Annotated in this window: 73 protein-coding genes and 2 other annotated features (1 of these 75 cut by a window edge); of the genes, 69 read left to right on the top strand and 4 right to left on the bottom strand. The window is 37.5% G+C overall.

The window, feature by feature from the left end; genetic code table 11:
* The 63 genes from DFR57_RS15965 to DFR57_RS15655 form a co-directional block, all read left to right on the top strand.
* On the top strand, positions 1-53 hold the 3' end of the coding sequence (locus DFR57_RS15965; protein WP_114354220.1) for a PIN/TRAM domain-containing protein. It extends 1,051 nt beyond the left edge of the window; only the last 53 of its 1,104 coding nucleotides appear in the window; its start codon lies beyond the left edge, outside the window; it ends in the stop codon at positions 51-53.
* Positions 54-174: 121 nt separating this feature from the next.
* Entirely contained in the window at positions 175-867 is a 693-nt protein-coding gene (gene ispD / locus DFR57_RS15960) for a 2-C-methyl-D-erythritol 4-phosphate cytidylyltransferase (RefSeq protein ID WP_114354229.1), read from the top strand.
* Complete coding sequence (ispF, locus tag DFR57_RS15955) at positions 864-1,334, top strand: 2-C-methyl-D-erythritol 2,4-cyclodiphosphate synthase (protein ID WP_114354219.1); 471 nt, start codon at positions 864-866, stop codon at positions 1,332-1,334. Before ispD ends, ispF begins: the two co-directional genes overlap by 4 nt.
* Before the next feature lie 142 nt (positions 1,335-1,476).
* Positions 1,477-2,943 (top strand): glutamate--tRNA ligase, encoded by a 1,467-nt coding sequence (gltX, locus tag DFR57_RS15950; RefSeq protein ID WP_114354218.1) that lies wholly within the window; start codon positions 1,477-1,479, stop codon positions 2,941-2,943.
* Between the two features lie 36 nt (positions 2,944-2,979).
* Positions 2,980-3,195, top strand: a binding site (T-box leader).
* A gap of 105 nt (positions 3,196-3,300) precedes the next feature.
* Positions 3,301-3,960, top strand: coding sequence for a serine O-acetyltransferase (gene cysE / locus DFR57_RS15945; RefSeq protein WP_114354217.1), 660 nt, complete (start codon positions 3,301-3,303; stop codon positions 3,958-3,960).
* Positions 3,950-5,350, top strand: coding sequence for a cysteine--tRNA ligase (gene cysS, locus DFR57_RS15940; RefSeq protein ID WP_114354216.1), 1,401 nt, complete (start codon positions 3,950-3,952; stop codon positions 5,348-5,350). The genes cysE and cysS overlap by 11 nt, the downstream gene beginning before the upstream one ends.
* A gap of 2 nt (positions 5,351-5,352) precedes the next feature.
* The gene (locus DFR57_RS15935) at positions 5,353-5,754 is read left to right on the top strand and encodes a Mini-ribonuclease 3 (RefSeq protein ID WP_114354215.1); all 402 of its coding nucleotides are present in this window, start codon (positions 5,353-5,355) and stop codon (positions 5,752-5,754) included.
* A gap of 2 nt (positions 5,755-5,756) precedes the next feature.
* Positions 5,757-6,503, top strand: coding sequence for a 23S rRNA (guanosine(2251)-2'-O)-methyltransferase RlmB (gene rlmB / locus DFR57_RS15930; protein ID WP_114354214.1), 747 nt, complete (start codon positions 5,757-5,759; stop codon positions 6,501-6,503).
* Positions 6,503-7,012, top strand: coding sequence for an NYN domain-containing protein (locus DFR57_RS15925; protein WP_114354213.1), 510 nt, complete (start codon positions 6,503-6,505; stop codon positions 7,010-7,012). Before rlmB ends, DFR57_RS15925 begins: the two co-directional genes overlap by 1 nt.
* A 97-nt stretch (positions 7,013-7,109) precedes the next feature.
* On the top strand, positions 7,110-7,772 hold the full coding sequence (gene sigH / locus DFR57_RS15920) for an RNA polymerase sporulation sigma factor SigH (RefSeq protein WP_114354212.1): 663 nt from the start codon (positions 7,110-7,112) through the stop codon (positions 7,770-7,772).
* A gap of 72 nt (positions 7,773-7,844) precedes the next feature.
* Positions 7,845-7,988: a 50S ribosomal protein L33 gene (gene rpmG / locus DFR57_RS15915; RefSeq protein WP_114354211.1), complete on the top strand. Its 144-nt coding sequence runs from the start codon at positions 7,845-7,847 to the stop codon at positions 7,986-7,988.
* A gap of 37 nt (positions 7,989-8,025) precedes the next feature.
* Positions 8,026-8,205: a preprotein translocase subunit SecE gene (gene secE / locus DFR57_RS15910; protein WP_114354210.1), complete on the top strand. Its 180-nt coding sequence runs from the start codon at positions 8,026-8,028 to the stop codon at positions 8,203-8,205.
* A 143-nt stretch (positions 8,206-8,348) separates the two neighbouring features.
* Entirely contained in the window at positions 8,349-8,885 is a 537-nt protein-coding gene (nusG, locus tag DFR57_RS15905; protein WP_114354209.1) for a transcription termination/antitermination protein NusG, read from the top strand.
* A gap of 241 nt (positions 8,886-9,126) precedes the next feature.
* On the top strand, positions 9,127-9,552 hold the full coding sequence (rplK, locus tag DFR57_RS15900) for a 50S ribosomal protein L11 (RefSeq protein WP_146206377.1): 426 nt from the start codon (positions 9,127-9,129) through the stop codon (positions 9,550-9,552).
* Between the two features lie 172 nt (positions 9,553-9,724).
* Positions 9,725-10,417: a 50S ribosomal protein L1 gene (gene rplA / locus DFR57_RS15895; protein WP_114354208.1), complete on the top strand. Its 693-nt coding sequence runs from the start codon at positions 9,725-9,727 to the stop codon at positions 10,415-10,417.
* Positions 10,418-10,490: 73 nt separating this feature from the next.
* Positions 10,491-10,640: a sequence feature (ribosomal protein L10 leader region), on the top strand.
* 53 nt (positions 10,641-10,693) lie between these two features.
* Complete coding sequence (gene rplJ / locus DFR57_RS15890) at positions 10,694-11,194, top strand: 50S ribosomal protein L10 (RefSeq protein WP_114354207.1); 501 nt, start codon at positions 10,694-10,696, stop codon at positions 11,192-11,194.
* Positions 11,195-11,255: 61 nt separating this feature from the next.
* Positions 11,256-11,618, top strand: coding sequence for a 50S ribosomal protein L7/L12 (gene rplL, locus DFR57_RS15885; RefSeq protein ID WP_114354206.1), 363 nt, complete (start codon positions 11,256-11,258; stop codon positions 11,616-11,618).
* A 109-nt stretch (positions 11,619-11,727) separates the two neighbouring features.
* Positions 11,728-12,327, top strand: coding sequence for a class I SAM-dependent methyltransferase (locus tag DFR57_RS15880; RefSeq protein ID WP_114354205.1), 600 nt, complete (start codon positions 11,728-11,730; stop codon positions 12,325-12,327).
* A gap of 482 nt (positions 12,328-12,809) precedes the next feature.
* Positions 12,810-16,358, top strand: coding sequence for a DNA-directed RNA polymerase subunit beta (gene rpoB / locus DFR57_RS15875; protein ID WP_211315380.1), 3,549 nt, complete (start codon positions 12,810-12,812; stop codon positions 16,356-16,358).
* Between the two features lie 110 nt (positions 16,359-16,468).
* Entirely contained in the window at positions 16,469-20,080 is a 3,612-nt protein-coding gene (rpoC, locus tag DFR57_RS15870) for a DNA-directed RNA polymerase subunit beta' (protein WP_114354203.1), read from the top strand.
* A gap of 232 nt (positions 20,081-20,312) precedes the next feature.
* Positions 20,313-20,564, top strand: coding sequence for a 50S ribosomal protein L7ae-like protein (locus DFR57_RS15865; RefSeq protein ID WP_114354202.1), 252 nt, complete (start codon positions 20,313-20,315; stop codon positions 20,562-20,564).
* Between the two features lie 108 nt (positions 20,565-20,672).
* The gene (gene rpsL, locus DFR57_RS15860; RefSeq protein WP_114354201.1) at positions 20,673-21,089 is read left to right on the top strand and encodes a 30S ribosomal protein S12; all 417 of its coding nucleotides are present in this window, start codon (positions 20,673-20,675) and stop codon (positions 21,087-21,089) included.
* Positions 21,090-21,125: 36 nt separating this feature from the next.
* The gene (gene rpsG / locus DFR57_RS15855) at positions 21,126-21,596 is read left to right on the top strand and encodes a 30S ribosomal protein S7 (RefSeq protein WP_114354200.1); all 471 of its coding nucleotides are present in this window, start codon (positions 21,126-21,128) and stop codon (positions 21,594-21,596) included.
* Positions 21,597-21,632: 36 nt separating this feature from the next.
* Positions 21,633-23,711: an elongation factor G gene (gene fusA, locus DFR57_RS15850; RefSeq protein WP_114354199.1), complete on the top strand. Its 2,079-nt coding sequence runs from the start codon at positions 21,633-21,635 to the stop codon at positions 23,709-23,711.
* Positions 23,712-23,829: 118 nt separating this feature from the next.
* A complete protein-coding gene (gene tuf, locus DFR57_RS15845; protein WP_114354198.1) occupies positions 23,830-25,020 on the top strand; it encodes an elongation factor Tu in 1,191 nt (396 codons plus the stop codon).
* 427 nt (positions 25,021-25,447) lie between these two features.
* A complete protein-coding gene (rpsJ, locus tag DFR57_RS15840; protein ID WP_114354197.1) occupies positions 25,448-25,756 on the top strand; it encodes a 30S ribosomal protein S10 in 309 nt (102 codons plus the stop codon).
* A gap of 26 nt (positions 25,757-25,782) precedes the next feature.
* Positions 25,783-26,412 (top strand): 50S ribosomal protein L3, encoded by a 630-nt coding sequence (rplC, locus tag DFR57_RS15835; RefSeq protein WP_114354196.1) that lies wholly within the window; start codon positions 25,783-25,785, stop codon positions 26,410-26,412.
* Positions 26,413-26,437: 25 nt separating this feature from the next.
* On the top strand, positions 26,438-27,061 hold the full coding sequence (rplD, locus tag DFR57_RS15830; RefSeq protein WP_114354195.1) for a 50S ribosomal protein L4: 624 nt from the start codon (positions 26,438-26,440) through the stop codon (positions 27,059-27,061).
* Positions 27,061-27,351 (top strand): 50S ribosomal protein L23, encoded by a 291-nt coding sequence (gene rplW, locus DFR57_RS15825; RefSeq protein WP_114354194.1) that lies wholly within the window; start codon positions 27,061-27,063, stop codon positions 27,349-27,351. The genes rplD and rplW overlap by 1 nt, the downstream gene beginning before the upstream one ends.
* 28 nt (positions 27,352-27,379) lie before the next feature.
* Entirely contained in the window at positions 27,380-28,210 is an 831-nt protein-coding gene (rplB, locus tag DFR57_RS15820; protein WP_114354193.1) for a 50S ribosomal protein L2, read from the top strand.
* 59 nt (positions 28,211-28,269) lie between these two features.
* Positions 28,270-28,548 (top strand): 30S ribosomal protein S19, encoded by a 279-nt coding sequence (gene rpsS, locus DFR57_RS15815; protein ID WP_114354192.1) that lies wholly within the window; start codon positions 28,270-28,272, stop codon positions 28,546-28,548.
* Positions 28,549-28,568: 20 nt separating this feature from the next.
* Complete coding sequence (rplV, locus tag DFR57_RS15810; RefSeq protein WP_114354191.1) at positions 28,569-28,910, top strand: 50S ribosomal protein L22; 342 nt, start codon at positions 28,569-28,571, stop codon at positions 28,908-28,910.
* 3 nt (positions 28,911-28,913) lie between these two features.
* Positions 28,914-29,555: a 30S ribosomal protein S3 gene (gene rpsC / locus DFR57_RS15805; protein WP_114354190.1), complete on the top strand. Its 642-nt coding sequence runs from the start codon at positions 28,914-28,916 to the stop codon at positions 29,553-29,555.
* Positions 29,556-29,572: 17 nt separating this feature from the next.
* A complete protein-coding gene (rplP, locus tag DFR57_RS15800; protein ID WP_114354189.1) occupies positions 29,573-30,007 on the top strand; it encodes a 50S ribosomal protein L16 in 435 nt (144 codons plus the stop codon).
* Positions 29,997-30,200: a 50S ribosomal protein L29 gene (gene rpmC, locus DFR57_RS15795; RefSeq protein WP_114354188.1), complete on the top strand. Its 204-nt coding sequence runs from the start codon at positions 29,997-29,999 to the stop codon at positions 30,198-30,200. Before rplP ends, rpmC begins: the two co-directional genes overlap by 11 nt.
* Before the next feature lie 19 nt (positions 30,201-30,219).
* Positions 30,220-30,483, top strand: a complete 264-nt coding sequence (gene rpsQ / locus DFR57_RS15790) for a 30S ribosomal protein S17 (protein WP_114354187.1) — start codon at positions 30,220-30,222, stop codon at positions 30,481-30,483.
* Between the two features lie 43 nt (positions 30,484-30,526).
* On the top strand, positions 30,527-30,895 hold the full coding sequence (gene rplN / locus DFR57_RS15785) for a 50S ribosomal protein L14 (RefSeq protein WP_114354186.1): 369 nt from the start codon (positions 30,527-30,529) through the stop codon (positions 30,893-30,895).
* 41 nt (positions 30,896-30,936) lie between these two features.
* A complete protein-coding gene (gene rplX / locus DFR57_RS15780) occupies positions 30,937-31,248 on the top strand; it encodes a 50S ribosomal protein L24 (RefSeq protein WP_114354185.1) in 312 nt (103 codons plus the stop codon).
* 27 nt (positions 31,249-31,275) lie between these two features.
* A complete protein-coding gene (gene rplE / locus DFR57_RS15775) occupies positions 31,276-31,815 on the top strand; it encodes a 50S ribosomal protein L5 (RefSeq protein ID WP_114354184.1) in 540 nt (179 codons plus the stop codon).
* 29 nt (positions 31,816-31,844) lie between these two features.
* Positions 31,845-32,030: a type Z 30S ribosomal protein S14 gene (locus DFR57_RS15770; protein WP_114354183.1), complete on the top strand. Its 186-nt coding sequence runs from the start codon at positions 31,845-31,847 to the stop codon at positions 32,028-32,030.
* Between the two features lie 29 nt (positions 32,031-32,059).
* Positions 32,060-32,458 carry a 30S ribosomal protein S8 gene (gene rpsH / locus DFR57_RS15765; protein ID WP_114354182.1) on the top strand — a complete coding sequence of 133 codons (399 nt, stop codon included), beginning with the start codon at positions 32,060-32,062 and terminating at the stop codon, positions 32,456-32,458.
* 31 nt (positions 32,459-32,489) lie between these two features.
* The gene (gene rplF, locus DFR57_RS15760) at positions 32,490-33,026 is read left to right on the top strand and encodes a 50S ribosomal protein L6 (RefSeq protein ID WP_114354181.1); all 537 of its coding nucleotides are present in this window, start codon (positions 32,490-32,492) and stop codon (positions 33,024-33,026) included.
* Between the two features lie 32 nt (positions 33,027-33,058).
* Positions 33,059-33,421, top strand: a complete 363-nt coding sequence (rplR, locus tag DFR57_RS15755; RefSeq protein WP_114354180.1) for a 50S ribosomal protein L18 — start codon at positions 33,059-33,061, stop codon at positions 33,419-33,421.
* Positions 33,422-33,439: 18 nt separating this feature from the next.
* The gene (gene rpsE / locus DFR57_RS15750) at positions 33,440-33,946 is read left to right on the top strand and encodes a 30S ribosomal protein S5 (RefSeq protein ID WP_114354179.1); all 507 of its coding nucleotides are present in this window, start codon (positions 33,440-33,442) and stop codon (positions 33,944-33,946) included.
* Positions 33,947-33,958: 12 nt separating this feature from the next.
* Positions 33,959-34,144, top strand: coding sequence for a 50S ribosomal protein L30 (gene rpmD / locus DFR57_RS15745; protein ID WP_114354178.1), 186 nt, complete (start codon positions 33,959-33,961; stop codon positions 34,142-34,144).
* A 25-nt stretch (positions 34,145-34,169) separates the two neighbouring features.
* Entirely contained in the window at positions 34,170-34,607 is a 438-nt protein-coding gene (gene rplO / locus DFR57_RS15740) for a 50S ribosomal protein L15 (RefSeq protein ID WP_114354177.1), read from the top strand.
* Positions 34,607-35,902, top strand: a complete 1,296-nt coding sequence (gene secY / locus DFR57_RS15735) for a preprotein translocase subunit SecY (protein WP_114354176.1) — start codon at positions 34,607-34,609, stop codon at positions 35,900-35,902. The genes rplO and secY overlap by 1 nt, the downstream gene beginning before the upstream one ends.
* A 42-nt stretch (positions 35,903-35,944) precedes the next feature.
* Complete coding sequence (locus DFR57_RS15730) at positions 35,945-36,592, top strand: adenylate kinase (RefSeq protein ID WP_114354175.1); 648 nt, start codon at positions 35,945-35,947, stop codon at positions 36,590-36,592.
* 98 nt (positions 36,593-36,690) lie between these two features.
* Positions 36,691-37,026 (top strand): KOW domain-containing RNA-binding protein, encoded by a 336-nt coding sequence (locus DFR57_RS15725; protein WP_114354174.1) that lies wholly within the window; start codon positions 36,691-36,693, stop codon positions 37,024-37,026.
* Complete coding sequence (infA, locus tag DFR57_RS15720; RefSeq protein ID WP_058305710.1) at positions 37,004-37,222, top strand: translation initiation factor IF-1; 219 nt, start codon at positions 37,004-37,006, stop codon at positions 37,220-37,222. The genes DFR57_RS15725 and infA overlap by 23 nt, the downstream gene beginning before the upstream one ends.
* A gap of 32 nt (positions 37,223-37,254) precedes the next feature.
* Positions 37,255-37,368, top strand: a complete 114-nt coding sequence (gene rpmJ, locus DFR57_RS15715; protein WP_003156543.1) for a 50S ribosomal protein L36 — start codon at positions 37,255-37,257, stop codon at positions 37,366-37,368.
* A 24-nt stretch (positions 37,369-37,392) separates the two neighbouring features.
* Positions 37,393-37,758, top strand: a complete 366-nt coding sequence (gene rpsM / locus DFR57_RS15710) for a 30S ribosomal protein S13 (RefSeq protein WP_114354173.1) — start codon at positions 37,393-37,395, stop codon at positions 37,756-37,758.
* Between the two features lie 20 nt (positions 37,759-37,778).
* Complete coding sequence (rpsK, locus tag DFR57_RS15705; RefSeq protein WP_114354172.1) at positions 37,779-38,168, top strand: 30S ribosomal protein S11; 390 nt, start codon at positions 37,779-37,781, stop codon at positions 38,166-38,168.
* A gap of 216 nt (positions 38,169-38,384) precedes the next feature.
* Positions 38,385-39,329, top strand: coding sequence for a DNA-directed RNA polymerase subunit alpha (locus DFR57_RS15700; protein ID WP_114354171.1), 945 nt, complete (start codon positions 38,385-38,387; stop codon positions 39,327-39,329).
* A gap of 44 nt (positions 39,330-39,373) precedes the next feature.
* Entirely contained in the window at positions 39,374-39,727 is a 354-nt protein-coding gene (rplQ, locus tag DFR57_RS15695; RefSeq protein WP_114354170.1) for a 50S ribosomal protein L17, read from the top strand.
* 367 nt (positions 39,728-40,094) lie between these two features.
* Entirely contained in the window at positions 40,095-40,934 is an 840-nt protein-coding gene (locus DFR57_RS15690) for an energy-coupling factor transporter ATPase (protein ID WP_114354228.1), read from the top strand.
* On the top strand, positions 40,910-41,782 hold the full coding sequence (locus DFR57_RS15685; protein ID WP_114354169.1) for an energy-coupling factor ABC transporter ATP-binding protein: 873 nt from the start codon (positions 40,910-40,912) through the stop codon (positions 41,780-41,782). Before DFR57_RS15690 ends, DFR57_RS15685 begins: the two co-directional genes overlap by 25 nt.
* Positions 41,775-42,572, top strand: a complete 798-nt coding sequence (locus tag DFR57_RS15680) for an energy-coupling factor transporter transmembrane component T family protein (RefSeq protein ID WP_114354168.1) — start codon at positions 41,775-41,777, stop codon at positions 42,570-42,572. The genes DFR57_RS15685 and DFR57_RS15680 overlap by 8 nt, the downstream gene beginning before the upstream one ends.
* Before the next feature lie 8 nt (positions 42,573-42,580).
* Positions 42,581-43,324 (top strand): tRNA pseudouridine(38-40) synthase TruA, encoded by a 744-nt coding sequence (gene truA / locus DFR57_RS15675; RefSeq protein WP_114354167.1) that lies wholly within the window; start codon positions 42,581-42,583, stop codon positions 43,322-43,324.
* A 197-nt stretch (positions 43,325-43,521) separates the two neighbouring features.
* Positions 43,522-43,959: a 50S ribosomal protein L13 gene (gene rplM, locus DFR57_RS15670; protein ID WP_114354166.1), complete on the top strand. Its 438-nt coding sequence runs from the start codon at positions 43,522-43,524 to the stop codon at positions 43,957-43,959.
* Positions 43,960-43,977: 18 nt separating this feature from the next.
* Positions 43,978-44,370 (top strand): 30S ribosomal protein S9, encoded by a 393-nt coding sequence (gene rpsI / locus DFR57_RS15665; RefSeq protein WP_114354165.1) that lies wholly within the window; start codon positions 43,978-43,980, stop codon positions 44,368-44,370.
* Positions 44,371-44,810: 440 nt separating this feature from the next.
* Positions 44,811-45,746: a protein kinase domain-containing protein gene (locus DFR57_RS15660; protein WP_170133010.1), complete on the top strand. Its 936-nt coding sequence runs from the start codon at positions 44,811-44,813 to the stop codon at positions 45,744-45,746.
* A 3-nt stretch (positions 45,747-45,749) separates the two neighbouring features.
* Positions 45,750-46,943 carry a hypothetical protein gene (locus DFR57_RS15655; RefSeq protein WP_114354163.1) on the top strand — a complete coding sequence of 398 codons (1,194 nt, stop codon included), beginning with the start codon at positions 45,750-45,752 and terminating at the stop codon, positions 46,941-46,943.
* Here the strand turns inward: DFR57_RS15655 and DFR57_RS15650 are convergent.
* A complete protein-coding gene (locus DFR57_RS15650) occupies positions 46,936-47,619 on the bottom strand; it encodes a hypothetical protein (RefSeq protein ID WP_114354162.1) in 684 nt (227 codons plus the stop codon). The two genes, DFR57_RS15655 and DFR57_RS15650, sit on opposite strands and share 8 nt — an antisense overlap.
* Positions 47,620-48,304: 685 nt before the next feature.
* Positions 48,305-48,601, bottom strand: coding sequence for a hypothetical protein (locus tag DFR57_RS15645; RefSeq protein ID WP_114354161.1), 297 nt, complete (start codon positions 48,599-48,601; stop codon positions 48,305-48,307).
* Positions 48,602-48,780: 179 nt separating this feature from the next.
* Here DFR57_RS15645 and DFR57_RS15640 point away from each other — a divergent pair, with 179 nt between their 5' ends.
* The 4 genes from DFR57_RS15640 (at position 48,781) to DFR57_RS15625 (ending at position 52,327) form a co-directional block, all read left to right on the top strand.
* The gene (locus tag DFR57_RS15640) at positions 48,781-49,848 is read left to right on the top strand and encodes an LLM class flavin-dependent oxidoreductase (RefSeq protein WP_114354160.1); all 1,068 of its coding nucleotides are present in this window, start codon (positions 48,781-48,783) and stop codon (positions 49,846-49,848) included.
* A 3-nt stretch (positions 49,849-49,851) separates the two neighbouring features.
* Complete coding sequence (locus tag DFR57_RS15635) at positions 49,852-50,418, top strand: NADPH-dependent FMN reductase (RefSeq protein ID WP_114354159.1); 567 nt, start codon at positions 49,852-49,854, stop codon at positions 50,416-50,418.
* Between the two features lie 74 nt (positions 50,419-50,492).
* Entirely contained in the window at positions 50,493-51,197 is a 705-nt protein-coding gene (cwlD, locus tag DFR57_RS15630) for an N-acetylmuramoyl-L-alanine amidase CwlD (RefSeq protein WP_114354158.1), read from the top strand.
* An 83-nt stretch (positions 51,198-51,280) separates the two neighbouring features.
* A complete protein-coding gene (locus DFR57_RS15625; RefSeq protein ID WP_114354157.1) occupies positions 51,281-52,327 on the top strand; it encodes an Mrp/NBP35 family ATP-binding protein in 1,047 nt (348 codons plus the stop codon).
* A 75-nt stretch (positions 52,328-52,402) separates the two neighbouring features.
* On the opposite strand, the gene gerD is transcribed toward DFR57_RS15625, so the two are convergent.
* The gene (gene gerD / locus DFR57_RS15620) at positions 52,403-53,071 is read right to left on the bottom strand and encodes a spore germination lipoprotein GerD (RefSeq protein ID WP_170133009.1); all 669 of its coding nucleotides are present in this window, start codon (positions 53,069-53,071) and stop codon (positions 52,403-52,405) included.
* 173 nt (positions 53,072-53,244) lie between these two features.
* On the opposite strand from gerD, the gene DFR57_RS15615 reads away from it, so the two are divergent.
* On the top strand, positions 53,245-53,838 hold the full coding sequence (locus tag DFR57_RS15615) for a KinB-signaling pathway activation protein (RefSeq protein ID WP_114354156.1): 594 nt from the start codon (positions 53,245-53,247) through the stop codon (positions 53,836-53,838).
* Between the two features lie 107 nt (positions 53,839-53,945).
* On the opposite strand, the gene pdaB is transcribed toward DFR57_RS15615, so the two are convergent.
* Positions 53,946-54,704 (bottom strand): polysaccharide deacetylase family sporulation protein PdaB, encoded by a 759-nt coding sequence (gene pdaB, locus DFR57_RS15610; RefSeq protein ID WP_114354155.1) that lies wholly within the window; start codon positions 54,702-54,704, stop codon positions 53,946-53,948.
* 138 nt (positions 54,705-54,842) lie between these two features.
* Here pdaB and DFR57_RS15605 point away from each other — a divergent pair, with 138 nt between their 5' ends.
* Entirely contained in the window at positions 54,843-55,064 is a 222-nt protein-coding gene (locus DFR57_RS15605; RefSeq protein WP_114354154.1) for a hypothetical protein, read from the top strand.
* Positions 55,065-55,381 lie beyond the last annotated feature (317 nt).

Genomic DNA, 55,381 nt, shown 5'->3' with positions numbered 1-55,381 from the left:
CTGCTGGTCGAATGATTTTTGCTAAACCTAAAGTGCTTGAAAAAGCGCAGTGAAAAGGGTATAACTTATAGAAGGTGGTAAAAGTGGTAACGATTCGTTATCACTTTTATCTTATGGGGATTTTTTTAGAAAAGGTTGAGTTATATCTTACATAAAGAAGGATGGTCAGGAATGATCACATACAGTGCGGTAGTTCTAGCAGCAGGGCAAGGGAAAAGGATGAATGCAGGGAAGAATAAGCAATTTCTAATGATAGGTAAAGATCCGCTTATTATACATACGCTAAATCCCTTTATGAATGATTCCTCCTGTAAGGAAATTATTCTTGTTATTCAAAAAAACGAGCAAGAACAATTCAAACATTTACTCCAAAGCTATCAGCTTCTTTCAAAAGTTATATTAATAGATGGTGGTAAAGAAAGACAAGATAGTGTCTATCAGGGGCTTAAAGCAGTTACACAAGATTTTGTGATGATTCATGACGGAGCACGTCCATTTATAACAGTAAAAGAGCTTCAGCAATTATTAAACAGGACAGAGTTAACTCATGCAGCAATATTTGCTGTGCCGGTTACCGATACGATAAAAAAAGTCAGCGGGAAAAAACTAGAAACCTTAGACCGGAGTGTCTTGTGGGCAGCTCAAACGCCTCAAGCATTTTCCCTCCCGTTGATAAAAAAGGCACATCAGCATGCTTTAGATAATCATTTTTTAGGAACAGATGATGCTTCTTTAGTAGAAGAAATCGGTCATGCAGTTGAAATTGTGGAAGGAAGCTATCACAATATGAAGTTAACTACGCCAGAGGACTTAAAACGCGCAGAAGCGATATGGGTAGAGACCACTAAAAATGAGGTGAAAGAATGAGAATAGGTCATGGTTATGATGTACACCAACTAGTTGAGGGTAGACCTTGTATTATCGGCGGTATAGAAATCCCATATGAATACGGATTATTGGGACATTCTGATGCAGATGTCCTCCTACACACGATAGCAGACGCACTCTTAGGTGCAATTGCAAAAGGGGATATCGGCAAGCATTTCCCAGACACAGATCCGTCCTTTAAAGATGCCGACTCCAAGGTGCTTCTTGAACAGGTGTATCAGCTAGTGAAGGAAGAGGGATACAAAATCGCAAATCTTGATTGCACCGTTATTGCTCAAGCACCTAAACTAGCGCCATATATAGAGCAGATTCGAGAAAAGATAGCGGACATACTAAAAGTAGAAGTAGGTCAAATTAATGTAAAAGCAACGACCACAGAAAAGCTAGGATTTACAGGAAGAAAAGAAGGTATTGCAGCAGAAGCTGTTGTGCTTATAGAAGGATAACGATTTGCCAGTAGCCTTAATTTAAAATAAAATAGGATAAGTGATGTTATTAACGCAATCATTTTGAATGATAAATTTATAATAAATGAATAGGTTTGATCGTTTAGTTGCGAAAAAACGTAAGATAGAGAGGGGTAATGAAATGGGAAGTAGTGTACGTGTGCGTTATGCACCAAGTCCAACAGGAAATCTTCACATCGGAAATGCAAGAACGGCATTATTTAATTATTTATATGCGAGACACTTTGGAGGTACTTTTCTGATTCGTATCGAGGATACGGATGATAAGCGAAATGTCGAAGGTGGAGAAGAAAGTCAGCTTAAATACTTAAAATGGCTAGGAATTGAATGGGATGAAGGTGCGGATGTCGGTGGAAATTATGGTCCGTATCGTCAAACAGAGCGTTTAGATATTTATAATAAATATGTAGATGAGTTATTGGAGCGCGGCCTTGCTTATAAATGTTACATGACAGAAGAGGAATTGGATCAAGAAAGAGAAACACAAAAAGCAAATGGTCAAGTACCGAAATATTCCGGAGCACATCGAAATTTAACCGATGAACAAATTGCTGCATTCGAAGCGGAAGGAAGACAGCCTAGTATTCGTTTCCGTGTGCCGGATCAAGTGACGTATTCTTTCCAAGATATTGTTCGTGGGAAAATTAGCTTTGAATCGAGTGATTTTGGTGACTGGGTAATCGTAAAGAAAAATGGTATACCAACCTATAACTTCGCCGTTGCAATTGACGATCATTTGATGGAAATTAGTCATGTTTTAAGAGGGGAAGAACATATTTCAAATACACCAAAACAAATGATGATCTATCAAGCATTTGGTTTTAATGCACCACAATATGGCCATATGACATTGATTTTAAACGAAAATCGTAAAAAATTAAGTAAACGTGATGAACATATCCTGCAATTTATCGAACAGTATAAAAACCTGGGGTATTTATCAGAATCGTTATTTAATTTCATTGCGCTACTTGGATGGTCACCGGTGGGAGAAGAAGAAATTTTCACCAAACGATCGTTTATCGATATTTTCGATCCAGCTCGCTTGTCGACTTCTCCGGCAATCTTTGATCCAGCTAAATTGAAATGGATGAATAACCAGTACTTAAAAACAGTATCGCTAGAAAAAGTAGTAGAGTTAACTTTACCTCACCTCATTAAAGCGGGCAAAGTATCTACCGATATGGATGAGGACACACGTAAATGGGTGGTAGAGTTAATTGGCTTATACCATGAACAATTAAGCTATGGAGCAGAAATTGTAGAGTTGACAGAGCTCTTTTTCAAAAAAGAAATTACCTATGATGAAGCGGCAATGACGGTATTAAAGGAAGAACAGGTACCAGAAGTATTGCAGGCTTTCCATGATCACTTATCAGCTTTAGAGGATTTCACTCCAGAGAATATCAAGGCTCAAATTAAAGCTACGCAAAAAGAAACAAAACAAAAAGGTAAAAAGTTATTTATGCCGATTCGAGTAGCCACGACTGGTCAAGTGCATGGACCTGAATTACCTAATGCTATTTATTTGTTAGGAAAAGAAATTGTCCAAGCACGTTTACAAGACGTTCTGAATCAAATAAAATAATTCGTAATTAAACGAAAATAAGCTATAATAGAATCAGTTAAAACGATGAAGAGGAAAAGTAAGAAGATAGCAGGTTACACAGAGAAAACCACATTCGCTGCGAGTGGTTTAGCCTAAAGCTTCTGAATGCGCCTCCTGAGTCCCTTTTTGAACTTTAGTAGAAAAGGGCGGCTTTCTCCCGTTATGAGATGCTTAAGTGAAGGCAGATATTGCCTTAAACAGAGTGGGACCGCGCATAAAAGCGTCTCTGTGTTGGATAAACATAGAGGCGCTTTTTTTCTATTCATTAAAAAGGTAGATCGATTTAAAATCAAAGAAAAAGTGATTGAAAAGAACGGTGGATAAAGGGGGTAAAAGATGGGCTTTTTAAGCTTGCTTAAACAGGATATGGAAGTGGTTTTTGATCAAGATCCGGCTGCTAGAACGTATATCGAAGTGTTTTTAACTTATTCCGGACTGCATGCGATCTGGGGGCATCGTCTTGCACACGCTTTTTATAATAAAAAATTCTTTTTTATTGCTAGATTTATCTCGCAAATCACTCGATTTTTTACAGGGATAGAAATTCATCCTGGTGCAAAAATTGGCAGGCGCTTCTTTATTGATCACGGTATGGGAGTCGTGATAGGGGAAACGTGTGAAATTGGCGATAATGTTACCATCTTTCAAGGAGTAACCTTAGGTGGTACAGGAAAAGAAAAGGGTAAGCGACACCCGACATTAAAAGATAATGCCCTTGTTGCGACAGGAGCAAAGGTGCTTGGTTCGATTACAATTGGGGAAAGCTCTAAGATAGGAGCTGGTTCTGTGGTGTTAGAAGATGTTCCAGACCATTCAACAGTCGTAGGTATACCAGGTCGCATTGTAGTTCAAAATGGTGAACGTGTTCGAAAGGATTTAGATCATCATAAATTGCCAGACCCAATTTCTGAAGTATTTAAAGAAATGAAAGCAGAGATAGAAGAATTAAAACAAGAATTAGCCCAGCTTAAAGGAGTGAAGAAGGATGACGATTAAACTATATAACACCTTAACCAGAAAAAAAGAAGAATTTCACCCGATTGAAGAAGGTAAGGTTCGTATGTATGTTTGTGGACCAACTGTTTATAACTACATTCATATTGGGAATGCTAGACCAGCAATTGTTTTTGATACTGTAAGAAAATATTTTGAATATAAAGGATACGATGTGAACTACGTTTTAAACTTCACTGATGTGGATGATAAATTAATCAAAGCAGCGGATGAACTTGGTGAAGAGGTACCACAAATTGCTGAACGCTTTATCAAAGCCTATAAGGAAGATGTTGGAGCTTTAGGTGTAGCAGAAGCGGTTCATCACCCAAGGGTGACAGAAGCGATGGATGATATAATTTCTTTTATTAAATCTTTAATAGACAAAGGATTTGCCTATGAAGCAGACGGAGACGTTTATTTTAAAACAAGGTCTTTTGAAGGTTATGGAAAACTTTCGCATCAATCAATTGATGAATTAAGATCAGGTGCGCGTATTCAAGTTGGAGAAAAGAAAGAAGATCCATTGGATTTTGCCTTGTGGAAGCAGATTAAAGGAGACGAAATTTCATGGGATTCTCCTTGGGGTAAAGGGCGACCAGGCTGGCACATTGAATGCTCTGCGATGGCGAAAAAATATTTAGGCGAAACCATTGATATTCATGCGGGTGGCCAAGATTTATCCTTCCCCCATCACGAAAATGAAATTGCCCAGTCAGAAGCTTGCAACGAGGCAACTTTTTCAAATTATTGGATGCATAATGGTTATATTAATATTAATAATGAAAAGATGTCGAAATCGCTAGGTAACTTTGTATTGGCACATGAATTAATTAAAGAGCATGACCCGAAAGTAGTTCGCTTCTTTATGCTTAGTGTGCATTATCGTCATCCGATTAATTTTAGTGAAGATCTATTAGAGAGTGCGAAAAATAGTTTTGATCGGATTAATAATGTGTATCAAAATTTAATGCACCGCAAAGAGACCAGCATGAATCTAACAGAGGATAACGAAGAATGGTTGAAAAAAATATCCGCGTTCAAAACTCGTTTTGAAACAGAAATGGACGATGACTTCAACACAGCTAACGCTATTTCCGTTATTTTTGATGTAACAAAAGAAGCAAATGTCTATCTTCAATCTTCTCAAACGTCAACGGAGGTTATCGATGCTTTTATCGATACCTTAAAGAACTTCTTATTTATTTTAGGCATCTCCTTGGATGAAAAAGATGCACTTTTAGATGAGGAAATTGAAGCACTGATACAGGAGCGAATCGATGCCAGGAAGAATAAAGATTTTAACCGAGCAGATGAAATAAGAGATCAGTTGAAGGATAAAAACATCATTTTAGAGGATACACCGCAGGGAACGCGCTGGAAGCGGGGTTAAGCATGGCAGATTATGATGTAAAGCAGATGAAAAGTTTAGCACTTGCGTACATGGGTGATGCTATTTATGAAACCTATGTACGTAAGTATTTGTTAAAAAAGGGACAGTTGAAGGTGCAAGCATTACATGAATATGCGGTTCGATTCGTAAAAGCAACCGCACAAGCGGTAGTAATAAGAAACTGGTTGGATAATGGTGTCCTTACAGAGGAAGAACAAGCGGTAGTTAGAAGGGGTAGGAATGCAAAATCAGGCTCTATTCCGAGAAACACAGATGTACAAACCTATCGTTATAGTACGGCCTTTGAAGCGCTATTAGGCTTTTTATATTTAGATGATAGAACAGAGCGTTTAGAATCCTTGATTGAAGAAGCAATCGAACTAACAGAGAAAGGAGTGGAGTAAGTATGGATCAAGAGTGGATTATAGGTAGAAATCCTGTCTTGGAAGCATTAAAAGCAGAGAGGTCGATCGAAAAATTACTCGTTTCCGACCAATTAAGCCCTGCATTTTTAACCAAAATTGATCACATGGCAAAAGCGGCAAATGTTATTGTCACTCGTGTTCCTCGAAAAAAAATTGATCAGCAAGTAGAGGGTAATCATCAAGGGATAATTGCGTTAGTAGCAGCTTATACATATGCTACTTTAGAGGACCTATTTGACGCGGCAAAACAGAAAGAGGAGGAGCCTTTCTTTATTATCTTAGATGAAATAGAGGACCCTCATAATTTAGGCTCAATTCTTAGAACGGCGGACGCGGCAGGAGCCCATGGTGTGATTATTCCTAAAAGACGAGCTGTAGGCTTAACTGCAACAGTTGCTAAAACATCAGCAGGGGCTATTGAATATGTACCGGTTGTTCGCGTCACGAATATATCCCAAACTATCGAAGAGTTAAAGAGCCGAAACGTGTGGGTGGTTGGTACTGAAGCGGACGCGACGGAGGATTTTAGAAAATTAGATGGTACGATGCCGCTTGCGATTGTCATTGGAAACGAAGGAAAAGGAATGAGTAGGCTGGTAAGAGAGAAATGTGATTGGACGGTTTCTCTTTCGATGATGGGAAAAGTTTCCTCTTTAAATGCATCTGTAGCAGCAAGTCTTCTACTTTATGAAGTATACAGAAAGCGGTATCCACTAGGTGAAGGGTAATGGATGTATTATTAGTCGATGGCTATAACATGATTGGTGCTTGGGAAGAATTGAAAGCTTTAAGAGACGATGATCTTGAGCAAGCTAGAAACATATTAATTGATAAAATGGCAGAGTACCAAGCATACAGAAAAAGACGCGTTATTATTGTGTTCGATGCTTATGAAGTAAGAGGTGCAGAGCATAAGCAGGAGAAATATCGAGTAGAAGTAATATTCACCAAAGAAAATGAGACTGCAGATGAATGTATTGAACGTTTGATCAAAGAATTTAAAAATGTTCGCACAAAAGTTTATGTTGCTACATCTGATTATGCAGAGCAAAGAACAATATTCGCACAAGGTGCCTACCGAATCTCAGCGCGAGAGTTGTGGATTGAAATATCCAATATTCAAAAAGAAATTAAAAATGATATAAAATTGCATAAAGAAGGTAAAAGAACCCAGAAAATCCCAATAAGCGAGGATGTTTTGAAGGTTTTTGAAGAGTGGCGACGTGGTAATAAATAGAAATTATGATGTTGACGATATTAAAGCGCTTCCTGTATAATATTGCTATTGTTAGCTTGTCCTAAATATGATGGGCATATTCCCAGGAGGATTAATAATGACCGTGACGCACAAGTTAAAAGAAAAGCATGTAGTGGACTTAGACTTCGAAGTTTTGAGTGATGATCAATTAATTTCACTTGTCCAAAATGGCAATAGTTTAGCGTTAGACCATTTAATACACAAGTATCGAAATTTTGTAAGAGCCAAGGCTCGTGCTTACTTTTTAGTGGGTGCTGATCGAGAAGATATTATTCAAGAAGGAATGATAGGGTTATATAAAGCAGTGAGAGATTATCAGCTAGAGAAGCTCTCCTCCTTTAAGGCATTTGCTGAATTATGTGTGACAAGACAAATTATCACAGCAATTAAAGCAGCTACCCGTCAAAAGCATATGCCTTTAAACTCCTATATATCCTTGGACAAGCCAATGTATGATGAAGAATCAGAGCGGACCTTAATGGATGTCTTAGAGGGTTCGATTACCATTGATCCTCAAGAAATGATGATTAATCGTGAGCGGTTTGGCGATATGGAGTATAAATTAGCAGAGATCCTTAGTGACTTAGAAAAGGATGTTCTATTACTCTATTTAGATGGTAAGAGCTATCAAGAGATCTCTGTACAGTTAAAACGACATGTTAAATCAATTGATAATGCACTTCAGCGTGTGAAAAAGAAGTTAGAAAAGTATTTAGAGTTAAGTGAAATAAGCTTATAGATAGCGTTGACAGGTAAGGTTAAGCGTGCTACATTAGTAAGAGTGAAAAACCCTAAAGTAGGGGTGAATCGTATGGGCATGAAAATTGTACTAGCTTGTGAACACTGTCAAAATCGCAATTATACTACTGATAAAAATAATAATTCGAAGCGGATGGAGATAAAAAAGTTTTGTCCAATCTGCAAAAAACATACCTTACATCGAGAAACGAAATAGATAGATTAGAGATGAAGAGAGTTTGGAGGTACCATCTGTGAAACTTGTGTCTTTTTTAAAAAATGTTAATCGTGAAATGAAAAAGGTTACGTGGCCTAAAGGTCGTGAATTAACTCGCTACACGATTATCGTAATTTCAACAGTAGCATTTGTTACGGTATTCTTCACAGTGATAGATTTCGGAATTACACAACTTCTTAACGTGTTATTTGAATAATCGTTCTTTCATTGTGTATAATGGAGATAAATAAAGCCACTAAAACCCGTTTGACGGGTTTTTTTAAATGTCAAAAAATATGTAAGCGAATCAAGATCGAAGTATAATTAAGGGAGGGGCAGGGCGAAAGTAGCCCTTAAATTATGGAAAAAAGTTGGTATGTTGTGCATACTTATTCTGGTTATGAGAATAAGGTAAAAGCAAATTTAGAAAAACGTTTAGAGTCGATGGGTATGGAGGATAAAATCTTCCGCGTACTTGTTCCTGAGGATGAAGAAACGGAAATAAAGAACGGTAAGAAAAAAGTAGCAAAGAAAAAAGTTTTTCCTGGCTATGTATTGGCAGAAATGGTGATGACAGATGATTCGTGGTATGTTGTACGTAATACCCCAGGGGTAACAGGATTTGTTGGTTCTGCAGGTTCAGGATCCAAACCAACACCGTTACTAGAAGAAGAAGTAGAAATGATTCTTAAACGAATGGGTATTAATGCACCAATCACAGAAGTTGATTTTGACATTAAAGAGGCTGTTCAAGTCACTGATGGACCATTTAAGGATTTCACAGGAACCATTGAATATATTGATGTGGATAAACAAAAGGTTAAAGTTCATGTGAATATGTTTGGTAGGGAAACGCCTGTAGAATTAGATTTCTCTCAAATCCAAAAATTATCTTAGGATAAGAAAATGGAAGAGTTTTAACAGCTCAAAAGCTTTGTAAGAAAAATACATCGAAAATAAAAACGATGAAGAAGCAAGAATTTAATAATTATTATTCCTTATATACTTGCATTATTCCTGAGAAGATGCTAAAATTCTTATGTTCTTTATGCCTCGAGTATAAGGTTGATTTTTATATGAATAAGAGTGGGAGGGCAAAGCCCTATTACCACATCACGGACTTAAGGAGGTGTGTCTCGTGGCTAAAAAAGTTATTAAAGTTGTAAAATTGCAAATTCCAGCAGGTAAAGCGAATCCAGCACCACCAGTTGGGCCGGCATTAGGTCAAGCAGGTGTTAACATTATGGGTTTTTGTAAAGAATTTAATGCTCGTACGCAAGAGCAAGCTGGTTTAATTATTCCGGTTGAAATTTCGGTTTTTGAGGACCGTTCATTTACATTTATCACAAAAACTCCGCCAGCAGCTGTATTACTTAAAAAAGCAGCTGGTATTGAAACTGCATCAGGTGAACCAAACCGCAACAAAGTTGCAACGTTGAAGCGTGATCAAGTAAAAGAAATCGCTGAAACAAAAATGCCTGATTTAAACGCTGCTGATGTAGAGGCTGCCATGCGCATGGTAGAAGGTACTGCACGTAGCATGGGTATCGTTATTGAAGACTAATCTCACGGCGGTATTTATATAAGCGGGAGGTTGCGATGGTGGAATCATTTCATGTCGCAACCTTTATTATTGAAAGAGTATCGCAAAGTAAAATGGAAGGCACAATGTGCTTTCTCCGCTTTCACAAGTGGGAGGTATAACCGTTAAAACCACATTAGGGAGGAATTTTAAAATGGCTAAAAAAACGAAAAAGCAACAAGAAGCATTGAAGCTTGTTGACCGTAACACAACGTATGAAGTAAAAGAAGCTTTAGAATTAGTGAAAAAAACTGCTACAGCTAACTTTGACGAATCAGTGGAAGCTGCGTTCCGTCTTGGCGTAGACCCTAAAAAAGCAGATCAACAAATCCGCGGAGCAATGGTATTGCCACACGGAACAGGTAAAACACAAACAGTACTTGTATTTGCTAAGGGTGATAAAGCGAAGGAAGCGGAAGCTGCTGGAGCAGATTATGTTGGAGACCAAGACATGATTGCAAAAATTAACCAGGGTTGGTTTGATTTTGATGTCGTGGTAGCAACACCAGATATGATGGCTGAAGTAGGGAAGCTTGGTCGTGTATTAGGACCAAAAGGTCTTATGCCAAACCCTAAAACAGGAACAGTAACTTTTGAAGTGGAAAAAGCAGTTCAAGAAATCAAAGCTGGTAAAGTAGAATACCGTGTGGATAAGCAATCCAACATCCATGTGCCAATCGGCAAGGTATCTTTTGATTTAGAAAAGCTTATTGAAAACTTTAATGCATTAGCTGATACTATTGTAAAAGCGAAGCCTCAAGCTTCAAAAGGAATCTATTTGAAAAATGTTGCAGTTGCTTCAACAATGGGTCCTGGGGTAAAAATTGATCCTTCACAATTAGGATAATTAATTTTTATCTTGACTTTTAAAGCACTGTTTAATATAATTCATATGGTTGAAGTTCAAATCGAACTATCAAATGAAATTACACATTATACCGTAGACAGCAGGTGCGAAAGCTTAATTTCCTGCCGAGGTGTGTCTGGATATAGGTTTGGGTGAAGTGTTCACTCTTAAACCAAACAGTCATAAAACCTCCATGTCTACATGGGGGTTTTTGATTGGATTGAAAAATTCGTCCTAAATGACCGGTATAATGATCAGTTAATAGGAGGTGGAACAATGTCAAAGGTGATCGATCAAAAAAAGCAAGTTGTAACGGAAATTGCTGATAAATTACGTGAAAGTCAATCAACAATACTTGTTGACTATCGCGGATTAGACGTAGCGGAAGTTACCGAATTGCGTAGCCAACTTCGTGAAGCGAATGTTGAGTTTAAAGTATATAAAAATACAATGACTCGCCGTGCTGTTGAAGAAACAGAATTAACAGAGTTGAATGATGTTTTAGTTGGACCAACTGCTATCGCGTTTTGTAACGACGATGTAATTGCACCAGCTAAAGTATTAAACAATTTTGCGAAAGATCATGAAGCATTGGAAATTAAAGGTGGCGTAATTGAAGGGAAAGTTGCATCTCTTGAGCAAATCAAGGAACTTGCAAACCTACCGAATTACGAAGGCTTACTTTCTATGTTACTCAGCGTACTTCAAGCACCAGTACGAAATTTTGCTTATGCTACAAAAGCTGTGGCTGAGCAAAAAGAAGAGCAAGGAGCTTAATAAGCTGAAACGAAAAACATGTTTCGAACAATATATGATAATTAATTAGGAGGAATTAAGAATGTCAAAAGATCAAATCATTGAAGCGATCAAAGAAATGTCAGTTCTTGAACTGAACGATTTAGTAAAAGCAATTGAAGAAGAATTTGGAGTAACTGCAGCAGCTCCTGTAGCAGCAGCTGGTGCTGGTGGCGGAGAAGCAGTTGAAGAGCAAACTGAATTTGACGTAGTATTAAACGGTGCTGGAGCTTCTAAAATTAAAGTTGTAAAAGCAGTACGTGAAATTACTGGTCTAGGTCTTAAAGACGCTAAAGACTTAGTAGATAACGCTCCTGGAGCAATTAAAGAAGGCGTATCTAAAGAAGACGCTGAAGAAATGAAAGCTAAGCTTGAAGAAGTTGGAGCAGACGTAGAATTAAAATAATAGTCATAAATGAAAAAGCTCGCCAAGACCATTGGCGAGCTTTTCTTTACAGCGCTATTCCGCATAAATAAGTGAAAGAAAGTTACCTTTAGAAGGGTAGGCTAAGTATATGTCAGATCAATACTTTTCAGAAAATCCAAACGTTTCAAGTGATCCAAAAGAATGGCGCTTTACCTTGAGAGGAAATTCCTTTTTATTTCGAACAGATAATGGTGTTTTTTCAAAGGCGGAAGTCGATTTTGGTTCTAGAACAATGATTGAAAGCTTTATAGAACCGGAAGTAAATGGAGATATCTTGGATTTAGGATGCGGGTATGGTCCAGTAGGGATTGCATTAGCAAAATCATTTCCCGAGCGCCGGGTTTTGGCAACAGACGTAAATCGAAGAGCACTCGAGTTGTCGAAGCACAATGCCGCTGCAAATAAAGTTGATAATTATCACGTAGCATTTAGTGATTCATTCAGTGAAATAAGCGAGAGAAGGTTTGCGGCAATTCTTCTTAATCCACCAATTAGAGCGGGGAAAGAAACAATCTACCGTATGTTTGATGAGAGCTATGAGGCTTTAGTGGAAAAAGGGGAGATGTGGATTGTGATGCAAAAAAAACAAGGAGCTCCTTCTGCGAAAAAGAAATTAGCTACTTTGTTTAATGAAGTAGAATTGATTCAGAAAAATAAAGGCTATTATATTTATCGAGGACGTAAATAGAAAATGAATTGACTCCATTTTTTGTTTGTGGTATCATTGAAAAATGCCAATAGGCCAAAGTGCTTGTCAAGGAAAAAATAAATATTTTGTATATTTTTGTGCAAAGATGGATAAACTAGTCTAATGACGGTGTTTTTTCGTCTGTACTTCTATTTTCTCTAGATCAGGACTGGAGGCTCTACAATATTGGTATTTTATTAGCTAATAGAGTTCTACGTTTTAAAAGCATTCCACATATTTCCACACATTCTTATTCATATAACATTTGCATCCTAGCAAATGAAAATATATAAAGCTTGTGCATTAACCACAAGTTTGTTCGGTATGTTTATCGAACATAAATCTTGCACTCACTAAATTATACTTAATACGGAGGGAATGTCAATCCGTAATTATGTAACTAAAATTTAGTGTTAAATACGTGCAAAAGTCAAGACCTCGCTGCATTGTCGGCGAAAAAAATTAATATACTTGATCGAGGGGTGAATCAGTTGACAGGTCAACTAGTTCAATACGGACGACACCGCCAGCGTAGAAGTTATGCGCGCATTAGTGAAGTATTAGAGTTACCAAATTTAATCGAGATTCAAACAGCTTCTTATCAATGGTTCTTAGAAGAAGGATTGTATGAGATGTTCCAGGATATTTCCCCGATAGAAGACTTTGCGGGTAATTTATCATTGGAATTTGTAGATTACAGTCTTGCAGAACCGAAATATCCAGTAGGTGAAGCAAAAGAAAGAGACGTAACATATAACGCTCCTCTTCGAGTGAAAGTTCGCCTATTAAATAATGAAACAGGCGAAGTGAAAGAGCAAGAAGTATTTATGGGAGATTTCCCACTGATGACAGACACTGGAACATTTGTGATCAATGGTGCTGAACGTGTTATTGTATCGCAATTAGTTCGTTCACCAAGTGTTTATTTCAGTGAGAAATATGATAAAAATGGTAAGCGTGGTTATACAGCTACCGTTATTCCTAACCGTGGTGCATGGTTAGAATTCGAAACAGACGCCAAAGATGTGGCACATGTTAGAATTGACCGCACTAGAAAATTACCAATCACGGTTTTATTACGTGCATTAGGATTTAGTGATGATCAAGAGATTCTTGATTTATTCGGTGAAAATGAATACTTGAAAAATACATTAGAAAAAGATAATACCGAGACAAGCGAAAAAGCATTGTTGGAAATCTATGAGCGTTTACGCCCTGGCGAACCGCCAACAGTAGAAAATGCTAAAAGCTTGCTAGTTTCTCGTTTCTTCGATCCAAAGCGTTATGATTTAGCGCATGTTGGTCGTTATAAAATGAATAAAAAATTACACATCAAAAATCGTTTATTCAACCAAATCTTGGCTGAGCCTTTAGTTGACCCGGAGACGGGAGAGGTTATTGCGCAAAAAGGCGATAAATTAGACCGTCGTTTGTTAGATAAAGTTCTACCTTATTTAGAATCAGAGGAAAATCGTTTTGGAGATAAATACCTTGAGCCAAATGAAGGTGTTCTTGAAGAGCCAATTCGTGTACAATCGATTAAAATTGTTGATCCAACTGATCCAGAAGGTGAACGCACATTAACAGTTATCGGCAACGCAAGTGTTGAGGATACGATTAAAAATATAACTCCTTCAGATATAGTATCTGCAATTAGTTATTTCTTTAACATCTTACATCAAGTCGGGGATACAGATGATATCGATCACCTTGGTAATCGTCGATTAAGATCAGTGGGAGAGCTATTACAGAATCAATTCCGTATTGGGTTATCTCGTATGGAGCGTGTTGTAAGAGAACGTATGTCTATTCAAGACACTTCTTCTATTACACCACAACAATTAATTAATATAAGACCAGTAATTGCGTCGATCAAAGAGTTCTTTGGTAGTTCACAGTTATCTCAGTTTATGGATCAAACAAATCCATTAGCAGAATTAACGCATAAACGTCGTTTATCTGCACTAGGGCCTGGTGGGCTAACACGTGAACGTGCAGGGTTTGAAGTGCGTGACGTACACTATTCTCACTATGGTAGAATGTGTCCAATTGAAACTCCTGAGGGACCAAATATTGGGTTGATTAACTCGTTATCTTCATATGCTAAGGTAAATAAATTTGGATTTATCGAAACACCATATAGAAGAGTAGATCCGGAAACAGGAAAAGTTACAGCTAGAATGGATTATCTAACTGCAGATGAGGAAGATAATTACGTTGTAGCACAAGCGAACGCGAAGTTAGACGAAGACGGCACGTTTACCGACGATGAAGTTATTGCGCGTTTCCGTGGTGAAAACACCATTGTTAGTAGAGACAAAATTGACTATATGGACGTTTCACCGAAGCAAGTAGTATCTGCTGCAACAGCTTGTATTCCTTTCTTGGAAAACGATGACTCTAACCGTGCGTTAATGGGTGCAAACATGCAACGTCAAGCTGTACCGTTAATGAGACCACAGTCACCAATTGTTGGTACTGGAATGGAATATGTATCCGGTAAAGACTCCGGTGCTGCTGTTATCTGTCAACAAGAAGGTATTGTAGAAAGAGTGGAAGCAAAAGAAGTACTTGTTCGTCGTGTTAGTGAGGTTGACGGGAAAGAAGTGAAAGGCGATTTAGACCGTTACCGCATGCAAAAATTCATTCGTTCTAACCAAGGTACCTGTTATAACCAGCGTCCAATTGTTAGTGAAGGAGATCGTGTAGTAAAAGGAGAAATCCTTGCAGATGGTCCTTCTATGGAGAAAGGTGAATTGGCTTTAGGCCAAAACGTCTTAGTAGGGTTTATGACTTGGGAAGGTTTCAACTATGAAGATGCGATTATTATGAGTGAACGTCTTGTAAAAGACGATGTATATACTTCTATTCACATTGAAGAGTATGAATCAGAAGCTCGTGACACGAAACTCGGACCTGAAGAGATCACACGTGATATTCCGAATGTTGGGGAAGATGCGCTTAAGGATTTAGATGAGCGTGGAATTATCCGTGTTGGTGCTGAAGTTGGAGATGGTGACTTACTAGTAGGTAAGGTTACGCCTAAAGGTGTGACAGAATTATCTGCTGAAGAGCGTCTATTACATGCTATCTTTGGTGAAAAAGCAAGAGAGGTTAGAGACACTTCTTTACGCGTACCACACGGTGCTGGTGGAATTGTGCTTGACGTAAAAATATTCAATCGTGAAGATGGCGATGAATTACCACCTGGTGTAAATCAACTCGTTCGTGCTTACATCGTTCAGAAGCGTAAAATATCTGAAGGGGATAAAATGGCAGGACGACATGGTAACAAAGGTGTAATTTCGAAAATATTACCAGAAGAAGATATGCCATTCTTACCTGATGGAACACCGATTGACATTATGTTAAATCCATTAGGTGTACCTTCTCGTATGAACATCGGACAAGTGCTGGAGCTTCATTTAGGGATGGCTGCTCGTCAGCTAGGTATCCATGTAGCTACTCCTGTATTTGACGGTGCTAGAGAAGAAGATGTTTGGGAAACGTTAGAAGAAGCGGGCATGGCTCGTGATGCAAAATCAATTCTTTATGACGGAAGATCTGGAGAGCCATTTGATAACCGTGTTTCTGTTGGTGTCATGTATATGATTAAACTAGCACACATGGTTGATGATAAATTGCACGCTCGTTCAACTGGACCTTACTCACTCGTTACACAACAACCACTTGGTGGTAAAGCACAGTTTGGTGGACAACGTTTCGGTGAGATGGAGGTATGGGCACTAGAAGCTTATGGTGCTGCTTATACCTTGCAAGAAATATTAACAGTAAAATCAGATGACGTTGTTGGTCGTGTGAAAACATATGAAGCTATTGTCAAAGGCGAAAACGTTCCAGAACCAGGAATTCCTGAATCTTTTAAAGTATTAATAAAAGAATTGCAGAGTCTTGGTATGGATGTGAAAATGTTATCTGCTGACGAACAAGAAATTGAATTGCGTGATGAGGAAGATGATGACACGCAATCTGCAGAGAACTTTAATTTAGAAGTAGAAGAAAGAAGCTAACGACAATTTTTATAATGAAATAAATGTGGAGGAGGCGTAGTGTGTAAATACTACGCCGATCCCAACACTTTAATGGCTTAAACCAAAAGACTAAAAGGGAGGTAAGCCCCTTGTTAGATGTAAATAATTTTGAATATATGAAAATAGGCTTAGCGTCGCCAGAGAAGATTCGTTCTTGGTCCTTTGGTGAAGTGAAAAAACCTGAAACAATTAATTATCGTACATTGAAACCTGAAAAAGATGGGCTATTTTGTGAAAGAATCTTTGGTCCGCAAAAAGATTGGGAATGTCATTGTGGAAAGTACAAACGTGTCCGTTATAAAGGCGTTGTTTGTGATCGATGTGGGGTAGAAGTGACAAAAGCGAAAGTGCGTCGTGAGCGCATGGGTCACATTGAACTTGCAGCCCCTGTTTCTCATATCTGGTATTTCAAAGGTATTCCAAGCAGAATGGGGCTTGTGCTAGACATGTCTCCAAGAGCATTAGAAGAAGTTATTTACTTCGCTGCTTATATTGTTACTGATCCAGGTAATACAGCATTAGAGAAGAAGCAACTATTATCTGAAAAAGAATATCGTGCCTACCGTGATAAATACGGTAAATCGTTCCATGCAGCGATGGGTGCAGAAGCGATCAAAAAACTTCTTCAAGATATAGATCTTGAAAAAGAAGTGGAGGCTTTAAGAGAAGAATTAAAGTCTGCACAAGGTCAACGTAGAACAAGAGCGATCAAGCGTCTAGAAGTTATTGAAGCATTCCGTAATTCAGGTAATCATACCGATTGGATGATTATGGATGTACTTCCGATCATTCCTCCAGAATTGCGCCCTATGGTTCAATTAGATGGTGGACGTTTTGCTACCTCTGATTTAAATGACTTATATCGTCGGGTTATAAACCGTAACAACCGTTTAAAAAGATTATTAGATCTAGGTGCACCGAGCATAATCGTTCAAAACGAAAAGCGTATGTTACAAGAAGCGGTAGATGCGCTTATTGATAACGGTAGACGTGGTCGCCCTGTAACGGGTCCTGGTAATCGCCCATTAAAATCTTTATCACACATGCTTAAAGGGAAACAAGGTCGTTTCCGTCAAAACTTACTTGGTAAACGTGTAGACTATTCTGGTCGTTCGGTTATCGTTGTTGGGCCGCACCTAAAAATGTATCAGTGTGGTTTACCAAAAGAAATGGCAGTGGAGCTTTTTAAACCATTTATTATGAAGGAATTAGTAGAACGCGGTTTAGCACATAATATTAAATCAGCTAAACGTAAGATTGAACGTCTACATTCTGAAGTTTGGGACGTACTTGAACATGTAATTAAGGAGCACCCGGTTTTACTTAACCGTGCACCAACTTTACACCGTTTAGGAATTCAAGCTTTCGAACCTACATTAGTAGAAGGTCGCGCCATCCGTTTACACCCATTAGTATGTACAGCATATAACGCTGACTTTGATGGTGACCAAATGGCTGTGCACGTTCCGTTATCAGCAGAAGCACAAGCAGAAGCACGAATACTAATGCTTGCTGCACAAAATATATTGAATCCAAAAGATGGTAAACCAGTAGTAACACCTTCACAGGATATGGTGTTAGGTAACTACTATGTTACGATGGAGCGTGAAAACGCGATTGGTGAAGGTATAGCTGTGAAAGATTTAAATGAAGCAATTCTTGCTTACCAAAATGGCTATGTGCACCTGCATACAAGAGTCGCAGTGCAAACTAGTTCATTAAATAAAGCGACATTTACAAAAGAACAAAATGAGAAATTACTACTAACAACAGTTGGTAAATTAATTTTTAATGATATGCTGCCAGATTCATTCCCATATCTGAATGAACCTACGCAACAAAATTTAGAAGTAGCAACACCAGAGAAATACTTTATTGAAAAAGGTGCAAATGTTAAGGAAGAAATCGCTAAGCGCGAAATCATCCAACCTTTCAAAAAAGGTATTCTCGGAGATATTATTGCAGAAGTATTTAAACGATTTAAAATTAGTGAAACATCTAAAATGCTTGACCGTATGAAGGATTTAGGCTTTGCTTATTCAACAAAAGCTGGTATCACTGTTGGTGTATCCGATATTGTTGTATTAGCTGAGAAGGAAAAAATTCTTGAAGAAGCGCAAGACAGGGTTGATAAAGTTCTTAAACAATTTAGACGTGGTCTAATCACGGATGAAGAGCGTTACGATCGTGTTATTGCAATTTGGTCACAGTGTAAAGATGTTATCCAAGAAAAACTAATGAAAACACTAAATCCTCGTAACCCTATCTTTATGATGAGTGATTCTGGTGCTCGTGGTAACGCATCTAACTTTACACAGCTTGCTGGTATGCGTGGTTTGATGGCCAACCCGGCTGGTCGAATTATCGAATTACCGATTAAATCAAGCTTCCGTGAAGGTTTAACCGTATTAGAATACTTTATTTCAACACACGGTGCACGTAAAGGTCTTGCCGATACCGCACTGAAAACGGCAGACTCTGGTTACCTAACTCGTCGTCTAGTAGACGTAGCACAGGATGTTATTATTCGTGAAGAAGATTGCGGAACAGACCGAGGACTAACTGTAACGGCTATTACAGAAGGTAGTGAATTAATCGAACCATTAATTGATCGATTAATAGGTCGTACTGCTTTCCAAGATATACTTCATCCGGAAACAGGCGAGTTAATTATCGCTAAAAATGAAGTGATTTATGAAGATATCGCTAAAGTAATCATTGAATCAGGTATTGAAGAAGTGTTAATCCGTACAGTATTTACATGTAATACGAAGCACGGTGCTTGTAAAAAATGTTATGGTCGTAACTTAGCTACAGGGCAAGAGGTTGAGGTTGGTGAAGCAGTAGGTATTATTGCTGCACAATCAATCGGTGAACCAGGTACACAGTTAACGATGCGTACTTTCCACACTGGTGGGGTTGCAGGTAGTGATATTACCCAAGGTTTACCTCGTATTCAGGAAATATTCGAAGCGAGAAATCCAAAGGGTCAGGCTGTAATTTCTGAGTTACACGGTACAGTGCAAGATATAAGTGAAGTCAAAGATAAGCAAGAGATTGTTGTGCAAGGTGAAGTAGAGTCTAGAACCTATACTGCACCATACGGCGCTCGCTTAAAAGTGGCGATTGGCGATTCAATAGAATCAGGTGAACCATTAACAGAAGGTTCGATTGATCCAAAAGAATTGTTGAAAATCAAAGGAATTGACGGTGTTCAATCATACCTTCTAAAAGAGGTACAAAAAGTTTACCGTATGCAAGGGGTAGAAATTGGTGATAAGCACGTAGAAGTAATGGTAAGACAAATGCTTCGTAAAGTACGTGTTGCTGATGCTGGAGATACAGAAGTATTACCAGGCTCCTTACTTGAGATTCACCAATTCAAAGAAGCAAACAGCCGCGTATTACACAAAGCGGGTCAACCGGCAGTTGGAAGACCAGTTCTCTTGGGTATTACAAAGGCATCTCTAGAAACAGATTCATTCTTATCTGCTGCTTCGTTCCAAGAAACTACAAGAGTATTGACAGATGCAGCAATTAAAGGTAAGCGTGATGAGCTTCTAGGACTCAAGGAAAATGTAATTATCGGTAAGTTAGTTCCAGCTGGAACAGGCATGCAGCGTTATCGTAAAATTAAAGCAGAGCTTGCTGAAGATCCAAAAGTAGTCGAGGAAACTTTCACAGAAGAATTACCACAATAACTTCTGTAAAATAAAGCATAAAAGAAGGGAGAAGATTTAAGTCTCCTTCCTTCTGCTAGCTTAAAAAATTCAAGAGTGCTTTTAAAAACAAGGTCAAGGGAAAAGACTGGAAGCACCTATATGCTGTTAGAAAAATTGATGAAACATACAAATTTAAGTTGACATTAATTTTTATGGATGATAGTATATTTAAGGTGCTTCCGTTATCCTTGGTGCTTTGGAGGATATGAAGATGTCTTATGATAAAGTATCAGAGGTTAGTAGCCAACTGATAATCGGAACCAAACAAACATTAAAAGCCATGAGAAATGGTGAGGTAAAAGAAGTAATTATTGCTAGTGACGCAGCTTTGCATATTACGAGCAAAGTATCGCAAGTAGCAAATGACTTAGATATTCCATGTACCGAAGTCGATTCTATGAAGCGACTAGGGGAAGCATGCGGAATAGATGTTGGTGCTGCGGCGGTGGCGATTAAGCTATAAAGTTTTGGTGAATGAATATTCATTTACGAAGACTTTGTTTTTTGCCTAATTATGAACCACCTGGATATGTGGTATTACAAAACAGTAGAAAAGAGAGGAGGAAACAAGATGCCAACTATTAATCAATTAGTGCGTAAAGGTCGTGTAAGTAAAGGTAGAAAATCTGACTCACCTGCATTAAACAAAGGTTATAACAGCTTTAAAAAGTCACTTACCAATCAATCATCTCCACAAAAACGTGGTGTATGTACACGTGTAGGTACTTTAACTCCAAAGAAACCGAACTCAGCATTACGTAAGTATGCGCGTGTTCGTTTATCTAACCAAATCGAGGTAACTGCATATATCCCTGGGATTGGTCACAACCTTCAAGAACACAGTGTTGTACTTATCCGTGGAGGACGTGTAAAGGATTTACCTGGTGTGCGTTATCATATCGTACGTGGTGCATTAGATACTTCTGGAGTAGAAGGTCGTATGCAAGGTCGTTCAAAATATGGTGCGAAAAAACCAAAACAAAAATAAATGAGAAACTCATCTTGAGTGAAAGGAGGGGGACATATGCCACGTAAAGGTCCAGTAGTAAAACGTGATGTCTTACCAGATCCGTTATATAATTCAAAGCTTGTAACTCGTCTAATCAACCAAATTATGGTGGATGGAAAAAGAGGGATAGCACAAAAAATTCTTTATAGTGCGTTTGAACTTGTTCAAGAACGTAGTGGACAAAACTCTATGGAAGTATTTGAACAAGCTATGAAGAACGTAATGCCTGTTCTTGAAGTTCGTGCTCGTCGTGTTGGTGGTTCTAACTACCAAGTACCGGTTGAAGTACGTCCAGAAAGACGTCAAGCATTAGGTTTACGCTACATTGTTAACTATTCACGTCTTCGTGGAGAGAAAACAATGGAAGAGCGATTAGCAAATGAAATTTTAGATGCATCTAACAACACTGGTGCATCAGTGAAGAAACGTGAAGAAATGCATAAAATGGCTGAAGCTAACAAAGCATTCGCACACTATCGTTGGTAATAAACAAACTACTTTAATTAGGAAGGAGAAATGTTCATGGCTAGAGAGTTCTCCTTGGAGAATACACGTAATATTGGTATCATGGCACACATTGATGCTGGTAAAACAACATGTACAGAGCGTATTCTTTTTTATACAGGAAGAATCCACAAAATTGGTGAAACACACGAAGGTGCTTCACAGATGGACTGGATGGAACAAGAACAAGAGCGCGGGATTACGATCACTTCTGCAGCAACAACTGCACAATGGAAGGGTCACCGTATTAACATTATCGATACACCAGGACACGTAGACTTCACAGTAGAAGTTGAGCGTTCATTACGTGTATTAGATGGTGCGGTTGCAGTATTAGATGCACAATCTGGTGTAGAACCACAAACAGAAACTGTTTGGCGTCAAGCTACAACTTACGGGGTTCCTCGTGTTGTATTTGTAAACAAAATGGATAAAATCGGTGCTGACTTCATTTATTCAGTAGGTACGCTTGGAGATAGACTTGGAGCAAATGCTCATCCAGTACAACTTCCAATCGGTGCTGAAGATGATTTTGAAGGTATCATTGATCTTATCAATATGGAAGCTTTCTTCTATTTAGATGATTTAGGAACTCGTGCTGAAGCTAAGCCGATTCCTGAAGAATATAAAGCTCAAGCAGAAGAATATCGCACAAAATTAGTAGAAGCAGTTTCAGAATTAGATGAAGATCTAATGATGCGTTACTTAGAAGGGGAAGAAATTTCAAACGATGAACTTAAACAAGCTGTTCGTACAGCAACTTTAAGCGTTGAATTCTACCCAGTATTCTGTGGTTCTGCTTTTAAAAACAAAGGTGTTCAATTATTAATTGATGGTGTAGTAGATTACTTACCAGCACCGACTGACGTACCACCAATCGAAGGTATTGTGCCACAAACAGAAGAAAAAGTAATCCGTAAATCAGATGATAGTGAGCCTTTCTCTGCATTAGCATTTAAGGTTGCCACTGACCCATTTGTTGGTAAACTTACATTCTTCCGCGTTTATTCTGGTACACTTAATGCCGGTTCTTACGTTAAAAACTCAACAAAAGATAAGCGTGAACGTGTTGGTCGTATCTTGCAAATGCATGCTAACTCTCGTCAAGAGATCTCTACTGTTTATTCAGGGGATATCGCTGGTGCGGTTGGCTTAAAAGATACGAGCACAGGGGATACACTTTGTGACGAAAAGAATCTAGTAATTCTTGAGTCAATGGAATTCCCAGATCCGGTTATCTCAGTAGCAATTGAACCTAAGTCAAAAGCCGATCAAGATAAAATGGCGATTGCACTTGGTAAACTTGCAGAAGAAGATCCAACCTTTAAAACTGAAACGAACCAAGAAACTGGTCAAACGATCATCTCTGGTATGGGTGAATTACACCTTGATATCATTGTTGACCGTATGAGACGTGAATTTAAAGTAGAAGCGAATGTAGGTGCTCCTCAAGTATCTTATCGTGAAACTTTCCGTGGTTCAGCTGAAGTTGAAGGTAAATTCGTTCGTCAATCTGGTGGTCGTGGACAATATGGTCACGTTTGGGTGAAATTTGAGCCAAACGAAGAGGGCGCTGGATATGAATTTGTTAATAAAATTGTTGGTGGGGTTGTTCCTCGTGAATATATTCCATCTGTAGAAGCTGGAATTAGAGACTCTTTACAAAATGGTGTATTAGCAGGTTATCCGTTAATCGATGTGAAGGCGACGCTTTATGATGGAAGCTATCACGATGTCGATTCAAACGAAACTGCATTTAGAGTAGCTGCATCTATGGCTCTTAAATCAGCGAAAAACAAGTGTAGCCCAGTAATCTTAGAACCTATGATGAAGGTAGAAATTGTTATACCTGAAGAATACATGGGAGATATTATGGGTGATGTTACATCTAGACGTGGTCGTGTAGAAGGTATGGAAGCTCGTGGAAATGCACAAGTAGTTAAATCATTTGTGCCACTAGCTGAAATGTTTGGTTATGCAACTGCGTTACGTTCTAACACACAAGGGCGTGGTGTATACACAATGCACTTTGATCACTATGAAGAAGTACCGAAAAGTATTTCTGAAGAAATTATTAAGAAAAACGCTGGCGAATAATTGATTTTTTTCGCAATCTAAAGTATAACTTGTATTGTAGGCTTAGAATGAGTTAAATCTTCTAAGCAGGCAATACTTGGAATATAAAAACTTAACACAAATAAAGGAGGAAATATAAATGGGTAAAGAAAAATTCGACCGTTCAAAAGACCACGTTAATATTGGTACAATTGGACACGTTGACCATGGTAAAACAACATTAACAGCTGCAATTACAAACGTATTATTCAACAAATATGGCAGAGGGGAAGCACGCGCGTATGATCAAATCGATGGTGCTCCTGAAGAAAGAGAACGTGGAATCACAATCTCTACTGCACACGTTGAGTATGAAACTGACAATCGTCACTATGCACACGTAGATTGCCCAGGACACGCTGACTATGTTAAGAACATGATCACTGGTGCTGCACAAATGGATGGAGCTATCCTAGTAGTATCTGCTGCTGATGGCCCAATGCCACAAACTCGTGAGCACATCCTTTTATCACGTCAAGTAGGGGTACCTGCAATCGTAGTATTCCTTAACAAATGTGACATGGTGGATGACGAAGAACTTCTTGAGTTAGTAGAAATGGAAGTTCGTGACCTTCTTTCTGAGTACGACTTCCCTGGTGATGACGTACCAGTTATCAAAGGTTCAGCTCTTAAAGCACTAGAAGGAGACGAAGAGTATGTAAATGCTATCTTCGAACTTATGACTGCTGTTGATGAGTATATCCCTAGACCAGATCGTGACACTGAAAAACCATTCATGATGCCAGTTGAGGACGTATTCTCAATCACTGGACGTGGAACTGTTGCTACAGGACGTGTTGAGCGTGGTGTAGTAAAAGTTGGGGATGAAATTGAAATCATTGGTCTTGCAGAATCGGCTTCTAAAACAACTGTTACAGGAGTAGAAATGTTCCGTAAGCTTCTTGACTATGCTGAAGCTGGTGACAACATTGGTGCTCTACTTCGTGGGGTTGCTCGTGAAGACATCAACCGTGGTCAAGTACTAGCTAAGCCTGGTACAATTACTCCACACACAAACTTCAAAGCTGAAGTTTATGTATTATCAAAAGAAGAAGGTGGACGTCATACTCCATTCTTCTCTAACTACCGTCCACAGTTTTACTTCCGTACAACGGACGTAACTGGTGTTATCGAACTTCCTGAAGGCGTAGAAATGGTTATGCCTGGAGATAACATTGAAATGACAGTAGAACTTATTTCACCAATCGCGATTGAAGATGGAACTAAATTCTCAATCCGTGAAGGTGGACGTACTGTTGGTGCTGGTGTAGTAGCAAACATTACTAAGTAATACACCGCAACTTTAAATGAAATCAAAGATCAGGTAGCTTCTATGTTACCTGATCTTTTTATTGGTTATTAAGTCATTATAAAAAGCTATGCAGAAGTCTGACACTTCATTTTGAGAATTATATAAAATGGAAATAGTGATAGAATAAGAAATTGAAGAAAAATGAAAGTCTATATAATAGGCTAACCTAGTCAAAATAATTAGATTGATAAACGCTACAAATAAAAATGCTATAAAAATTTTAAAAAAGAGCTAAAAAGGCTTGCAATCACGTAATTTCTTATATATAATGAATAATGTTGGTCATAAATAAGGCGATGATGTGGAAGGTTGTTGGCACACCAGGCCCCTTTGCCATGGCGAGTGTGAAAAAGAAATTTCCACGGAGAAAGTCTATTAATCAAATGGGCGAAAAGGAGGGTAAATAATGGCAAAAGAAAAAATCAGAATTCGTTTAAAAGCGTATGATCACCGTATTCTAGATCAATCAGCTGAGAAAATTGTAGATACTGCAAAACGTTCAGGTGCAGGTGTTTCTGGACCAATTCCGTTACCTACGGAGAAGTCAATTTACACAGTACTACGTGCGGTGCACAAGTACAAGGATTCTCGTGAGCAATTTGAAATGCGCACACATAAACGCTTAATTGATATTCTTAGTCCTACACCAAAAACTGTTGATGCTCTTATGAGACTCGACTTACCATCTGGTGTGGATATCGAAATCAAACTATAATATATATTTTTTAGGAGGTGTAACGGATGGCGAAAGGAATCTTAGGTCGCAAAGTCGGCATGACGCAATTGTTTTCAGAAAATGGAGAATTAATTCCGGTAACAGTCGTAGAAGCAGAACCTAATATCGTTCTACAAAAAAGAACAAGCGAAAATGATGGCTATGAAGCAATTCAAATTGGTTTTAGTGATCAGAAAGAAGTTCGTGCGAATAAGCCTCAAAAAGGGCATGCTGCAAAAGCTAGTACAACTCCTAAGCGCTTCGTTCGTGAAATCCGTGACGTTAACCTTGACGATTATGAAGTAGGTCAAGAAGTGAACGTTGAGATTTTTCAAGCAGGAGACATAATTGATGTAACTGGTACTTCTAAAGGGAAAGGTTTCCAAGGCGCAATCAAACGTCACAACCAATCTCGCGGACCAATGACACACGGTTCTAGATATCATAGAAGACCTGGTACAATGGGTCCAATTGATCCAATGCGTGTATTTAAAGGTAAAAACTTACCAGGACAAATGGGTGGAGAGCAAATCACTATCCAAAACCTTGAAGTAGTAAAAGTTGACGCAGAGCGCAACTTACTTCTAATTAAAGGGAATGTTCCAGGTCCAAAAAAATCATTCGTAAAAATAGCGAGTGCAATAAAGGCTAACTAATAATTGATTGAAGGGAGGATATGTCATGCCTAAAGTAGCACTATTCAACCAAAGCGGATCACAAGTAGGTGATGTGGAATTAAACGATGCAGTTTTCGGCATTGAGCCAAACGAGCACGTATTACACGATGCAGTAGTAATGCAACGCGCTTCTTTACGTCAAGGAACGCATGCTGTTAAAAATCGCTCAGATGTACGCGGCGGAGGTCGTAAACCATGGCGTCAAAAAGGAACTGGACGTGCGCGTCAAGGTTCTATACGCTCACCACAATGGGTAGGTGGTGGAACAGTATTTGGTCCAACACCACGTAGCTATAGCTACAAATTACCAAAGAAAGTTCGTAGACTAGCACTTAAATCTGCTTTTTCATCTAAATTAAAAGATGATAGCTTAGTTGTGTTAGAATCTCTTACTTTTGAAAAGCCAAAGACAAAAGATGTTATTGCTCTTTTATCATCATTAAATGTAGATAGAAAAGCATTAATTGTTACTGCTGATGTAGACGATGTAGTAGCTCGTTCAGCTAACAATTTAAAGAACGTTAAAGTATTAACCGTAAGCGAAGTTAATGTACTAGACTTGCTTACGCATGACAAGCTGATCTTAACGAAAGAAGCAGCTGAAAAAGCAGGGGAGGTGCTTGCATAATGAAGGAACCACGTGATATTATTAAGCGCCCAATCATTACAGAACACTCTGCAGATTTAATGGCAGAAAAGAAATATACGTTCGAAGTAAGCAAAAAGGCAAACAAAACAGAAATTAAAGACGCAATCGAAGTTATCTTTGGTGTAAAAGTTATCAATGTAAATACGATTAACAAAAAAGGTAAATTCAAGCGCATGGGTCGTTACGGCGGATATCGTCCGAATCGTAAAAAAGCTATTGTACAACTATCAAATGATAGTAAAGAACTCGATTTCTTTGAAAGTTTATAAAATCTAATCACAGAAGGAGGGAAATCAGATGGCGATTAAAAAGTACAAACCAACCACAAATGGACGTAGAGGAATGACTAGTTCAGATTTTGCTGACATTACAACAAATGTACCTGAAAAATCTTTACTTGCTCCATTAAGCAAACGTGGTGGACGTAATAATCAAGGTAAATTAACAGTTCGTCATCAAGGCGGTGGACATAAGCGTAAGTATCGTATTATCGACTTTAAACGTGACAAAGATGGAATACCAGGACGCGTTGCTACAGTTGAATATGATCCAAACCGCTCAGCGAATATCGCTTTAATTCATTACGCAGATGGTGAAAAACGTTATATCATCGCACCAAAAGGCTTACAAGTAGGCCAAGATATTGAATCAGGAGCAAATGCTGATATCAAATCAGGTAACGCATTACCACTTATCAACATTCCTGTTGGTACAATTATTCACAACATTGAACTTAAACCAGGACGTGGAGCTCAGTTGGCTCGTTCAGCTGGTGCACAAGCACAAATCCTTGGTCGTGAAGGTAAATACGTATTAGTACGTTTATCTTCTGGTGAAGTAAGACTAGTATTATCTACTTGTCGTGCTACAGTAGGTCAAGTTGGTAATTTAGAGCATGAATTAATCAAAGTCGGTAAAGCAGGTCGTTCACGCTGGAAAGGCATTCGCCCTACAGTTCGTGGTTCTGTTATGAACCCTAATGATCACCCACACGGTGGTGGTGAAGGTCGTGCACCAATTGGACGTAAATCACCAATGTCACCATGGGGCAAACCTACACTTGGTTACAAAACTCGTAAACGCAACAAACCGTCAGATAAATATATTATTCGTAAGCGTAAAAAATAACGGGATTGCATGACGGGAACTAAAGCCCGTCTGACAATCGCGAAGGGAGGCTTATATTTATGGGTCGTAGCTTAAAAAAAGGACCTTTCGCAGATGATCATTTATTGAAAAAGGTAGATAAATTGAATGAAGACGATAAAAAACAGGTGGTTAAAACTTGGTCACGTCGTTCAACAATTTTCCCTAGCTTCATTGGTCATACATTCGCTGTATATGATGGTCGTAAACACGTGCCTGTCTATGTTACAGAAGACATGGTAGGACACAAATTAGGCGAATTCGCTCCATCGCGTACTTATAGAGGGCATGCTGGAGACGACAAGAAAACAAAACGTTAATTTGAGAGGAGGTACTCCTAATGCAAGCAAAAGCTGTATCTAAATCAGTTCGTATTGCTCCTCGCAAAGTTCGTCTAGTCGTAGATTTAATTAGAGGAAAAAATGTTGGAGAAGCAATTGCGACACTTAAGCATACACAACGTGGTGCATCAATCGTTGTGGAAAAAGTATTAAATTCTGCTATCGCAAACGCAGAGCACAATTACGAAATGGATATTGACAATCTATATATTTCAGAAGCATTCGTTAATGAGGGTGCTACTTTAAAAAGATTTCGTCCACGTGCACAAGGTCGTGCATCACAAATCAATAAAAGAACCAGCCATATAACAGTGGTTGTATCAGAAAAGAAGGAGGGATAATCTGTGGGTCAAAAAATTAATCCGATTGGTTTTCGTATTGGCGTAATCCGTGATTGGGAATCAAAATGGTATGCAGGCAAAGATTATGCAGACCTCTTACATGAAGATATCAAAATCCGTGAATATATTGAAAAACGTTTAAAAGATGGCGCTGTTTCTAAAGTAGAAATCGAACGTGCTGCAAATCGTGTAAACATTTCAATCTCCACTGCGAAGCCAGGTATGGTTATTGGTAAGGGTGGTTCTGAAGTAGAAGCACTTCGTAAATCTTTAAATGAATTAACTGGTAAAAGAGTACACATCAACATTGTTGAAGTGAAAAAAGCAGACTTAGATGCAAAATTAGTTGCAGAGAACATTGCTCGTCAACTAGAAAACCGTGTATCTTTCCGTCGTGCTCAAAAACAAACAATTCAACGTGCTATGCGTCAAGGAGCGAAAGGTATTCGTACTCAAGTTTCTGGTCGTCTTGGCGGAGCTGATATTGCTCGTGCAGAACATTATAGTGAAGGAACTGTACCACTACACACATTACGTGCTGATATCGATTATGGTACTGCAGAAGCAGATACTACTTACGGTAAGCTTGGCGTAAAAGTGTGGATCTATCGTGGAGAAGTCCTTCCAACGAAAAACAAAAAGTAAGGAAGGGGGCAAGCATTATGTTAATGCCTAAACGTGTAAAACATCGTAAACAACATCGTGGTAAAATGAGAGGGAAAGCAAAAGGTGGTACAACCGTTGCTTTCGGTGAATATGGATTGCAAGCACTAGAAGCTTCATGGATCACAAGCAGACAAATTGAATCTGCTCGTATAGCGATGACTCGTTATATGAAACGTGGAGGTAAAGTGTGGATTAAAATTTTCCCAGATAAGCCTTATACTGCTAAGCCTCTAGAAGTTCGTATGGGTTCCGGTAAAGGTGCTCCAGAAGGATGGGTAGCAGTAGTTAAGCCAGGTAAAATAATGTTTGAAATCGCAGGTGTTTCTGAGGAAGTAGCGCGTGAAGCATTACGCCTTGCATCTCATAAATTACCGATCAAGACTAAATTTGTAAAACGTGAAGAAATTGGTGGTGAAATCAATGAAGGCTAATGAAATTAGAGAACTAACCACTGCCGAAATTGAACAAAAAATCAAATCATTAAAAGAAGAGCTTTTCAATTTGCGTTTCCAATTAGCTACTGGTCAATTGGAAAACACTGCACGTCTACGTGAAGTACGCAAGTCAATCGCTCGTATGAAAACTGTAGTTCGTGAACGTGAAATAAGCGTAAATAACGGATAATGAAGGAGGTTAGCCTCAAATGAGTGAACGTAATAATCGTAAAGTCTATACAGGACGTGTGGTATCCGACAAAATGGATAAAACTATTACTGTTGTAGTTGAGACGTATAAATTCCATAAATTATATGGCAAGCGTGTTCGATATTCTAAGAAACTTAAAACTCATGATGAAAACAATCAAGCTAAAATTGGCGATATTGTTAAAATCATGGAAACTCGCCCACTATCAGCAACTAAACGTTTTCGTTTAATTGAAGTGGTTGAAGAATCTGTAATTATCTAATTAAAGTTCGCTCGGATAATGTCCGAAGGGAGGTAACACTGATATGATTCAACAGGAAAGTCGTTTAAAGGTTGCAGACAATTCTGGCGCTCGTGAAGTACTTACAATTAAAGTATTGGGTGGATCCGGACGTAAAACTGCAAATATCGGTGATGTAATTGTCTGTACAGTGAAAGAAGCAACACCAGGTGGCGTTGTCAAAAAAGGTGAAGTAGTTAAAGCAGTTATTGTTCGTACAAAAAGCGGAGTAAGAAGAAAAGACGGTTCTTATATCAAGTTCGATGAGAACGCAGCAGTAATCATCCGTGACGATCAAAGTCCAAGAGGAACTCGTATTTTTGGACCAGTTGCACGTGAATTACGTGATGCGAAGTTTATGAAAATCGTATCTCTAGCTCCAGAAGTATTATAAAAGCACGATACGGAAAACCCGTGTAAGGAGGTGCGTATAGCATGCATGTCAAAAAAGGCGATAAAGTACAAGTGATTTCAGGTAAAGATAAAGGAAAGCAAGGAACAATTCTTGCAGCATTTCCTAAAAAAGACCGTGTACTTGTAGAAGGAGTTAACGTTGTGAAAAAACACGCGAAACCTTCACAAGACAATCCACAGGGTGGTATTTTGAATCAAGAAGCATCAATTCACATATCAAACGTGTTGCCAATTGATCCAAAATCAGGCGAACCAACACGAGTTGGTTATGAAGTACGTGATGGAAAGAAAGTTCGTATCGCTAAAAAATCAGGTGAAACGTTAGATAAATAACATTAGCGGCGAAAGGAGGTTTACTTGATGAACGCGTTAAAAGAAAAATACAAAAGTGATATTGTTTCTGCTCTAGTAGAAAAATTTAACTATGATTCGGTTATGGAAGTACCTAAAATCGATAAAATTGTAATTAATATGGGTGTGGGAGATGCGGTTCAGAATTCAAAAGCGTTAGATTCTGCTGTTGAAGAGTTATCACAAATCTCTGGTCAACAACCTGTAATAACAAAAGCAAAAAAATCAATTGCTGGTTTCCGTTTACGTGAAGGAATGCCAATCGGTGCGAAAGTTACACTACGTGGAGAGCGTATGTATGATTTCCTTCAAAAACTTATTGATGTATCACTTCCACGTGTACGTGACTTCCGTGGTATCTCAAAGAAAGCTTTTGATGGTCGTGGTAACTACACACTAGGTGTGAAAGAGCAATTGATTTTCCCAGAAATAAATTATGACCAAGTAAACAAAGTAAGAGGAATGGACATCGTCATTGTTACAACGGCGAACACAGATGAAGAAGCTGCTGAACTCTTAACGCAACTTGGCATGCCTTTCCAACAATAAGCGCAAAGCTAAAATAAGGAGGGAAAATAGTGGCTAAAAAATCAATGATCGCAAAGCAACAACGCAAAGCTAAATATCCAGTACAAGAATATACACGTTGTGAACGTTGTGGACGTCCACATTCAGTTATTCGTAAGTTTAGATTATGCCGAATTTGTTTCCGCGAACTTGCATATAAAGGTCAAATTCCTGGTGTCAAAAAAGCAAGCTGGTAATCCCCGATTAGGGAAGGAGGTAAAGATAAATGGTTATGACAGATCCAATTGCAGATATGCTAACTCGTATTCGTAATGCAAACATGGTGCGCCATGAAAAGTTAGAGCTACCTGCCTCTAACGTGAAAAAAGAAATTGCTGATATTCTTAAGCGTGAAGGTTTCATTCGCGATTATGAATATGTTCAAGATGATAAACAAGGAATTCTTCGTATTTTCTTGAAATACGGTGTAAACGAAGAGCGTGTTATTACTGGACTTAAACGTATCAGTAAACCAGGACTTCGCGTTTATGCAAAAGCAGAGGAGCTTCCTAAAGTATTAAACGGCTTAGGTATTGCTGTCGTTTCAACTTCTAAAGGAGTTTTATCTGATAAAGAAGCACGCGCGCAAGCGATCGGTGGAGAAGTGCTTGCATATATTTGGTAAGTTATTCAAAGATGACAGGAGGTGCATTTAAATGTCTCGAATAGGATTAAAAATATTGGAAATTCCTGAAGGTGTTGACATTAAAATCAATGGCAATACAATTACTGTTAAAGGCCCTAAAGGGGAATTGACACGTGATTTTCATCAGGATATGACTGTAAAAATAGAAGATAACGTATTAACTGTGGAACGTCCAAGTGACAGCAAGCAGCATCGTGCCCTGCACGGTACTACTCGCAGTATCATTGGAAACATGGTTGAAGGTGTTCATAAAGGATACGAAAAAGCGTTAGAAATTCAAGGTGTTGGTTACCGTGCTACTAAACAAGGTTCAAAACTTGTTGTAAGTGCTGGATATTCTCACCCTGTAGAAGTAGAGCAACCAGAAGGAATTGAATTTGATGTACCTGCCAATACAAGAGTAGTGGTAAAAGGTATCGATAAAGAATTAGTTGGTGCAATTACAGCTAACATTCGTGCGATCCGTCCTCCAGAACCATATAAAGGTAAGGGAATTCGTTACGAAGGCGAATATGTACGCCGTAAAGAAGGTAAAACTGCTAAGTAAGGTTAGTTAGGGAACAGAAAGGAGTGACCTAGATGATCACAAAGCCTGATAAAAATGATGTACGTAAGAAAAGACACTTACGTATTCGAAAAAACCTTTTTGGAACAGCTGAACGTCCACGTTTAAATGTATTTCGTTCAAACAAACACGTTTATGCACAGCTAATCGACGATGTTAACAACGTAACATTAGCAAGTGCATCAACCGTTGATAACGAATTAACAATAGATGGTACTGGTAACGTAGAAGCGGCTAAAAAAGTCGGAGAATTAATTGCAAAACGTGCTCAAGATAAAGGATTTAAGAACGTTGTATTTGATCGTGGTGGATATTTATACCATGGTCGTGTAAAAGCTTTAGCGGATGCTGCTCGTGAAGCAGGTCTTGAATTTTAATTGTAAAAGGAGGGACATATGTTGCGTACACACATCGACCCAAATAATTTAGACTTAGAAGAACGCGTTGTTACGATTAATCGTGTAGCAAAAGTAGTTAAAGGTGGACGTCGTTTCCGTTTTGCTGCATTAGTAGTAGTCGGAGATAAGAACGGACACGTTGGTTTTGGTACTGGTAAAGCTCAAGAAGTACCAGACGCTATTAAAAAAGCTATTGATGATGCAAAGAAAAACTTGATCAATGTACCGATCGTAGGTACTACTATACCGCATGAGATTACAGGTCAATTTGGTGCTGGAAGCATTCTTATGAAGCCAGCAGCAGAAGGTACTGGAGTTATCGCGGGCGGACCGGTTCGTGCTGTTTTAGAACTTGCAGGTGTTGGTGATATTTTATCTAAATCACTTGGTTCTAACACACCAATTAACATGGTTCGTGCAACTATTACTGGACTAACCGAATTAAAGCGCGCGGAAGACGTTGCTAAATTACGTGGTAAGTCAGTAGAAGAATTGTTAGGATAGGAGGGAAATCATATGTCTAATAAATTAGAAATTACCCTCAAGCGCAGTGTCATCGGTAGATCTGAAGTTCAAAGAGCTACGGTTCAAACACTTGGTTTAAGAAAAATGCATCAATCAGTAGTCCGTGAAGATACTCCTGTCGTGCGAGGCATGATCAATAAAGTATCACATTTAGTAGAAGTGAAAGAAGTACAATAAATTTAGTGCAAGAGGAGGTGCTCGCATGAAACTTCATGAATTGAAGCCATCACAAGCTCGTAAAAAACGTAATCGTGTAGGTCGTGGAATGTCATCAGGTAATGGTAAAACATCTGGACGTGGCCATGGCGGTCAAAACTCACGCTCAGGCGGGGGTGTGCGTTTAGGTTTTGAAGGTGGTCAAATGCCACTATTCCAACGTTTACCTAAGCGTGGATTCACAAACATCAATCGCAAAGAATATGCGATTGTTAATTTGGAAACATTGAATATTTTTGATGAAGGTACTGAAGTGACACCTGAGCTTTTATTAGAAACTGGAACAGTAAGCAATGTAAAAGCCGGAGTTAAGATTCTTGGAAATGGTAAGTTGGAAAAGAAATTAACTGTGAAAGCTCATAAGTTTTCTGCTTCAGCTAAAGATGCAATCGAAGCAGCGGGCGGTCAAACAGAGGTGATTTAATGTTCCGTACAATCTCCAATTTTGTGCGTGTGGCTGATATTAGACAAAAAATCGTATTTACTTTATTAATGTTGATTGTTTTCAGAATCGGTACATTTATTCCGGTGCCTTTTACTGATCGAAGTGCAATCGACTTTATGAACGAACAAAATGTGTTTGGTTTATTAAATACATTTGGAGGCGGTGCGTTGCAGAACTTCTCCATTTTCGCAATGGGAATTATGCCGTACATTACAGCTTCCATTATCATGCAACTGCTGCAAATGGATGTCGTACAAAAATTTTCCGAATGGAAAAAGCAAGGTGAGATGGGCCGCAAGAAGCTTGCCCAATTCACTCGCTATGCTACAATTGTATTAGCATTTATTCAAGCAAGTGCAATGTCAGTTGGATTTAACGCAATGTCAAATGGACAATTAATTGCTGACCCAGGTGTTGGGAAATTCATCGTAATTGCTATCGTATTAACCGGTGGTACTGCATTCCTAATGTGGCTCGGTGAACAAATAACAGCACATGGTGTAGGTAATGGAATATCTATTTTGATTTTTGCTGGGATTGTAGCAGCGATTCCGAACGGCGTGAACCAAATTTATGCACAATATTTTGGTTCAGGTGCTGAGGATCAGTTGTTCCTTAATATCATTATTGTATTACTAATTGTTTTACTGGTAATCGCAGTAACAGTTGGTGTTATCTTTATACAACAAGCGTTACGTAAGATTCCTGTTCAATACGCAAAAAGATTGGTGAATCGTTCACCTGTAGGCGGACATCCCACGCATTTACCATTAAAAGTAAATGCAGCAGGGGTAATTCCAGTAATCTTTGCAATATCCTTTATTATTGCACCAAGAACAATTGCTAGTTTCTTTGAAAATAATACTGTAGCGGTAACTATTGCAGACATCTTTGATTATACCAATCCTATTGGTATGGTGATCTATGTTGCCTTAATAATCGCCTTTACGTATTTCTATACATTTGTTCAAGTTAATCCTGAACAAATGGCAGAAAATTTAAAGAAACAAGGTGGATATGTCCCGGGTATTAGACCAGGACAAAATACAGAAACGTATTTAACTCGAGTTATGTATCGACTAACGTTTGTTGGATCGATCTTTCTAGCTGCTGTATCTGTATTGCCATTAATACTTGGTAGTTTAGCTAATTTGCCACAATCCATTCAAATTGGTGGAACTAGTTTATTAATCGTAGTAGGGGTAGCCCTTCAAACGATGAAACAATTAGAAAGTCAATTAGTCAAACGTAATTATAAAGGCTTTATTAAGTAGCCATATTATATGGTGGATCAGACAGAGAGCGAGGGGAAATCGTTGAATCTAATCCTAATGGGGTTGCCTGGTGCTGGTAAAGGTACCCAGGCTGAGAAAATCGTAGAGAAGTATGGAATTCCTCATATTTCAACAGGAGATATGTTCCGATTAGCAATAAAAGAAGGAACCGAGCTAGGAAATAAAGCAAAAAGCTTTATGGACAAAGGCGAATTGGTACCGGATGAAGTAACAATTGGTATTGTAAAAGATCGATTAAGCATGGACGACTGCGAAAAGGGATTTTTGCTTGATGGCTTTCCAAGAACATTGGAACAAGCAACAGCATTAGATGAACTTCTAGCAGAGATGGGCCAAGAATTGGACAGTGTTATACATGTAGATGTAGAGAAGGATGAGCTTGTTGAAAGACTTACAGGTCGTCGCATTTGTCCGAAATGTGGAGCAACCTATCATGTGATTTTTAATCCTCCGAAACAAGAGGGTGTATGTGACAAGGATGGAGAAGCACTAATCCAACGTAAAGATGATCAACCTGAGACTGTCGGTAATCGTCTCCAAGTAAACTTAGAACAAACACAACCAATGTTAGACTTTTACCGTGACAAAGGTTACCTTGTAAAGATTGACGGTGCACAGGAAATAGACCAGGTTTTTCTTGATATTGATGAAAAATTAAAAACTATTTAATTGTGTAATCGAACCTAAAAGCTTTTAAGTGTCTTGATTTAATGAATCATTACTCGATTCAAGTACGAATAAAAATGCCTAAGTGAAGGTGATTATGGTTGAGTGATTCGGAGTGTAGTCCGGAAATAGGTCAAGTTGTTCAAATCTTACAAGGGCGTGAGGCAGGTCAATACGCGATTGTGATTAAAACAATCGACCATCGCTTTGTATTACTTGCTGACGGAGAAAAGCGGAAATATGACCGACCTAAGAAGAAAAATCTTAGTCATATTGCCTGTATGGATTTTATTTCTCCGGAAGTCCAAAATAGCCTTCTAGAAACAGGGCGCGTAACAAATGGAAAGTTGCGTTATGCTATTACTAAATTTGCCGATGAAATTCTGGCAGATTTGAAGAAGGGAGATCAACTCGATGGCGAAAGACGATGCAATTGAAGTAGAAGGTACTGTAATTGATACTTTACCAAATGCACAGTTTAAAGTTGAATTAGAGAATGGTCACACCGTTTTAGCACACGTTTCTGGTAAAATACGAATGCACTTCATTCGCATTTTGCCTGGAGATAAGGTGACGGTTGAACTTTCTCCATATGATTTAACCAGAGGGCGTATAACGTACCGTTATAAATAAATGAATGCTCCGATAAAGAGGAGGTATGGATGATGAAGGTAAGACCATCTGTAAAACCAATATGCGAAAAGTGTAAGGTAATTCGCCGTAAGGGAAAAGTTATGGTGATTTGTGAGAACCCTAAGCATAAACAAAAACAAGGATAACGAATAAGGAGGTGTAGTCATTCTATGGCTCGTATTGCTGGTGTAGATGTACCTCGTGATAAACGCGTTGTTATTTCCTTAACCTATATTTATGGTGTTGGAACAACAACTGCGCAAGAGGTGTTAAAAGAAGCAGGTGTTTCAGAACATACTCGTGTTCGTGATTTAACAGAAGATGAGTTAGGCAAAATTCGTCAAGCGATTGATGGTCTAAATGTTGAAGGTGATCTTCGTAGAGAAGTATCTCTAAACATTAAACGTCTTATTGAAATTGGTTCTTATCGTGGTGTTCGTCACCGTCGTGGTTTACCTGTTCGAGGGCAAAAAACTAAAAATAACTCTCGTACTCGTAAAGGACCAAGAAAAACAATGGCAAATAAAAAGAAATAATAAAGGAGGTTTGCTAATCTATGGCTCGTAAACAAAACACACGTAAACGTCGTGTCAAAAAGAATATAGATACTGGTATTGCACATATCCGTTCTACATTTAACAATACGATTGTTACGATTTCTGATGTTCAAGGTAATGTTCTTGCATGGAGTAGCGCTGGTTCATTAGGATTTAAAGGTTCACGTAAATCCACTCCGTTTGCTGCGCAAATGGCTGCAGAAGCTGCTGCTAAATCAGCGCAGGAACATGGAGTGAAAACTTTAGAAGTTACAGTGAAAGGACCTGGTGCTGGACGTGAAGCAGCAATCCGTTCACTTCAAGCAGCAGGTATCGAAGTAACTGCTATTGTAGATGTAACACCAGTTCCTCACAATGGTTGTCGCCCGCCAAAACGTCGTCGAGTATAAGCTTAATCAGTATATAATTTGTTTATCTGTCTATAATGGGTTATGATAACTTAATAAAGTTCTGTGTAACAGCTTTCGTTAAGGCACTTATAACTACTAAAATTAGGACAGATTGCATACAATTAGAGAGTGCAGAAACGGGAACTGCCTACCTGGGGAATTTCGGTTAGACGTTTGTCTAACCGAGGTTTCGACGTTTTAAAGGAGGGTTTATAAATGATCGAAATTGAAAAGCCAAAGATTGAAACAGTAGAAATCAGTAATGATGCTACTTATGGGAAATTTGTTGTAGAACCACTAGAACGTGGATATGGTACTACACTCGGTAACTCCTTGCGTCGTATCCTACTATCTTCACTTCCTGGCGCTGCTGTGACATCTGTGCAAATAGATGGAGCACTACATGAATTTTCAACTGTCGATGGGGTCGTTGAAGATGTTACGACAGTTATTTTAAACCTGAAAAAACTAGCTCTTAAGATCTACTCTGATGAGGAGAAGGTTCTTGAGGTAGATGTACAGGGAGAAGGAAATGTTACGGCTGCAGATATCATTTTTGATAGTGATGTTGAGATTTTAAATCCCGATCTTCATATTGCTACTTTGAGCAGCAATGCACATTTAAAAATGAGAATAACAGCTGAACGTGGCAGAGGCTATCGTCCTGCCGATACAAATAATCATGATGAACGTCCAATAGGTGTTATCCCAGTGGACTCTATTTTTACACCTGTTCAAAAGGTGACCTATCAAGTAGAGAATACAAGAATCGGTCAAGTTGCGAATTTTGATAAATTAACATTTGATGTTTTAACAGATGGAAGCATAAGACCTGAAGAAGCAGTTTCTTTAGGAGCTAAAATCTTCACAGAGCATTTAAATATCTTCGTTGGTTTAACAGATGAAGCTAAAAATGCTGAGATCATGATTGAAAAAGAAGAAGATCAAAAAGAAAAAGTATTAGAAATGACAATCGAAGAGCTTGATTTGTCGGTTCGTTCTTATAACTGCTTAAAACGTGCAGGAATTAATACTGTACAAGAACTAGCACATAAATCAGAAGAAGATATGATGAAGGTTCGTAATCTAGGACGTAAATCACTAGAAGAAGTGAAACACAAACTAGAAGATCTTGGTTTAGGCTTACGTAAAGAAGACTAAAGCAAGGAACCCGAAGAGATTTCGAACGAAGGAGGGATAGTCCCATGGCAAGAAAATTAGGACGTACAACAGATCAACGTATGGCTATGTTACGTAACCTTGCGTCGGATCTTATTATCCATGAACGCATCGAAACTACTGAAGCAAAAGCTAAAGAATTACGTTCTGTTGTAGATAAAATGATTACTCTTGGAAAGCGTGGAGATCTTCACGCGCGTCGTCAAGCTGCATCTTTCTTATATAAGAAGGAAGCAAGCGAAGATGAAGACGTACTTCAGAAGTTATTTAATGACGTTGCAAAGCGTTATGAAGATAGACAAGGTGGATACACACGCGTGCTTAAATTAGGACCACGTCAAGGTGACGGTGCTAAAATGGCGATCATTGAACTTGTGTAATATCAGCTTAATTTGGGAGGGCCCGGCATTCAATCTCTTATATGAGGTGGATCCAAGCCCTTTTTGTTTTATAAATGAACACAACAATTTTCTTGCCAGATAGGTAAGGGATTGTTGTGTTTTTTATTTCTGAAATTTTATTATATGATTTATAGTTTCTAGAAAGACTTAAATAAAATTTTTAAAATGATAAGTTTTTAAAGAAAATCGCTCTATCAGTTTAAAAGCAGTAAAATTAATTTCGAGGTTTCATTGGTTAGTAAGCTTTATTAAGGAAGATTAGCCGATCCTATTCTTTATATGATAAAATATGGTGGTATCCAAAATTATTATTACCCGGGAAATACTAGGGAAAGATGTGAAATACATGAATAACTATGCTGTTGAATTTAATAATGTTTCCTTTCGTTATCATGAAGATGAACCATGGATTTTAAAGGATGTTTCTTTTAAAATTGAAGCAAATAAAACAACTGCGATAATTGGACATAATGGATCTGGAAAATCAACCATTGCTAAGTTGATGAATGGTTTATTACTTCCGGAGCACGGACAAATTTACATATACGGAACTAGAGTTGAGGAAGAGTCTATTTGGGATATTCGAAGAGAAGTGGGAATGGTGTTTCAAAATCCAGATAACCAATTTGTCGGTACAACCGTAAAAGATGACGTGGCATTTGGTCTTGAAAATAGAGGAATTCCGAGGTTGGATATGCAAAAGCGAATTGATGAAACCTTGAAAGCTGTTGGCATGATTGATTACTTGTTGCATGAACCATACCGTTTGTCAGGTGGTCAAAAACAACGTGTAGCTATAGCTAGTGTGATGGCTATAACCCCAAGTATATTAATTTTAGATGAGGCAACATCAATGCTCGATCCTCTTGGCAGAAAAGAAATCCTAGAAACAGTACAACATCTCAGAAAAAAAGATAACTTATCATTGATAATGATTTCCCATGAAGTAAATGAGATGATTAAAGCAGATTACGTCATTGTAATGGAAGATGGAAAAGTATCTATAGAAGGAACACCAAAAACTATTTTCTCATCAGAAGATAGAGTGAAAGAGGTAGGATTAGATATCCCGCTAGTAACCGAATTCGCCTTATCCCTTAAAAGACATGGAATGGAGCTGGAATCTAATCCGCTAACACATGAGGAGCTATTAGAAACATTATGGACATATCATTTGAAAACGTAGATTATATATATCAACCAAATTCACCTTTTCAGTTTCAAGCCTTAAAGAACCTGTCTTTTGAGATTAAATCAGGAGAATTTGTAGCTATTGTGGGTCATACGGGATCGGGGAAATCCACCGTTATTCAGCATTTAAATGGTTTGTTACGCCCTACACATGGTAAAACCAAGATTGGGGATTTTACTCTTACCTCTGATCATAAACCGAAAGACATGAAAAGCTTAAGAGAACAAGTAGGAATTGTATTTCAATATCCAGAGCATCAATTATTTGAAGAAACGGTAGAAAAAGATATTAGCTTTGGACCTGCCAACTTTGGAGTGGCAACAGAGCAGATTAAAGAGCGAGTAAAGACGTCTATAGAAGCTGTGGGTATATCTACGGATTTATTGAATCGCTCTCCATTTGAACTCAGTGGTGGGCAAATGAGGCGGGTTGCGATAGCAGGAGTGCTAGCAGTAGAACCAAAAGTCTTGGTGCTTGATGAACCGACTGCAGGATTAGATCCTAAGGGAAGAAAAGAAATCATGAATATGTTTTACCGGCTACATAAGGAAAAAGGTTTAACTACTATTTTAGTAACGCATCACATGGAGGATGCCCTTAAGTTTTCGGATAAAGTGATTGTGCTGGAAAAAGGAACGAAATACTTAGAAGGCAGCGTACAAGAAGTATTTTCGAACCAAGCTAGATTAAATAAAGTGCAATTAGATATACCAGAAATTTTAACCGTGGTAAAAGAGATAAATAATCGTTTTGGGCTTTCTATTGATTATCAAGGACAGTCCCTAGATGAATTAGCAGTGCAAGTAAGTGTTGGATTAAAGGGGTTAAAGAAACATGAATAGTGCATTTATAATTGGCCAATATATTCCAGGTGAATCCTTTATCCATCGTTTGGATCCACGAACAAAGATCTCCTTAATATTCTTTTTTGTTATTTTTGTATTTTTTGCTAATTCCGTATTAAGCTATGCACTATTAACCATATTTTCATTCCTTGTCGCATTATCCACTAAAATTAAGCCTTCCTTTATTATAAAAGGGCTCACTCCTGTGTGGTTTTTAATAATTTTTACTTTTACGATTCACCTTATTGTAACGCAAGAAGGTGAGGTGCTTTATCGGATCCTAGGGTTTCCTATTTATTCAGGGGCACTCATTCAAGGTTTTAGTATTTCGTTACGTTTTTTCTTATTGATATTATTTACATCATTATTAACCTTGACTACGACTCCGATAGAAATAACGGATGCGATCGAATCACTTCTAAATCCTCTGAAAAAAATCCGGCTACCGGTCCATGAATTAGCCTTAATGATGTCGATTTCATTGCGATTTATTCCTACTTTAATGCAAGAAACAGACAAGATTTCTAAAGCACAAGCTTCAAGAGGAGTAGATTTTAGGTCTGGTTCCTTAAAAAGTAGAGTGGAGGCTGTAATTCCGCTCCTGGTTCCTTTATTTATTAGTGCGTTTAAACGTGCGGAAGAACTAGCGATGGCAATGGAGGCTCGTGGATATAGAGGAGGGGAAGGTAGAACGAAACTTAGAGAATTAAAGATTAGAAAGTTAGACTATCTTGCAATGATATTATTTTCCCTCGTGATTGCAGGAATGTTTTTACTGAGAAAGTAGGGTTGCCTATGCGATATAAAGCTGTAATTAGCTATGATGGTAGTAATTTTTCAGGATACCAAATACAACCTAAACAACGCACCGTTCAGGGTGAAGTTGAAAAGGCGTTAAGTAAAATGCATAAAGGTCTACGCATTACAGTTCATGCTTCTGGAAGAACTGATCGAGGCGTTCATGCATTAGGACAAGTGTTACATTTTGATTCGGACTTACAAATTCCACTTGATAATTGGAAAAGAGCTTTAACTGCCATCTTACCTGATGATATTAATGTGAAAAGGATAGAACCAGTAAAAGATGATTTTCATGCTCGCTATGATGTAATAGAAAAAGAGTATCGGTATGAGTTATTAGTAGATGACGAACCGAATATATTTTTGCGCCATTATAAACACCATGTCGCGCCGCCAATTAATGTTAAAGCAATGCAAGAAGCGTGTAAGTATTTAATTGGAACACATGATTTTAGTTCCTTTTGTGCTGCGAAAGCAACGGTAAAAGGAGATAAAATACGAACGGTTTATGCAGCCTCTTTTTTAGAAAAAAATACAGGTCTGATATTTAGGATAGCAGGAAGTGGATTCTTATATAATATGGTTCGGATCATTGTAGGTACATTAGTTGATATTGGTTATGGTAAGTTAAAGCCTGAAGATATGAAAAAAATAATAGAAAAAAAAGAAAGAAAAGCCGCGAGTAAAACAGCGCCCCCACAAGGATTATATTTATATCAGGTAAAATACGATGAATAATAATTAAAAAGCAACGAATCCTTGCGTTTTTTCTATTGACTTTAGGCCATATTTGTTATATTATGATTAATGGCATTTTATTTTCTAAACCACGATTGGCCCCGGAAAGTTAATTCGTGTTAGAATATAAATCGTTCAACCAAAAACGAATAAAATTAGATGAATCGAAACATAGATTTTTAGGAGGTAAACGGATCATGCGCACAACTTTCATGGCAAATGAAGCTAATATTGAACGCAAATGGTTTGTTGTGGACGCAGAGGGTCAAACACTAGGTCGCTTAGCAAGTGAAATAGCAACGCTCCTTCGCGGAAAACACAAACCAACTTACACACCGCATGTGGATACTGGTGACAATGTTATCATTATCAATGCTGAAAAAATTGAATTAACAGGTAACAAATTAAACGACAAACTTTACTATCGTCATTCAAACCACCCTGGTGGATTGAAGTCTCGTACGGCATATGAAATGCGTTCGAAGTACCCTGAACAAATGCTAGAGCTTACTGTAAAAGGTATGTTACCAAAAGGTAGCCTAGGACGTAAAATGGGTAAAAAATTGCATGTGTACAGAGGTTCTGAGCACAAGCACCAAGCACAACAACCAGAAGTTTACGAACTTCGCGGATAATAAAAGGAGGTTAATATAGTGGCACAAGTACAATACTACGGCACCGGTCGCCGTAAAAGCTCAACTGCTCGTGTACGTTTAGTACCTGGTACTGGACGTATCCTTGTAAATAAACGTGATGCGGAAGATTACTTCCCATATGAAACACTTCGTACAATCATTAAGCAGCCATTAGTTGCTACAGAGACTGAAGGAAGCTACGATGTATTAGTAACCGTACATGGTGGAGGATTCACTGGTCAAGCTGGTGCAATTCGTCATGGTGTAGCTCGTGCATTATTAGAAGCAGATCCAGAATATCGCACAACACTTAAGCGTGCTGGATTCTTAACTCGTGACTCTCGTATGAAAGAACGTAAAAAATACGGTCTTAAAGGCGCGCGTCGTGCACCACAGTTCTCAAAACGTTAATATATCTTTATATTACAAATCAAAACCTCTTTCCTGTTTTTGCAGGGAAGAGGTTTTTGTTATTTAATCAGATAATATCTTTATATTGTTATTAATATTGATATACCCTAATCATTAGAATTCATTACCAATATCTAAATTTCAGCCAAATAAAATGATACACAATCATCACTTAAACAGCGAAACTTCGTTTTATTGAGGTTTAACTCTGTTTACAATTTAGATTATTGGTTGCTTTTTAAACCCAAATATTTAAAAATATACCCCTTCAATTGTATGGAGTTTTCAAGAGGAGGTTTATATACCCCTTTATTAAATGTTTTGATATATTATTTTTGTTAGTAAATTTATATAAAGAAATTTTTACTCAGTTTAATATGATTATAGAGAAATTATTTTTTTTGAGTTATACTTAATGAAAAGGCTTTATGGAGGGTGCAATGGAGATAAGATATATAACTAAAATAGATATTGAAACAATTTTAGATAGACATAATATTAAATATCAATCAATTTGTCCTTTTCCAAAAAGTGGTCAAAAAGCAGTTTTCAAAATTATTTGTGATCCAAATCCAATAATTTTAAAAATTTATAATGTTACACCTTATCATACTATTAATCAGATGGAATATGTATCACATGTTGATGTAGATGAATTAAAAGTTCAAAAAAACGAAGAAATCAGAATACTTACAATGATCATAGCTCGTGAGGTAAAAGCATCAAAAAAATGTCCTATTTTTCCTAAAATGATTATCACTAAAGATATTGATGAATACCGAGTGAACGAGCATTTATATAAATATTATTTTGAGGAATTAGTAGATGGGATTACAATGAATGAATCTAGCTATTACCTTGAAGAAAATAGCATTAGTCAGATTGCATATTTTTTAGATGCGGCATTAGAATTAGTAAAAAAAATGTGGGATAAAACTTATGTTCATCGTGATATTAAACCGAACAATATAATTATTGATGGAGAAAGGGTAATGTTTATTGATCCGGGGTTAGCAAAATCTGCAAACGATGAAACGCTTACTAGAACTGGTATGGCAATGGGTACTCCTAGATATTGGGCACCAGAACAACAAGAAATTCAGTCAAATTACAATTGGACTTTTAAAACCGACCTTTATCCATTAGGATTGATAGCTATTGAAATGTTTCTTCCCGAATTGCGAAGACTTTCAGAAGATCAATTAAAAGATATGCAGTTTGTATATAAAAAATGGTGTGAAAAAGATCAATTTGATAAATCTAAGTCATTCTTTCGAGATATTATTGTCAAACTTTCTGCTGAAAAAATATTTAGGAGAGCGAGCTCTATTGAAGATATCCAAAAAACATTAGTTGAATTTAAGGAGAGTGATTAAATAATGCTTATGATACAACAAGGGCCGGCAGCTGGTCCAAAATTAAAAAAAATTATAGATAGTAATTTTTGCGATGGCATTATTTGGGACCCAAGAGATTTAACTTCTAGCAGGATAAATCAATATATTCGCGAAAATATAGAATATGAAGATTTAGTAAAAGTAATGGAGTTTAAGCAATATTATCAACAATTCGATAATTCTGACAAAAAGAAATTAAAAGATTATCCGGAATTTCCAAAAGAACTTATAGATAGAGCTTTTTTAAGAAGACAAGAAAATTTGGAGGAGTTGGTTCATAATAATATCGATTTTCAACAATCAGTCGAGTTAGATTACCTATGCACGCCAACTTTTTATATAGAAAGCTTCGGACATAGAATAATTGAAAGAGTCCTTGAAACTTGGCAAAAGAATATTACATATATGAATTCCCATGAGGATAGTAACCCATTATTTGCAACTATGGTGATATCAGAAAATGCATTCTCTAACTATGATTATATCAATGAATTCCTAGAAGATTTAGAAGATTTTTCTGAAGAGCTAGAAGGAGTGTATTTTACTGTAGATCGAAATGAGATGAGCTCTCTTAGACATAAGTTTGACCTTGCTCATTTGACTAATATTTTACAATTTATTTATGATTTAAAGGTAATGGGATTTAAAGTTATTGTAGGCTATACTAGTGTTGAAGGGTTATTGTACTCTTCAGTAGGTGCTGATTATGTTGGAACGGGTTGGTTTTATTCTTTGAGAAAATTCAATAGGGTACAGAAAGGCTTACCCCCAGAAAAAGCATTTGGAATTCAAAAGAAACGATATACTTCAATCAAAGTATTCTCTGAAGTTCCTTTACAAGAAGCTATATATAATGTGGGAGCTAGGAGTCATCCAATTATTCTCGATAACTGTTCTCTCGATAGAGAATTAATTTTAGAAACGCCAATAGATATACTTAATAGTAATGATTGCTATTTGCAACATTTTGAAGAAATGTATAAATATGTACAAATTTTTGATTCATTACCGGATGTATCCGACAAGACTAACAAAGTTCTAAATTTGCTAGAAGAAGCAGAAACTAATATACAGTTATTCAACAACCTTCCAAACAATACCTATACTATTAATTCAGGACATATAAAACAATATTCTGATGCCATAAAATCAGTAAAAGAAGCTAACTTCATATAGTTAGCTTCTTTCCTTCTTCATATTCCAATAACATAAATTTTGCTATGCTAGCGATTAATGTTACGTTTCTTTTCAAAGGTAGAATTTTCTTCTTTACATCTAGGTAGATTGTAAAATCATCTGGTGTAACTCCAATCAGACCAATATTGTTAGATTTGAAATATTCTCTTTTCTTTATTGCTAATTTCTTAGCCATATAATCAGGAAAAACAACATAAGAGTAAGCTGAAAAATTTTTATTATTATTTGCCTGTGTTATTGCCTTTTTCCAATCATGTAATTTTGCTTCATAGGAAGTGAATTCAAGAAAAGGAAAGGAAAACTGATCTTTAATTAGATATTTATTCGGCGTAATCTCATTCACTATATTAGTCAATATCAGTTTTTTTAGTATATACTTAACAGTATTTATATCATATCCACTTATATCCACGATGTAGTTAAGAGTCCTTACAGCTCTTTTATGAAGGAGTGAAACGATTCTCGCATATCTAAATTCAGATAATAAATTAGCTTGTTCCACGGTAAGTAGGTTGTTGCTGTTGTTTGTTACTTTAACAATATCAACATTACCAAAACGGGCATTAAACTCATCAATTATTTTCTCGTTATTTGTTGCATTTCTTAGTAAAAGATTGTGAAAGCAACTCTGTAATTCAAGTTCAGTTGAAAACATAATAAGCCTCCCGTTTTTATTTGTTTATCAAGAGAAATTTTAACACATAGAGCTACTAAAATAAATTATATTTTTAATTGATTAAATTAATCTTCAAACGTGTCTTTTATTTTATATCATAAATTACTTTCGAGTGTGAGTCTAAAAATTGGACGCGGTAAATTAATATAAATAAAACTATAATTAAACTAACAATTATATAGGAGTGTGACAAGGATGGAAGAAATAGGTCCTATCTTTACAAAGGCTATAGTATCTGCACAAAAGAATCCATCTTCGACTTCATATACTGTATCTAAAAGTCTATTAACATATAGCTCAGCCTGGAGTATGGATTACTAAAGAATTGATAACTTTTTCGATTGCAATTTTTGAATTTTACTAAAGATACATCTATAAGTGTTAATACATTTTATATTACTATTTAGAAAATCCTTTCAGTTTCTATGCTTGGAAGGGGTTTTTGCTAATATATTAAACAACAATAGTAAGGACTTCTTATTATATACGTAAATATTGGAGAAGCAGTCTTAAAATGAGGAGTAAAAGGTTAACATACTTATTTGTAACCATTAAGTCAATTGCGAGAATCCTAAAATGAAATGTGTAGTAATGTTCCAGTATGAAAAAAACTAGAACCATGTGCTAAAGTGCTAGCGAATGAGTCTAGTTTTTCAATCAATCCTTATTTCTTTTTCAGTGTATTCAAGCCATCAATCAATAGACAGATAAATGCCGCCCAGTGAAGAACCATTCCTACTATTGGAATAACTCCCAAAGTACTGGCTACAATACCAACCACAGGCCCCCAAATTGCTGTATTTTCCTTTCTAGCCATAACTAGTGTAATCACATGATAAATAAGCATAAATAAAAGCGGTGCCCAAGATAAAGAAAGTATAAATCCTCCACCAACTCCAGGGATCCCTAGAAAGAATTCTAAACCTGAACCAATAAATTTTAAAATAGTAGATATTAACATATCGTTCCTCCTTTCTTCCAAATAGATAACTTCCTTACAAGATTTTACCACAATTTTAACTTTATTCAATTTAAAGATTATTCGACAGGTGACAGGCACCACTTCACGTTTTTCCTATAAGCAAGTCAATGGCGTTATATATAAGTGCTTGCTAAAATGTGTGGAAGAGGTGAATAATAATGGAACAGTTTAGAATAGATAAGGATAAGGGTTTGGAGTTTGGTTTGTATACGCTTGGGGATCATTTACCTGATCCTCATACGGGGGAGCGGATTTCTGCTCAGCAGCGTATTAATGAATTGGTAGAGCTGGCTAAGCTTGCTGATCAAGCGGGGCTAGATTTTTTCAGTGTAGGTGAATCTCATCAAGAGTATTTTGCTACACAAGCGCACGCGGTGGTTTTAGCTGCTATCGCACAAGCTACTGAAAATATAAAAATTGCTAGTTCTTCTACCATAATCAGTACGTCAGATCCTGTTAGAGTATATGAAAATTTTTCAACAATAGATCTGATATCTGATGGAAGAGCAGAAATTATTGCAGGTAGGGCGTCACGTACTGGTATTTTTGATTTATTAGGCTACGACTTAAGCGATTATGAAGAGCTATTTGAGGAAAAGTTCGAGCTGCTTCTTAAAATAAATCGTGAGAAAATAGTAAACTGGAGTGGGAAATATAGGGCTCCCTTAAGAAATGCAGAAGTTATACCAAGGCCAAAGAACGGTTCTCTACCTATTTGGCGTGCGGTTGGTGGACATCCTGCAAGTGCAATTAAAGCAGCCTATGCTGGAGCGCCAATATTTTTAGCGACCCTTGGTGGGCCCGCTTCAAGTTTTAAAAATACGATAGATGCCTACCGAGAAGCTTTAGGGCAAAATGGATACGATCCTAATGAATTCCCTGTGGCGACAGCAGGCTTCTTTTTCGCAGCTAAAACAACCCAGGAAGCACAGCGGGCAACCTATCCACATATTAATGAAGGAATGAAACGAACGAATGGCAGAGGGTTCCCCAAACAGCATTTTGCACAAGGGGCCGATAAGCGAGATGTGATGAATATTGGCAGTCCGCAAGAAATAATTGAAAAAATATTGTATCAACATGAAATGTTTGGGCATCAACGCTATATTGCACAGATGGATTTTGGTGGTATGCCCTTTGATAAGTTGAAAGAGAATATTGAATTGATTGCAACTGAAATTTTACCGGCAATCAGAAAATACACTGCAAAAAAAGAGGATGATTGATCAATGAAAATTGTTGGCCTATCTGGATCAAAAGTTGGCTCAAAGACGAGAACAGCGATGAACTATATTATAGAACGAGCTCAGGAAACGAATCCAGAAGTAGATGTTACATTAATTGATTTAGCAGATTATGACATTCAATTTAGTGACGGCAGAAATTACTTGGATTACACGGGTGACACAAAACATGTAACAAAAACCATCATGGAAGCGGATGCTATCATTATTGGCACACCAATTTTTCAAGCATCGATTCCAGGAACTTTAAAAAATATTTTTGATCTATTACCTGTTAGCGCCTTTGAGCATAAAGTGTTAGCGATGTATGCTACAGCTGGATCTGAGAAACACTATCTAATTTTAGAGCAACAACTCAAACCAATATTGTCTTATATGAAAGCACAAGTGGTTCCTGCTTATGCATTTATAGAAGAAAAGGATTTTCTGAAAAAAGAAATTGTAAACGATGATGTATTTTTTAGATTAGATCGACTAATTGAGGATACATTGTTATTAGCAAAAACGTATCAAAAAATGCTGGAAGAGAAAGAAGCGAGTTATGGCTTTTAGAAGCTACTGATTTTGGAATAAACACACGTCTTGTCCCATATATTGTGGTAAGAGAGATGATGGGAGAGATATCGATGCTAAAAAAATGGACTTTTTTGCTGTGGACGATTGGTTTGATAGCCTTGTTTATGTTAATTCTCTATCCAATAACGCAATTAGACGAAGAGGTGGATCAATTCTCCTTACCTCTATCAGGAAAAGTGATTGTGCTTGATCCTGGTCACGGCGGAGTGGATGGTGGGGCGGAAGGATCCGATGACACGCAGGAAAAGGGCATTGCATTAGAAGTTACATTTCTCTTGAGAGACTACTTACAACAAGCTGGGGCAATGGTTTATTTAACGAGAGAAACCGATGTGGATTTGGCTAGTGACGATACCACAGGGTTATCACGTCGAAAATCAGAAGACATCCGAAATCGTGTGTCGTTTATTCAGTCAAAGGATCCTGATTTCTTTTTGAGCATTCACTTAAATGCTTTACCTGATAGACGGTGGAAGGGCGCACAAACCTTTTATTATCCAGCTTTAGATAAAAGTAAGCAATTAGCTACTTCGATTCAAGATGAAATAAAACGTAATATGGAAAATACCACCCGAGAAGCTTTAGCTTTAAATGCTATTTACCTACTTAAATATACGGAGTTGCCAGGTGCCTTGATTGAAATTGGATTTCTCTCTAATCATGAGGAAAGAGAGAACTTAAAATCTAAGAGTTATCAACGCCAAATGGCAATAAGCATCTATGAAGGCATCTTGAATTATACGGTAGCGGATTAGAAGCAAGATACTTATCCTATCGCTAAACTATGTTATACTAAAATTAGAATAATCAGATTAATAAATAATAGAGGTGACCTGTTTTGCTTACCAAACAAGCGGTTTTAGAATTACTGTATAAATTAAAAGATCCTTTTTTACATAAAACCTTCGAAGAAACTGGCGGAGTGGAAGAAGTCGTTATAAAAGAAGAAAAAAATCATGTCAGTGTCAAATTAGCGATAGGAAAGACAAATACAGCAGAGCAAATGCAATTACAACAAGAGCTCGTTGCTGCACTCAAAGAACTAGGTGCGGTTACAGTTGGGTTAAGATTTAGTCAGTTACCTGAGGAAGTAATTGCTAAATTTCAACCAACCAGTGAAGAAAAACCTACGCTCTTAAGTGGAAAAACGGACACGAAGTTTTTAGCGATTGCAAGTGGTAAGGGCGGTGTTGGTAAATCAACCGTTACAGTTAACTTAGCTGTCGCATTAGCTCGCTTAGGCTATAAGGTTGGTGTAATTGATGCTGATATTTATGGCTTTAGCGTACCAGACATGATGGGTGTCGAGGAAAGACCTAAGCTTAATGGAAATAAAATTGTACCGGTAGAACGATTCGGTGTAAAAATTATTTCAATGGGCTTTTTTGTGGAAGATAATTCTCCTGTAATATGGCGTGGCCCTAGACTAGGGAAAATGCTAACGAGCTTCTTTAAAGAGGTAGAATGGGGAGAATTAGATTATTTATTACTCGATTTACCACCGGGCACAGGCGATATCGCGTTAGATGTGCATAATATGATTCCATCCTCAAAAGAGATTATTGTGACCACGCCGCACCCAACAGCTGCATTTGTAGCAGCTAGAGCGGGGCAAATGGCAATAAATACCGACCATGAAATCCTTGGTGTGATTGAGAACATGTCCTACTACGAAAGTAAAGTAACAGGTGAGAAGGAGTATGTTTTTGGTAAAGGTGGCGGTGACAAATTAGCCGAAGTATTAAATACGGAAGTTATTGGTCGCATGGCGCTGAAACAACCATTTGATGAAGAGGGTGTTTTTGCACCATCTGTATACCAAGAGGATCATCCGAATGGAAAAGAATATTTAGAAGTAGCTAAAGGTATTTCTGAAAAATTTTAATAAAAAGTGAGAGGATTATTTTGGTCCTCTCACTTTTTAATGGGTTTAGAATATAATCGTGTCAGTTACTAGGTGCTAACTGCCTCCTGATTCTCCACCACCGCCACTTTCGCTGCCACCGCCGCCTTCTTCTTGGCCACCTTCACCACCGCCAGAAGACTCTTCTTGTGAGCCACCGCTTTCTTCAGGCTTCATTTCTTTAGCTGCGTTTAAAACAATCTCTGCAATGGTTGCTTGCATCATAGGCGATTCAAATGTTTCTTGAATGGTTTTTTCTAAATGCTCGCGAAAAGGTTGGCTTTTTAAGACTTGAAGGGTTTGTTCCTGCATTTTTGGATTACCTAAAATCTCCATCATTTTCCCTTGGAATTTAGGATCACTCATTAATCCTTGCATCACTTTTTCTTGTTGATCCTGTAACGAAGTGGCAAAACTTTCGATAAAGGCAGGATCCGTAAACATTTTCTGCCAAAATTCTTTTCCTTTATCAGAGGAAAAAAGAGACGTAATAGCTTCTTCTACAACTTTCGCGTCAATGACATAAGTTTGTTGCATATCATCGCTTGCTAATACCTCTGTTATGGCCTTTTTACCTTCATCTGTTTTTAAAATATCAGCGACCATTTTCTTCGTTGTATCATAATCTGCTTCTTTATTCGCAGCAGGACTCCCGCCAGTACATGCAGTTATCAAACATAATATAATAATTACAACTATTCCTTTGAGTTTACGTGTTGGAACCATATCTATTCTCCTTTCTACTGAGAAACTAAAGAAGATCGGTTAATTTTCGTGAAATAGTCTTATTTATAATATGGAAGTATTTAAAATTTATATGTATGAAGAAAGAAAAAAACTTTTGTTCATGGTAAAATATCAAAGTATGGAGAATTATGCATGGATATGGAGGACGTTTTGTGAAAAGTCGTAATGTTGTTCGATTATTTTTTTCTACATTATTAATTGGTGGATTCACCACCGTTATTGCTAGCTTTTTTGTAAAGTGGGAGAGGTACCAGGAATTTCTCAATCCGTTTGATTGGTTTGAAGTATTAGGATTAATTATAGTTTTCTCGGCTTTAGGTTTTGTGTTTAGCTTGGTAAGTCAAATGGGCTTTTTTGCATATTTAACCGTGAATCAATTTGGTTTAAGTATTTTTCGTAGCTTTTGGCCAATTATACAGGTTGTCTTAATAGGCGTGACACTCTTTGATCTTGTTTATTTCAGATATAAAGGAGTAGCAGATGAAAGTTCCATTTTCCCCTACTTACTCGTAGCGATGGCCTTGTTTGTATATAGCTGGATTATCGCTGGTATTAAAGCAAAAGAAACCAATAGAAGCGCCTTTATTCCTGCTTTGTTTTTTATGATCGTAGTCACAACAATAGAGTGGGTGCCAGGTCTTCGTACAAATGGTGGCGATTATGCTTGGTTAATGATTGTACCACTCATTATTTGTAATACGTATCAATTACTAATATTGCACCGGTTACAAGATAAAAAAGGTTAAAAAGTTTGGCTCTCGCATATGCGCGCGGGCCAAACTTTTTTGTGTTTAGAAAATACTCCATTATTTAGAAGGAAAAAAGGTAGAACAGGTGATGAAAATTTGTATTTTTACAACTCTTCATGACTTTCATCAGCCTGACTTATAATGTCCGAGACGGTAACAGGCTTAAGACCTTCTTCTTTAAAAAAGGGGAGTAGAATATCTAGTGCTTTTTCCGTCTGTTTAACAGAATCGGAGGCATGAAGTAAAATAATATCTCCATTTGATGTGTTTTTTTTCACGTCCTTTACAATGTTATCTGTTCCAGGGTTTTTCCAATCATGGGGATTGACACTCCAATGTATTACTTTTAAACCTTGATTTTCTGCTAATGCAAATACTTCTTCATTAAATTCTCCATTTGGTGTACGTAATAACGTGATATCAGGATACCCTAATTTTCCAAAGATATCTTTTGCTCGAGCTAAGTCTCGCCTTACAGCATCTGGTTCTTGTTCCAAATAGGATTTGTATGCATAGCCAAGCATTCCAATCTCATGTCGATCTTTAACAATCATTTCTAGTAAGTCAGGATGCCGCTCTGCCCATTCACCACTAACAAAGAATGTACTCTTGACGTCGTGTTTTTTTAATACCTCTAATATAGGCTCTACTTTTTCATAACCCCAGCTAATATTAAACGTAATCGCTATTTCCTCTCTATCAGCATTTCCCTGATACAAAGCATTTGGATTTTGCTTGGAGGAGAATACTGAACGAATCTGCTCCGACTCTACATAAATAAAGATAGACGTAAACAATGCGCAAATCACAGCAAGTAGTAATAATTTGGAATGCTTAATATGTACGGTTAAAAAATAATTCATGTAAGCTCGCCTCCTTGGACTTGCTATTATAGGTATGCGTTAAATTGGTTAATATACTGTCTAATTATGTTTAATTTTGATAAAAAGCAGGAATATGGAGAATATAAAGTGAGCGAATAAATTGGGAGTGTTTATTTTATGCTAGGATTATTAGTAAACGATCAAGAACAAAAAGAATTAGAATATGCAATTAAAAGAGAAATGGAAGAATTACTGTTAGATTTAGAAGATCATCGGATAGACAGAATGGTGAAAAAGTCTATGCAGGAAAGATATAAGCTCTTATTTCAATTGTTTAGACGGGTAGCATCGGAAAGTGAATACCGAAAATATATTCCTAAACATGTAAAAACTGAATAAGACAAAGAATACTATATCTGGGTGAAAAAAAGATATAGTATTTTTTTGTGTAAAAACACTTGCTTCAATGCTATTATTATGCTATATTATTTTTTGTTGTCGTTTTTAAAAGTAGTGTTTGAAACTTTCTTTTAAAAACACTTCAAAAACGTATTGACACAAGTTATCATGCGTGATATATTATATTTCGTCGCTAAAAAACGACAAACATTTCATTTTAAAATTGATCTTTGAAAACTGAACAGAACAACCAGTATGTCAAGTAAGAAATTAAGCTAGTTAAGTTTAGAGCAATCGAGCTCACATATTATGGAGAG

It is taken from the genome of Saliterribacillus persicus, assembly GCF_003337485.1.
Taxonomy (GTDB): domain Bacteria; phylum Bacillota; class Bacilli; order Bacillales; family Amphibacillaceae; genus Saliterribacillus; species Saliterribacillus persicus.
This window is presented reverse-complemented; position numbering and strand designations above follow the sequence as displayed.

What these genes read in the sequence shown, in the direction of transcription:
- DFR57_RS15880 (WP_114354205.1), top strand. Translation starts at nt 11,728, where the DNA reads ATGTCAGATCAATACTTTTCAGAAAATCCAAACGTTTCAAGTGATCCA.
- rpsK (WP_114354172.1), top strand. Translation starts at nt 37,779, where the DNA reads ATGGCTCGTAAACAAAACACACGTAAACGTCGTGTCAAAAAGAATATA.
- rpsM (WP_114354173.1), top strand. Translation starts at nt 37,393, where the DNA reads ATGGCTCGTATTGCTGGTGTAGATGTACCTCGTGATAAACGCGTTGTT.
- rplC (WP_114354196.1), top strand. Translation starts at nt 25,783, where the DNA reads ATGGCGAAAGGAATCTTAGGTCGCAAAGTCGGCATGACGCAATTGTTT.
- DFR57_RS15650 (WP_114354162.1), bottom strand. Translation starts at nt 47,619, where the DNA reads ATGTTTTCAACTGAACTTGAATTACAGAGTTGCTTTCACAATCTTTTA.
- rpsH (WP_114354182.1), top strand. Translation starts at nt 32,060, where the DNA reads ATGGTTATGACAGATCCAATTGCAGATATGCTAACTCGTATTCGTAAT.
- rpsL (WP_114354201.1), top strand. Translation starts at nt 20,673, where the DNA reads ATGCCAACTATTAATCAATTAGTGCGTAAAGGTCGTGTAAGTAAAGGT.
- truA (WP_114354167.1), top strand. Translation starts at nt 42,581, where the DNA reads ATGCGATATAAAGCTGTAATTAGCTATGATGGTAGTAATTTTTCAGGA.
- DFR57_RS15865 (WP_114354202.1), top strand. Translation starts at nt 20,313, where the DNA reads ATGTCTTATGATAAAGTATCAGAGGTTAGTAGCCAACTGATAATCGGA.
- tuf (WP_114354198.1), top strand. Translation starts at nt 23,830, where the DNA reads ATGGGTAAAGAAAAATTCGACCGTTCAAAAGACCACGTTAATATTGGT.
- rplL (WP_114354206.1), top strand. Translation starts at nt 11,256, where the DNA reads ATGTCAAAAGATCAAATCATTGAAGCGATCAAAGAAATGTCAGTTCTT.
- rpsJ (WP_114354197.1), top strand. Translation starts at nt 25,448, where the DNA reads ATGGCAAAAGAAAAAATCAGAATTCGTTTAAAAGCGTATGATCACCGT.
- DFR57_RS15660 (WP_170133010.1), top strand. Translation starts at nt 44,811, where the DNA reads ATGGAGATAAGATATATAACTAAAATAGATATTGAAACAATTTTAGAT.
- fusA (WP_114354199.1), top strand. Translation starts at nt 21,633, where the DNA reads ATGGCTAGAGAGTTCTCCTTGGAGAATACACGTAATATTGGTATCATG.
- DFR57_RS15700 (WP_114354171.1), top strand. Translation starts at nt 38,385, where the DNA reads ATGATCGAAATTGAAAAGCCAAAGATTGAAACAGTAGAAATCAGTAAT.
- rpmD (WP_114354178.1), top strand. Translation starts at nt 33,959, where the DNA reads ATGTCTAATAAATTAGAAATTACCCTCAAGCGCAGTGTCATCGGTAGA.
- DFR57_RS15685 (WP_114354169.1), top strand. Translation starts at nt 40,910, where the DNA reads ATGGACATATCATTTGAAAACGTAGATTATATATATCAACCAAATTCA.
- rplM (WP_114354166.1), top strand. Translation starts at nt 43,522, where the DNA reads ATGCGCACAACTTTCATGGCAAATGAAGCTAATATTGAACGCAAATGG.
- pdaB (WP_114354155.1), bottom strand. Translation starts at nt 54,704, where the DNA reads ATGAATTATTTTTTAACCGTACATATTAAGCATTCCAAATTATTACTA.
- DFR57_RS15925 (WP_114354213.1), top strand. Translation starts at nt 6,503, where the DNA reads ATGGATGTATTATTAGTCGATGGCTATAACATGATTGGTGCTTGGGAA.
- rpsG (WP_114354200.1), top strand. Translation starts at nt 21,126, where the DNA reads ATGCCACGTAAAGGTCCAGTAGTAAAACGTGATGTCTTACCAGATCCG.
- cysE (WP_114354217.1), top strand. Translation starts at nt 3,301, where the DNA reads ATGGGCTTTTTAAGCTTGCTTAAACAGGATATGGAAGTGGTTTTTGAT.
- rplO (WP_114354177.1), top strand. Translation starts at nt 34,170, where the DNA reads ATGAAACTTCATGAATTGAAGCCATCACAAGCTCGTAAAAAACGTAAT.
- infA (WP_058305710.1), top strand. Translation starts at nt 37,004, where the DNA reads ATGGCGAAAGACGATGCAATTGAAGTAGAAGGTACTGTAATTGATACT.
- rplJ (WP_114354207.1), top strand. Translation starts at nt 10,694, where the DNA reads ATGTCAAAGGTGATCGATCAAAAAAAGCAAGTTGTAACGGAAATTGCT.
- DFR57_RS15935 (WP_114354215.1), top strand. Translation starts at nt 5,353, where the DNA reads ATGGCAGATTATGATGTAAAGCAGATGAAAAGTTTAGCACTTGCGTAC.
- nusG (WP_114354209.1), top strand. Translation starts at nt 8,349, where the DNA reads ATGGAAAAAAGTTGGTATGTTGTGCATACTTATTCTGGTTATGAGAAT.
- DFR57_RS15655 (WP_114354163.1), top strand. Translation starts at nt 45,750, where the DNA reads ATGCTTATGATACAACAAGGGCCGGCAGCTGGTCCAAAATTAAAAAAA.
- DFR57_RS15690 (WP_114354228.1), top strand. Translation starts at nt 40,095, where the DNA reads ATGAATAACTATGCTGTTGAATTTAATAATGTTTCCTTTCGTTATCAT.
- DFR57_RS15640 (WP_114354160.1), top strand. Translation starts at nt 48,781, where the DNA reads ATGGAACAGTTTAGAATAGATAAGGATAAGGGTTTGGAGTTTGGTTTG.
- ispF (WP_114354219.1), top strand. Translation starts at nt 864, where the DNA reads ATGAGAATAGGTCATGGTTATGATGTACACCAACTAGTTGAGGGTAGA.
- DFR57_RS15645 (WP_114354161.1), bottom strand. Translation starts at nt 48,601, where the DNA reads ATGTTAATATCTACTATTTTAAAATTTATTGGTTCAGGTTTAGAATTC.
- rpsQ (WP_114354187.1), top strand. Translation starts at nt 30,220, where the DNA reads ATGAGTGAACGTAATAATCGTAAAGTCTATACAGGACGTGTGGTATCC.
- rplQ (WP_114354170.1), top strand. Translation starts at nt 39,374, where the DNA reads ATGGCAAGAAAATTAGGACGTACAACAGATCAACGTATGGCTATGTTA.
- sigH (WP_114354212.1), top strand. Translation starts at nt 7,110, where the DNA reads ATGACCGTGACGCACAAGTTAAAAGAAAAGCATGTAGTGGACTTAGAC.
- gerD (WP_170133009.1), bottom strand. Translation starts at nt 53,071, where the DNA reads ATGGTTCCAACACGTAAACTCAAAGGAATAGTTGTAATTATTATATTA.
- rplA (WP_114354208.1), top strand. Translation starts at nt 9,725, where the DNA reads ATGGCTAAAAAAACGAAAAAGCAACAAGAAGCATTGAAGCTTGTTGAC.
- rpsE (WP_114354179.1), top strand. Translation starts at nt 33,440, where the DNA reads ATGTTGCGTACACACATCGACCCAAATAATTTAGACTTAGAAGAACGC.
- gltX (WP_114354218.1), top strand. Translation starts at nt 1,477, where the DNA reads ATGGGAAGTAGTGTACGTGTGCGTTATGCACCAAGTCCAACAGGAAAT.
- rpsS (WP_114354192.1), top strand. Translation starts at nt 28,270, where the DNA reads ATGGGTCGTAGCTTAAAAAAAGGACCTTTCGCAGATGATCATTTATTG.
- rplV (WP_114354191.1), top strand. Translation starts at nt 28,569, where the DNA reads ATGCAAGCAAAAGCTGTATCTAAATCAGTTCGTATTGCTCCTCGCAAA.
- cysS (WP_114354216.1), top strand. Translation starts at nt 3,950, where the DNA reads ATGACGATTAAACTATATAACACCTTAACCAGAAAAAAAGAAGAATTT.
- rpmG (WP_114354211.1), top strand. Translation starts at nt 7,845, where the DNA reads ATGGGCATGAAAATTGTACTAGCTTGTGAACACTGTCAAAATCGCAAT.
- rlmB (WP_114354214.1), top strand. Translation starts at nt 5,757, where the DNA reads ATGGATCAAGAGTGGATTATAGGTAGAAATCCTGTCTTGGAAGCATTA.
- rplE (WP_114354184.1), top strand. Translation starts at nt 31,276, where the DNA reads ATGAACGCGTTAAAAGAAAAATACAAAAGTGATATTGTTTCTGCTCTA.
- rplF (WP_114354181.1), top strand. Translation starts at nt 32,490, where the DNA reads ATGTCTCGAATAGGATTAAAAATATTGGAAATTCCTGAAGGTGTTGAC.
- cwlD (WP_114354158.1), top strand. Translation starts at nt 50,493, where the DNA reads ATGCTAAAAAAATGGACTTTTTTGCTGTGGACGATTGGTTTGATAGCC.
- rplW (WP_114354194.1), top strand. Translation starts at nt 27,061, where the DNA reads ATGAAGGAACCACGTGATATTATTAAGCGCCCAATCATTACAGAACAC.
- secY (WP_114354176.1), top strand. Translation starts at nt 34,607, where the DNA reads ATGTTCCGTACAATCTCCAATTTTGTGCGTGTGGCTGATATTAGACAA.
- rplR (WP_114354180.1), top strand. Translation starts at nt 33,059, where the DNA reads ATGATCACAAAGCCTGATAAAAATGATGTACGTAAGAAAAGACACTTA.
- DFR57_RS15635 (WP_114354159.1), top strand. Translation starts at nt 49,852, where the DNA reads ATGAAAATTGTTGGCCTATCTGGATCAAAAGTTGGCTCAAAGACGAGA.
- DFR57_RS15680 (WP_114354168.1), top strand. Translation starts at nt 41,775, where the DNA reads ATGAATAGTGCATTTATAATTGGCCAATATATTCCAGGTGAATCCTTT.
- rplB (WP_114354193.1), top strand. Translation starts at nt 27,380, where the DNA reads ATGGCGATTAAAAAGTACAAACCAACCACAAATGGACGTAGAGGAATG.
- rplD (WP_114354195.1), top strand. Translation starts at nt 26,438, where the DNA reads ATGCCTAAAGTAGCACTATTCAACCAAAGCGGATCACAAGTAGGTGAT.
- rplX (WP_114354185.1), top strand. Translation starts at nt 30,937, where the DNA reads ATGCATGTCAAAAAAGGCGATAAAGTACAAGTGATTTCAGGTAAAGAT.
- DFR57_RS15605 (WP_114354154.1), top strand. Translation starts at nt 54,843, where the DNA reads ATGCTAGGATTATTAGTAAACGATCAAGAACAAAAAGAATTAGAATAT.
- rplP (WP_114354189.1), top strand. Translation starts at nt 29,573, where the DNA reads ATGTTAATGCCTAAACGTGTAAAACATCGTAAACAACATCGTGGTAAA.
- rpmC (WP_114354188.1), top strand. Translation starts at nt 29,997, where the DNA reads ATGAAGGCTAATGAAATTAGAGAACTAACCACTGCCGAAATTGAACAA.
- rplN (WP_114354186.1), top strand. Translation starts at nt 30,527, where the DNA reads ATGATTCAACAGGAAAGTCGTTTAAAGGTTGCAGACAATTCTGGCGCT.
- rpmJ (WP_003156543.1), top strand. Translation starts at nt 37,255, where the DNA reads ATGAAGGTAAGACCATCTGTAAAACCAATATGCGAAAAGTGTAAGGTA.